Source organism: Bradyrhizobium sp. MV1.5, from assembly GCF_055807615.1.
In genome coordinates this window covers 1-55,003 of sequence record NZ_JBVVPL010000041.1, presented here as the reverse complement: position 1 = coordinate 55,003, position 55,003 = coordinate 1, and the positions used below count along the sequence as shown (strand labels likewise).

45 protein-coding genes and 1 pseudogene are annotated in these 55,003 nt (G+C 64.1%); 19 read left to right on the top strand and 27 right to left on the bottom strand.

Annotated elements, in window-relative coordinates:
* Positions 1-964: 964 nt before the first annotated feature.
* Positions 965-1,174 (bottom strand): hypothetical protein, encoded by a 210-nt coding sequence (locus tag AC0L2J_RS28605; RefSeq protein WP_007596015.1) that lies wholly within the window; start codon positions 1,172-1,174, stop codon positions 965-967.
* On the bottom strand, positions 1,171-2,019 hold the full coding sequence (locus AC0L2J_RS28600) for a helix-turn-helix domain-containing protein (RefSeq protein ID WP_473395240.1): 849 nt from the start codon (positions 2,017-2,019) through the stop codon (positions 1,171-1,173). Before AC0L2J_RS28600 ends, AC0L2J_RS28605 begins: the two co-directional genes overlap by 4 nt.
* A 460-nt stretch (positions 2,020-2,479) precedes the next feature.
* Here AC0L2J_RS28600 and AC0L2J_RS28595 point away from each other — a divergent pair, with 460 nt between their 5' ends.
* The 7 genes from AC0L2J_RS28595 (at position 2,480) to AC0L2J_RS28565 (ending at position 10,434) form a co-directional block, all read left to right on the top strand.
* Positions 2,480-4,390: a PAS domain-containing sensor histidine kinase gene (locus AC0L2J_RS28595; protein ID WP_473395239.1), complete on the top strand. Its 1,911-nt coding sequence runs from the start codon at positions 2,480-2,482 to the stop codon at positions 4,388-4,390.
* Positions 4,387-5,058: a response regulator transcription factor gene (locus tag AC0L2J_RS28590; RefSeq protein WP_473395238.1), complete on the top strand. Its 672-nt coding sequence runs from the start codon at positions 4,387-4,389 to the stop codon at positions 5,056-5,058. Before AC0L2J_RS28595 ends, AC0L2J_RS28590 begins: the two co-directional genes overlap by 4 nt.
* 103 nt (positions 5,059-5,161) lie before the next feature.
* Complete coding sequence (locus AC0L2J_RS28585) at positions 5,162-5,542, top strand: response regulator transcription factor (RefSeq protein ID WP_473395236.1); 381 nt, start codon at positions 5,162-5,164, stop codon at positions 5,540-5,542.
* 173 nt (positions 5,543-5,715) lie between these two features.
* On the top strand, positions 5,716-7,620 hold the full coding sequence (locus tag AC0L2J_RS28580) for an FUSC family protein (protein WP_473395235.1): 1,905 nt from the start codon (positions 5,716-5,718) through the stop codon (positions 7,618-7,620).
* The gene (locus AC0L2J_RS28575; protein ID WP_473395233.1) at positions 7,617-7,820 is read left to right on the top strand and encodes a DUF1656 domain-containing protein; all 204 of its coding nucleotides are present in this window, start codon (positions 7,617-7,619) and stop codon (positions 7,818-7,820) included. Before AC0L2J_RS28580 ends, AC0L2J_RS28575 begins: the two co-directional genes overlap by 4 nt.
* Before the next feature lie 11 nt (positions 7,821-7,831).
* A complete protein-coding gene (locus AC0L2J_RS28570; RefSeq protein ID WP_473395232.1) occupies positions 7,832-9,124 on the top strand; it encodes an HlyD family secretion protein in 1,293 nt (430 codons plus the stop codon).
* Between the two features lie 266 nt (positions 9,125-9,390).
* A complete protein-coding gene (locus AC0L2J_RS28565; RefSeq protein ID WP_473395231.1) occupies positions 9,391-10,434 on the top strand; it encodes a helix-turn-helix domain-containing protein in 1,044 nt (347 codons plus the stop codon).
* 178 nt (positions 10,435-10,612) lie between these two features.
* Here the strand turns inward: AC0L2J_RS28565 and AC0L2J_RS28560 are convergent, their stop codons facing one another.
* From AC0L2J_RS28560 to AC0L2J_RS28515, 10 genes are all read right to left on the bottom strand, one after another.
* Positions 10,613-11,551 carry an ACP S-malonyltransferase gene (locus AC0L2J_RS28560; RefSeq protein ID WP_473395230.1) on the bottom strand — a complete coding sequence of 313 codons (939 nt, stop codon included), beginning with the start codon at positions 11,549-11,551 and terminating at the stop codon, positions 10,613-10,615.
* Positions 11,552-11,560: 9 nt separating this feature from the next.
* Complete coding sequence (locus AC0L2J_RS28555; protein WP_473395229.1) at positions 11,561-12,511, bottom strand: AEC family transporter; 951 nt, start codon at positions 12,509-12,511, stop codon at positions 11,561-11,563.
* Positions 12,508-13,389, bottom strand: coding sequence for a triphosphoribosyl-dephospho-CoA synthase MdcB (mdcB, locus tag AC0L2J_RS28550; RefSeq protein ID WP_473395228.1), 882 nt, complete (start codon positions 13,387-13,389; stop codon positions 12,508-12,510). Before mdcB ends, AC0L2J_RS28555 begins: the two co-directional genes overlap by 4 nt.
* Complete coding sequence (mdcG, locus tag AC0L2J_RS28545; protein WP_473395226.1) at positions 13,386-14,066, bottom strand: malonate decarboxylase holo-[acyl-carrier-protein] synthase; 681 nt, start codon at positions 14,064-14,066, stop codon at positions 13,386-13,388. Before mdcG ends, mdcB begins: the two co-directional genes overlap by 4 nt.
* A complete protein-coding gene (gene mdcE / locus AC0L2J_RS28540; RefSeq protein ID WP_473395225.1) occupies positions 14,041-14,763 on the bottom strand; it encodes a biotin-independent malonate decarboxylase subunit gamma in 723 nt (240 codons plus the stop codon). The genes mdcG and mdcE overlap by 26 nt, the downstream gene beginning before the upstream one ends.
* Positions 14,750-15,688, bottom strand: coding sequence for a biotin-independent malonate decarboxylase subunit beta (locus AC0L2J_RS28535; protein ID WP_473395224.1), 939 nt, complete (start codon positions 15,686-15,688; stop codon positions 14,750-14,752). Before AC0L2J_RS28535 ends, mdcE begins: the two co-directional genes overlap by 14 nt.
* Positions 15,685-16,002, bottom strand: coding sequence for a malonate decarboxylase acyl carrier protein (gene mdcC / locus AC0L2J_RS28530; RefSeq protein ID WP_106942095.1), 318 nt, complete (start codon positions 16,000-16,002; stop codon positions 15,685-15,687). Before mdcC ends, AC0L2J_RS28535 begins: the two co-directional genes overlap by 4 nt.
* Positions 16,003-16,012: 10 nt before the next feature.
* Positions 16,013-17,659 (bottom strand): malonate decarboxylase subunit alpha, encoded by a 1,647-nt coding sequence (gene mdcA / locus AC0L2J_RS28525; RefSeq protein WP_473395223.1) that lies wholly within the window; start codon positions 17,657-17,659, stop codon positions 16,013-16,015.
* Entirely contained in the window at positions 17,656-18,522 is an 867-nt protein-coding gene (locus AC0L2J_RS28520) for an MBL fold metallo-hydrolase (RefSeq protein WP_473395222.1), read from the bottom strand. The genes mdcA and AC0L2J_RS28520 overlap by 4 nt, the downstream gene beginning before the upstream one ends.
* A gap of 97 nt (positions 18,523-18,619) precedes the next feature.
* Complete coding sequence (locus AC0L2J_RS28515; protein ID WP_473395221.1) at positions 18,620-19,402, bottom strand: alpha/beta hydrolase; 783 nt, start codon at positions 19,400-19,402, stop codon at positions 18,620-18,622.
* Between the two features lie 315 nt (positions 19,403-19,717).
* Here AC0L2J_RS28515 and AC0L2J_RS28510 point away from each other — a divergent pair, with 315 nt between their 5' ends.
* Positions 19,718-20,059, top strand: a complete 342-nt coding sequence (locus AC0L2J_RS28510) for a hypothetical protein (RefSeq protein ID WP_473395220.1) — start codon at positions 19,718-19,720, stop codon at positions 20,057-20,059.
* A 266-nt stretch (positions 20,060-20,325) separates the two neighbouring features.
* On the opposite strand, the gene AC0L2J_RS28505 is transcribed toward AC0L2J_RS28510, so the two are convergent.
* A complete protein-coding gene (locus AC0L2J_RS28505; RefSeq protein WP_473395219.1) occupies positions 20,326-20,748 on the bottom strand; it encodes a hypothetical protein in 423 nt (140 codons plus the stop codon).
* A gap of 27 nt (positions 20,749-20,775) precedes the next feature.
* On the opposite strand from AC0L2J_RS28505, the gene AC0L2J_RS28500 reads away from it, so the two are divergent.
* The 4 genes and pseudogenes from AC0L2J_RS28500 (at position 20,776) to AC0L2J_RS28485 (ending at position 28,183) form a co-directional block, all read left to right on the top strand.
* Entirely contained in the window at positions 20,776-21,948 is a 1,173-nt protein-coding gene (locus AC0L2J_RS28500; RefSeq protein WP_473395218.1) for an efflux RND transporter periplasmic adaptor subunit, read from the top strand.
* The gene (locus tag AC0L2J_RS28495; RefSeq protein ID WP_473395217.1) at positions 21,945-25,088 is read left to right on the top strand and encodes an efflux RND transporter permease subunit; all 3,144 of its coding nucleotides are present in this window, start codon (positions 21,945-21,947) and stop codon (positions 25,086-25,088) included. Before AC0L2J_RS28500 ends, AC0L2J_RS28495 begins: the two co-directional genes overlap by 4 nt.
* A 109-nt stretch (positions 25,089-25,197) precedes the next feature.
* Positions 25,198-26,691 carry a sensor histidine kinase gene (locus AC0L2J_RS28490; protein WP_473395216.1) on the top strand — a complete coding sequence of 498 codons (1,494 nt, stop codon included), beginning with the start codon at positions 25,198-25,200 and terminating at the stop codon, positions 26,689-26,691.
* 239 nt (positions 26,692-26,930) lie between these two features.
* A pseudogene (locus AC0L2J_RS28485) lies at positions 26,931-28,183 on the top strand (cupin domain-containing protein).
* A 48-nt stretch (positions 28,184-28,231) separates the two neighbouring features.
* Here AC0L2J_RS28485 and AC0L2J_RS28480 read toward each other — a convergent pair.
* The 5 genes from AC0L2J_RS28480 to AC0L2J_RS28460 all read right to left on the bottom strand — a co-directional run bounded on the left by AC0L2J_RS28480 (position 28,232) and on the right by AC0L2J_RS28460 (position 31,371).
* The gene (locus AC0L2J_RS28480; protein WP_473395215.1) at positions 28,232-28,912 is read right to left on the bottom strand and encodes a YoaK family protein; all 681 of its coding nucleotides are present in this window, start codon (positions 28,910-28,912) and stop codon (positions 28,232-28,234) included.
* 18 nt (positions 28,913-28,930) lie between these two features.
* On the bottom strand, positions 28,931-29,182 hold the full coding sequence (locus tag AC0L2J_RS28475; RefSeq protein WP_473395214.1) for a formate dehydrogenase accessory sulfurtransferase FdhD: 252 nt from the start codon (positions 29,180-29,182) through the stop codon (positions 28,931-28,933).
* Between the two features lie 9 nt (positions 29,183-29,191).
* The gene (locus tag AC0L2J_RS28470) at positions 29,192-29,692 is read right to left on the bottom strand and encodes a Dps family protein (RefSeq protein ID WP_473395213.1); all 501 of its coding nucleotides are present in this window, start codon (positions 29,690-29,692) and stop codon (positions 29,192-29,194) included.
* A gap of 63 nt (positions 29,693-29,755) precedes the next feature.
* Positions 29,756-30,319, bottom strand: coding sequence for a cytochrome b (locus AC0L2J_RS28465; RefSeq protein WP_473395212.1), 564 nt, complete (start codon positions 30,317-30,319; stop codon positions 29,756-29,758).
* Positions 30,316-31,371, bottom strand: coding sequence for a catalase family peroxidase (locus AC0L2J_RS28460; protein ID WP_473395241.1), 1,056 nt, complete (start codon positions 31,369-31,371; stop codon positions 30,316-30,318). Before AC0L2J_RS28460 ends, AC0L2J_RS28465 begins: the two co-directional genes overlap by 4 nt.
* A gap of 350 nt (positions 31,372-31,721) precedes the next feature.
* Here AC0L2J_RS28460 and AC0L2J_RS28455 point away from each other — a divergent pair, with 350 nt between their 5' ends.
* Together AC0L2J_RS28455 and AC0L2J_RS28450 are read left to right on the top strand one after the other, a co-directional pair.
* Positions 31,722-32,606, top strand: a complete 885-nt coding sequence (locus AC0L2J_RS28455; RefSeq protein WP_473395210.1) for an SDR family NAD(P)-dependent oxidoreductase — start codon at positions 31,722-31,724, stop codon at positions 32,604-32,606.
* Positions 32,607-32,778: 172 nt separating this feature from the next.
* Positions 32,779-35,679 carry an ATP-binding protein gene (locus AC0L2J_RS28450; RefSeq protein WP_473395209.1) on the top strand — a complete coding sequence of 967 codons (2,901 nt, stop codon included), beginning with the start codon at positions 32,779-32,781 and terminating at the stop codon, positions 35,677-35,679.
* A gap of 111 nt (positions 35,680-35,790) precedes the next feature.
* Here the strand turns inward: AC0L2J_RS28450 and AC0L2J_RS28445 are convergent, their stop codons facing one another.
* Positions 35,791-38,643, bottom strand: a complete 2,853-nt coding sequence (locus tag AC0L2J_RS28445) for an ATP-binding protein (protein WP_473395208.1) — start codon at positions 38,641-38,643, stop codon at positions 35,791-35,793.
* Between the two features lie 115 nt (positions 38,644-38,758).
* Entirely contained in the window at positions 38,759-39,040 is a 282-nt protein-coding gene (locus AC0L2J_RS28440) for a hypothetical protein (RefSeq protein ID WP_473395207.1), read from the bottom strand.
* 811 nt (positions 39,041-39,851) lie between these two features.
* Here AC0L2J_RS28440 and AC0L2J_RS28435 point away from each other — a divergent pair.
* From AC0L2J_RS28435 to AC0L2J_RS28425, 3 genes are all read left to right on the top strand, one after another.
* Positions 39,852-41,111 carry an ABC transporter substrate-binding protein gene (locus AC0L2J_RS28435; protein ID WP_473395206.1) on the top strand — a complete coding sequence of 420 codons (1,260 nt, stop codon included), beginning with the start codon at positions 39,852-39,854 and terminating at the stop codon, positions 41,109-41,111.
* A 175-nt stretch (positions 41,112-41,286) separates the two neighbouring features.
* The gene (locus AC0L2J_RS28430; RefSeq protein ID WP_473395205.1) at positions 41,287-41,514 is read left to right on the top strand and encodes a hypothetical protein; all 228 of its coding nucleotides are present in this window, start codon (positions 41,287-41,289) and stop codon (positions 41,512-41,514) included.
* A 551-nt stretch (positions 41,515-42,065) separates the two neighbouring features.
* Positions 42,066-44,891 (top strand): ATP-binding protein, encoded by a 2,826-nt coding sequence (locus AC0L2J_RS28425; protein ID WP_473395204.1) that lies wholly within the window; start codon positions 42,066-42,068, stop codon positions 44,889-44,891.
* Positions 44,892-44,911: 20 nt separating this feature from the next.
* Here the strand turns inward: AC0L2J_RS28425 and AC0L2J_RS28420 are convergent, their stop codons facing one another.
* From AC0L2J_RS28420 to AC0L2J_RS28390, 7 genes are all read right to left on the bottom strand, one after another.
* On the bottom strand, positions 44,912-45,613 hold the full coding sequence (locus AC0L2J_RS28420) for a hypothetical protein (protein ID WP_473395203.1): 702 nt from the start codon (positions 45,611-45,613) through the stop codon (positions 44,912-44,914).
* A gap of 11 nt (positions 45,614-45,624) precedes the next feature.
* Positions 45,625-46,896, bottom strand: a complete 1,272-nt coding sequence (locus AC0L2J_RS28415; protein ID WP_473395202.1) for an efflux RND transporter periplasmic adaptor subunit — start codon at positions 46,894-46,896, stop codon at positions 45,625-45,627.
* Positions 46,893-50,075, bottom strand: a complete 3,183-nt coding sequence (locus tag AC0L2J_RS28410; protein ID WP_473395201.1) for an efflux RND transporter permease subunit — start codon at positions 50,073-50,075, stop codon at positions 46,893-46,895. The genes AC0L2J_RS28415 and AC0L2J_RS28410 overlap by 4 nt, the downstream gene beginning before the upstream one ends.
* Positions 50,076-50,154: 79 nt before the next feature.
* On the bottom strand, positions 50,155-51,078 hold the full coding sequence (gene rpoH / locus AC0L2J_RS28405; RefSeq protein ID WP_473395200.1) for an RNA polymerase sigma factor RpoH: 924 nt from the start codon (positions 51,076-51,078) through the stop codon (positions 50,155-50,157).
* 60 nt (positions 51,079-51,138) lie between these two features.
* Complete coding sequence (locus tag AC0L2J_RS28400; RefSeq protein WP_473395199.1) at positions 51,139-52,563, bottom strand: sensor histidine kinase; 1,425 nt, start codon at positions 52,561-52,563, stop codon at positions 51,139-51,141.
* Between the two features lie 9 nt (positions 52,564-52,572).
* A complete protein-coding gene (locus AC0L2J_RS28395) occupies positions 52,573-53,253 on the bottom strand; it encodes a response regulator transcription factor (RefSeq protein ID WP_473395198.1) in 681 nt (226 codons plus the stop codon).
* Between the two features lie 71 nt (positions 53,254-53,324).
* Entirely contained in the window at positions 53,325-53,510 is a 186-nt protein-coding gene (locus AC0L2J_RS28390) for a hypothetical protein (RefSeq protein WP_473395197.1), read from the bottom strand.
* A 232-nt stretch (positions 53,511-53,742) separates the two neighbouring features.
* Between AC0L2J_RS28390 and AC0L2J_RS28385 the strand changes: the two genes are divergently transcribed.
* Together AC0L2J_RS28385 and AC0L2J_RS28380 are read left to right on the top strand one after the other, a co-directional pair.
* Positions 53,743-53,991, top strand: a complete 249-nt coding sequence (locus AC0L2J_RS28385) for a hypothetical protein (protein WP_473395196.1) — start codon at positions 53,743-53,745, stop codon at positions 53,989-53,991.
* Between the two features lie 304 nt (positions 53,992-54,295).
* Positions 54,296-54,667 (top strand): hypothetical protein, encoded by a 372-nt coding sequence (locus AC0L2J_RS28380; RefSeq protein ID WP_473395195.1) that lies wholly within the window; start codon positions 54,296-54,298, stop codon positions 54,665-54,667.
* Positions 54,668-55,003 lie beyond the last annotated feature (336 nt).

Below are 55,003 nucleotides of genomic sequence, written 5' to 3'. Positions count from 1 at the left end.
ACGCTGCCGCGTCCACCGCAAGCCCGGCTCGCAATCAAGACGACAACGAGATCGCCCCTCAAGGATGAGCCGGGATGAGCGACACATACGCCAAAACCGAATTTCGGTAAAGTGAAATATTTTTGACGGGCGGGGTTGACGGGGTGGCGGGTGTTTCGCCCGACGGGTACAAATATCTTGGCGGATCCCACAGAGCGTGGAGACGCGCCGGGTATTCTGGACGACGGTCTCCGACTAACGTCGCACCAATGTTTTGGCCAATTTAATTGCTTATGCTCTACGAACACGCCATGGTTGCAATAATTTAGAAGACGGCCATTACTGCCTGCCAGTATTTCAGCGCGTTCGTATCCGATCTGGTTTATCGGCGACGAGAAGAAGCGAGTGAGAGACTAGCCAACCTCATGATTGCGATCTCACCTGAGGTGACAATACATCAGCTATAAGGCGAGCACACGGGACAGGCCCGCCAGATGAATTCAAGAACCACGCGCTAATTTTGAATGGTAGCGGAGGGCGATACCTTCACTACCCCGAGACGATCAGTCTGAGTTTTTGATCTCAATCACCTGAGTTTTACCCGGTAGATCAAAGGGCAGCTCGGGGAAATGGTAGCGGGAGGGTGCTACGGTCTTTCCCCACACCAACCAGACCTGCGATATCTCATCCGATCTTTTGCGTGAGGCAGTTCATGGGCCTCGCAGCCAGGAGGCGCCGACGTTGGCCACGAGTGTCCCAGTCGCGGCCGAGGAAACTCAACGTCGTCGAGACGCCGGGACAATTCGACGCCGCTCTCCTTTCGTCACGGCCGCATCCACTTACATCGATCGCCTTTGGCTCTTGGCAGCCGCCAAAGGCATGCGGCGGAGCCCGATGGTCTGCACAAGGGTTGAATGACATGGGCAGGCGCAGCAAACAGTCGCTTCCATAGACACCCGACGCCGGAGCGCCACCGAAGTGCCGCCTACCGCGCGGCCCACATCACAGCGCCTCGACAGAAATTGAAGGCGAGGCGTCCGTAGAGAAAGCCGCTTCCCGGCTCTGACGCAGCGAGGCGGTACGAATTGCCGAGAGCACGGAGAATTTCGATCATCTCCATCAATTCATGATGGGTCAGCGTCAAATGAAGACTGGCGTGCGACAGCAGCAGGGCTTGAATGCCAATGTTGATCATGACGGACCCGCCTTTGCGCGCGGCAGCGGCATGAATTGCGAGAGATAAGCGCTTCTCCATTGATACGGCGTATCGCCGACAAAGCGCTTGAACACCGTGGTGAAATGCGCCTGGGTCTGGAAACCCACGGTCAGGGCGATATCCACGAGCGCAATTTCGGCCTGCTTGAGCAGCTCCTGGGCGCGCTCGATGCGGCGCCTCAGCAGATATTCATGAGGTCGCACACCGACGGCCGCACGGAACTGCCCGGCGAAATGCATCCTGCTCAGGCCGGCGACGGCGGCCATGTCCTGAAGCGTTATCTTTGCAGTCAGATTCTTGTCGACATATTGCAGGACGCGCCTGAGACGCCAATTCTGCAGCGACCGTACGGTCCTTCCAGCGTCCTCCTCGCGAATGGCGTCGGCCTGATCGAGCTCGGCCCGTGCGCTGGGAGCCTGCCGACTGAACGTCCGGGTGAGGATCGCAAGCCGCAGGGCGTCGGCCATGATGGCGGAATGGGCATCGTGCGTGGCTTCGGTCGCCGCGAGCGCATCGGACAGGCGCCGCATCACCGGATCAGCGGCTTCTCCTCCGAAGGCCCGTTCGCTCTCGGCAGGCGGCGGTGCAAGGAGTTTTGCGGAGAGCCTGAAGCGAGGCCCGCGAGCGGCAGAACGTTCGGCGTCCGCCGCATGCTCGACCGCCAGGGCCATGTCCAGATGGACGAAAGACAGCATCGTTCCGCCTTCGTCGAACCGGCCAGGGAGTTTCGATAGCCCGAGCCAATCGCGATCGATTGCCGAGATATCGATCGCGCGAACGTCATGATCCTTGATCGCCTGTGAGCGTGACATCTGCAGCGACATCGTCGAATCTCCTTGTCCCGTTTTCGATCCGGCCTGGCCTGACCGGCTTGCCCGAATGCCATGGGAGCAGAGTAATTCGGCGGTGTGCGCGATCCATTCTACCCGCGGGTGCGTCTATAGGTTCTCGGGTTGACCGCGTCATACCTAGGTATGATCACGACCTGTTCGTCGGGTGAGCGCACCGATGCGACGTCTCACCGAGATCGCGGCTGCGGGCACAACTTGCGGCGCGACGCCTGCGGTAAGTTGACGCGCTTTCTGCGCACCATCCGCCGGCGGGACCACGCGAGATCCCTGGTTTTTCCGGGGAATGCCGATTGCCGGCGGTTTCACCGCATCGAGCGCGCGACAGGTCTTCCACGAGAGCACGAAAATCGCGCGGGCGGATGTTGTGAACGCGATCAAATCGCGGCATCAACGCCGCTGATAGCTGATGTGAGAAGAACGACTGCAAGCGACGATGACGCGTCATGACCTGACCACGGGCTCATCCAAGAGCCGCACCGGCCTGCGGTCCTTGTCCGCCGTCCTCGCCTTTGCGGTTTTCCTGGTTGACGTCCTGACGCCGCTCGAGGGCGCCGTGGCGGTTCTCTATATCGTGGCGATCCTGCTCGCGGCGAAGAGCAACCGGCGCGACGACACCATCGTCGCCGCGGCCGGCTGCGTCGTCCTGACGATAACAGCCTATCTCCTGTCGCACGATCTGCGGACCATCGCCTCACCCGCCCTTCGTGTGCTGGTGAGCCTCGCGGCAATCGGGATCACGACCTTGCTGGCGCTGCAAAATCACGCGGCGACGAAGCGCCTCGCCGCGCAAGCCCGCCTGCTCAACCTCTCGCACGACATGATCTTCGTCAGGGATCGCGGCGGCGTGATCACCTTCTGGAACAAGACGGCCGAGCAGGTCTACGGATGGTCTGCCGACGAGGTGATCGGGCAGCTCGCCGACGCGCTCCTGCAAACCAGATATCCTGACCGGCGCGAGGTCATCGAAGCGGGCCTGGTGGGCACCGGTCGATGGGAAGGCCGCGTGCAGCAACGAACGAAAGACGGTGCGGCGCTCACCGTCGATGCCCGATGGGCCTTGCAGCACGACCGTCTTGGCAAGCCGGTCGGGGTCCTTGAAACGCACACCGACGTCACCGACCGCGTCGCCGCACACAACGCGCTGGTGCGAAGCGAACAGCGATACCGCCGGATGTTCGACGCAAGCCGGATCGGCGTCGTCGAAGAGGATTGGAGCGAACTCCGAGCCGCACTGCAATCGCTGGACACCGCGGGAGCCAGCCTGCGCGACCATCTGGCGCGACATCCCGATTTCGTCCGGCATGCCCGCCGGCTCGCTGCAATCACCGACGTCAATCCGGCCCTACAAAAGATGGCAGGAGCAAACGGCGCCCCGACCTTTATCGAGAATGTAGACTCGCTTCTCGGCGAGAACGACCGCAGTTTCCTCGGCGCATTGATCGCGTTCGCGGAAGGCGAGCCGTTCTACGAAGGCGAAACCGAGCTCGTCAGGCTCGACGGACGCAAAGTTCCCGTGCTGTTCACGATCACCTTCCCCTCCGGGCCTGACGGCGACCGCAACGTGCTCGCCTTCGTCGTCGACATCACCGAGCGCAAGCAGGCGCAGGATGCGTTGCTCGCGGCGCAGGCGGAGCTCGCCCATGCCGCGCGCGTCGCCACCCTCGGCGAGCTCAGCGCCTCCATCGCCCACGAGGTCAATCAGCCGCTGGCGGCGATCGTCACCAGCGGCGAGGCCGGCTTGCGATGGCTGCGGCGCGACGCGCCCGATCTGAAGGAGGTCGCGGCCACGATCGTTCACGTCGTCGCGCAGGGCCGCCGTGCCGGCGAGGTCGTGGCCCGCATCCGCACCTTCCTGAAGAAGGCGCCTGCCCAGCAGGACAGTCTCGATATCGCCGAGATCATCCAGGAAGCGGCCCTTCTGGTCGCGCGGGAGCTCGCGAATGACGACGTCGTCCTGACTGTCGAGACGACGCCTGGCCTGAAGCCAATTCGCGGCGACCGTATCCAGCTTCAGCAAGTGCTGGTCAACCTGCTGGTCAATGCCGGCCAGGCCATGTCGGACCAGCGCGGTTCCCGTACCGTCATGCTGCGCGCCAGCGCCGTCGACGGCGAGAGACTCGCCATCACGGTGCAGGACAGCGGCCCCGGCATCCGACCGGACGACATGCCACGCCTGTTTGATCCGTTCTTCACGACGAAGCGCGGTGGAATGGGCATGGGACTTGCGATCTGCCGAACGACGGTGGAAGCTCACGGCGGCGAGTTGTCGGTCGAGAGCACCCCCGGCACGGGAGCGACATTCCGCCTGACACTGCCATACAGCCAAGAACACATCAGACCATGACACGACCAGACCACGCGCAATCGCCGGCCCAATCGCTCAACTCGGTCGTTATCATCGTTGATGACGACGCAGGGATCCGCGCCTCGCTCGACAGCCTGTTCCGGTCCGTCGGCCTCGATACGCGCCTGTACGGCTCGCCGTCCGAACTGCTTGGAGGCTCGCTGCCCGACGGCCCCGGCTGCATCGTGCTGGACGTCCGCCTTCCCGGCGTGAGCGGGCTCGACCTGCAGGGCCAGCTCGTCCGGCAGGGCATCAGCTATCCGATCATCTTCATGACGGGCCATGGGGACATTCCGATGTCCGTGCGTGCCATGAAGGCCGGCGCAGTCGATTTCCTCTCCAAGCCATTTCGCGACCAGGACATGCTCGATGCCGTGACCGCGGCGCTCGAACGCGATGCGCAGCACCGGGCCGAAGCCGCGACCAAGGAGGACATCCGTGCCCAGTACGAGACCCTGACGGCGCGCGAGCGCGAGGTGATGGGCCATGTCACCGCCGGCCTGATGAACAAACAGGTCGCCGCCCTGATCGGGCTGAGCGAGATCACGGTCAAGATCCACCGCGGGAACGTCATGCGCAAAATGGGGGTCCGGTCGTTCGCCGACCTCGTTCGCAAGGCCGAGGCGCTCGCGGTTTCCCAGACCCGCAGGACTACGGACCAAACCTGAGTATAATTCCGGCGGGACTGCCCCAGGTGCATAAAGCGCCATCGGCCGCGCCGAGGGAGATGCTCTTCCTTGCGGAACACCGCGGCCAGGATTAGGCGCCCCCATGGCCAAAAGCTTGGTGATTGCGATCGTAGACGACGACGAAGGCGTTCGGGCATCGCTGGCGAGCCTCGTGCGTTCGGTCGGCTACGAGGCCCAGGCCTACGAATCCGGCATTGACTTCCTGCGGCAGGCGCCCGGAGAGGATCCGGCATGCATGATCGCCGACGTCCAGATGCCAGTCATCACCGGCGATGAGCTGCAGGCCCAGCTGGTTGCCGCCGGCCGCCGTTTTCCAATCATCTTCATGACGGCGTTTCCGAGCGAAACCGTGCGTCAGCGCGTCATGGCCGCAGGCGCGCATTGCTATCTTGGCAAGCCTTCCAGCGGTGACGAGATCATCCGCTGCCTCGAAGACGCGCTGGCAGGCAACGGGCCGCAATAGTCCAGCCCGCGGCTGGGCGGACGAGAGCGTTTTCCCCTCAACCCGACGTGCAATCCGGCAACGAAGTTGGTGAACCGGAAATACCGGCGAGCCCCTCGCACCTCATATTCGCGCGCGTATCACGACACTGGCGGGGCTGGCTGTTCTGCCGAGGGAAATGGGGATCTCGCGCGATGCAAACCAATGCCGATTCTGCCGCCGCGGCGCGCCCATTGGTCTTCGCCGGGTTTCCGGCGAGCTCCTGGGCCTTTGCGCTGCGGGTGTGGCTCGCGATGCTTCTCGCGCTCTATGTGAGTTTCTGGCTCGAGCTTGAATCGCCCTCGTCGTCAGCCCTCACGGTGGCGATCCTTGCACTGCCCACGCGCGGTCAAGGCATGGAAAAGGCCGGCTACCGGCTGCTTGCAACCGCCATCGGCGTGGCGGCATCGATCGCGATCGCCGGCATGTTTTCCCAAACCGATGGCCTCCTGCTCGCGGTGCTCGGCATCTGGGTCGGCCTTTGCGTCTACGCCGTCGGGATGCTCGACGGAAATCGCGCTTATGCAGCGTCTCTCTGCTGCACCACGGTCGCGCTGATTGCCATTCAGCAGATCGACAGCCCGCTGCAAGTATTCCCGACCGGCGTCGCGCGGGGCGCGGCCATCAGCGTCGGGGTCCTCGCGGTGGCGCTCGTGAATGAAATTCTGGCCGCGCCGAACTATCATCCGGCCCTGGCAAGCCGCATCGAGGCGCTGCACCGGCGGGTCACGGATCTCGCGCAAGATGCCAAGCGCGGCCAAGCGCCATCCGCACCCGTTGCGGCGAGCCTGTTGCATGATATCGCAGTCCTGCGCCCGGACATCGCAAGCCTAGCGGCGGAATCGAGCGTGGGCCCGACAAGAGCCGCGGCCGCGCGTTCCGCGCTGGTCGATCTCGTCAGCGCGTTCTCTCTCGGCCGCATGCTGGCAGCGCTCTCCGCCAGGCCCGCTCCGGCGCAGAATGCGGACGATCCGGACCAGGATGCGGCCGGGCTGATAGCGATTTCCCGATCCTGGGTGCGGACCGAAATCAGCCGCAAGAACGCGCAAGTGCGCAGCAGCCTCGACGCGCTGCGTGCAGGGACGCATCCCTATCGTGCATGGCGCGCGCCGCTCTATCGCTCGCGCCGCATTGCGGCCGAAGCCGGCGCACGGGCCACGATCTCGTTCACGCTGATTGCGATCTTCTTCGTGCTGGCGGGCTGGCCGACAACAGAACTCTGCCTTTCACTCGTCGCCGTCATCATCGGCCTCGGCTCGACGTCGCCCTCGCCACGCAACTTTACGATGGTGGCGGTGATGGCGACGCCCATTGCCTGCGTGCTGGCCGGCAGCCTGAAATACCTCGTCTTCAACGGGGTGTCCGAGTTTCAGTTGCTGGCGATCGGTCTCGCGCCTGTCGTCATCGGCCTCGCGCTGCTGATCACGCTGCCGAGCCCGCTGCCGTCTTCCCTCGGCCGCCTAGTCCTGGTGTTCACCCTCGCCGTGCTCGCGCCGGCTAATCCGCAGAGCTACGACCCCCGGGTATTTGTCGTGACGAGCCTGTTTGTCTGCCTGGCATCCGCGCTCGTCTTCGCGGCGCAGGTGCTGCTGCCCCCCTTGTCGGGCGACCGGCGCGTTCGGTTGCTGCTGGGAGAGATCCGGCGCGAGCTGAGCCGCCGCGACAGCGGCCCAGCCCGGCACCTCGCGCCGGAGGAAGTCGCCTTTCGCGACGCGGCGCGGATTGAACAGATGTTGACCGCAAACGGCCCCTCCGCAATCGATGATCAGATCGCCGGCACGACGATGCGCTGTTTCGATCAGGCCGACGCCCTGCGGCGTTGCCGTGCCGAACTGGACCGGGTCGGCCAGGGCCCGCTCGCCGGAGCGGCGCAGGACGCGCGAGAGGCCCTCGCCCGGCGGGACGCCGGCGCGATCCTCGCTTCGGCCGGGGCGCTGCACCAGGCGGGAGCGCGAAGCAACCTGCCCACCAGTGCAGCCATCGCCGCACTGATTGCGGCAAGTGCGGCATTCACGCCGTTACAATCCCCGACCGGCTCCAGCCGAGAGAAACGATCATGATGAACACCTATCGGGAACTCGTCATCGGCGGCGTGCTCATTGCCCCCATCGTCTCCTATGCAGCAACAGCGATGCTCGCGTTGCTGATGCTGCGCCCGCTGCTGCGGTTCGTCGGGTTCGCGAGATTCTTCAGCAACCCGTCGCTCGCCGAACTCTGCCTTTACGTGGCGATGTTCGGCATGCTCGCACTGTTCTTCTAGGGAGAAAAGTCATGGAAGCAACCCTGCCCCGCAACGCCGCCCCGCTTCATGGCGAACCACCGACCGAGGCGCCGGTGGATGCCGCAGATATCGTGGACGGTTCGAACATGCCGGAGACCGTGGCGCGCGACACCGGCGATCACGCCGCGGCCGGCGTCAGACCTCCGGAACAGGCGGCTGCCTCCGCGAAGGTGCTGCGCGAGGGCGCCCGCCGCTTCATCCACGGCGCCGGCAAACATCTCGCGACCCTCGGCATTGCACTGGTCGCCGTCTTGATATCGCTCGCGACCTGGCAGCATTACGTCACCGCGCCCTGGACCCGGAACGGCAGCGTGCGCGTCCAGGTGGCCAACGTCGCGCCGCAGGTTTCGGGCGAGATCGTGGAACTGCGGGTGACCGACAATCAGTTCGTCCATAAGGGCGACGTGCTCTACGTCATCGACCCCTTCGACTTCGAGGTGGCCGCCCATGTCGGCAGGGCCGTCCTCGACCAGCGCGCGGCCGATCTCGAAGTGAAGCAGGCCCAGTTCAACCGGCGGCAGCGCTTGTCCAACCTCGCAACGACGCCGGAGGAACAGCAGATCTTCGCCGGCAATGCCTTGCAGGCAAAGGCTGCGTATGAGGCGGCGGCGCATCAGCTTGCTCAGGCGGAATTGAACCTGAAACGAACCAACGTGACGAGTCCGGTCGACGGCTATGTCACCAATCTCCTGCTGCGCGTCGGCGATTATGCTGCCACCGGCACCAGCAACGTCTCCATCATCGATGCCAACAGTTTCTGGATCGACGGCTATTTCGAAGAGACCAAGATGGCTGGCGTGTGCGTGGGCGATCGCGCGGAGGCACAGTTGGTCGGCTACTCCAAGCCGCTTCAGGGACATGTGAAAACCGTGACCCGCGGCGTCAGCGTGTCGAACGCCGCATCCGGCACCCAGGGCTTGCCCAACGTCGATCCCATCTACACCTGGGTTAGGCTGGCACAGCGCGTCCCGGTGCGCGTCGCCATCGACACGGTGCCTCCGGGGGTGCCGCTGGTCTCCGGCATGACGGCGACGGTGACGATCCGGCAGCCCTCAAGCGAAACCCAAAGCCGGTTTGAGCAATTCCGCACGAACTTCGTGGATCCCGTCGCCGATCTGTTCGGCGCGGGACGTCCGCCTCGCGCGAACTGCCTTCAGGCCACGTCCCAGCAGCCCCCCGAGGTGGAAGCGGTTCCGTATTCGCGCGAACCCGCCGTTCCTCCGGCGGCGACGATCGCGCCCGGCCTGACACCCGGCCTCGATGCCTCGCCACGTCTGCCCTGAATCACCAGGTCGGACGGGACGGCATGCATCTCCCTTCCGAAGTGTGTGCCGCGCCCGACATCGGCCTTCTCCACACATCCTTGATCCATTTGGTCCAATTGAAGTTTTCGCGACACGCGGTCGCACCCGCTCGCATTTGCAAAATCTAATGCCGCTTCAGCTTCCTTAACAAGCCTTTCGGCGCGGTCGCACCTATCGTTCGAACATGGACCAATTGCATTCTGCTGCCGTCCGACGGCAGCAGAATCCAGGATACGGGGCGAACGATGCTTACTGATATGCAAGCGGCCGGCGCCCGGGTGACGTATCAGCCCAGCCGGCGCGAACCGGCTTCCCCGCAAGAGTCTCGCGCAATTCTCCACGAAGTCAGGTGGCGCCAGCCCAGCCAATGCGCCGCCACCGCGTCCGATGACATTACGATCTCGCGCTGGACCTCGACCCAAACAGGCATAAGGCACGAAGAAGCCCGGACGCCTTGCGACCGATACTTCCTGGCCATCGCCTTGAGACCGACACGCGTCAAACTGACCAGAGGCCGCCAAACCGTCTTCGACGGCGTCATGCCGGCAGGCACGCTGTATATCGGCGCACCGTCGCAGCGGCTCGGTGCGCAGTTCTACGCGCCGTGCGATTTCCTGCACTTCCACGTCTCTGCCGGCAGTTATTTTCCGTCTCTACGGCCTGGAGCAGGCCGCGCCGCGCCGGAAGACCTCAACGACCTCGTCCTGCTCCGCGACCCCTTTGCCGAGCAGCTTGCGAAAGCACTGACCGAACGCGGCCATTCTGCCGACCGGGAATTCGCACGCTGCATCGGCCGGACGCTGGCAATGCACATTGCCCGGCGCGAGTTCCCTCACGCGAAAGTCAATGCGTTGCCGAAATGGCGGCTGCGGCGCGTCGAGGAGTATGTCCGGACGAACTTCGACCACGGCATCACCCTATCCGACCTTGCCAAGGTGGCGGGACTGTCGCGGATGCACTTCGCGGCCCAATTTCGTGCCGCGACGGGATACCGACCGCGGGAATACCTGCTGCATCAGCGCATCGAGCGTGCGAAATCACTGCTATCGAATTCCGACACGGTCCTCGCCGAGGTGGCGCTAACCGTCGGCTTCTGCACCCAAGCGCATTTCTCGACCGTCTTCAAGCGGATCACAGGTGAAACCCCCGCGCGCTGGCGATGCGCCAGTCGGAACGCGTCGGCTTCGTCCAGGCTCGGCGATCCGGCTGCGACACGCATGGCTGTGTCCCACGGGCTGCCCGCGGAATCACGTGAATCATGCGAAATGAGAAATAGCAGGGGTTCGTGAAATACTTTGCCCGCGCGATCGGCGACTCTGTGTGTGTTAGGTGACTGAGACCCCCAAGTCACGGCTCGAGCCTCTTTCTCCTCCCTGGGCATACGAGCATTTTGGGGCCGTCCTCCCCCAAGGATGGCCCCTTTTTTTCCACCGCGTAGCGCGATTGTCTCTTCGGAATTTATCGCGCTTAGGCGCTCAGGTGACGCGCAATCCAGGCGCGGACACCGTGAAGGGTCCTGAAATCGTCCAGCGACCGAGCCGGAAGCCCGGGCTCGATCTCGGCAACCATCCTGCTGAGCGCATGTCCCGGCCCCAGCTCGAGAAACCCCGTCGCGCCCGCTTCGACACAGGCTTGCAGGCAGTCTGCCCATTGCACGGTTTGCGAAATCTGCGCGGCAAGCTTGTCGAGACCGTTGTTGGCCGACACAACCGGAGTGGCATCTATTCCGCTCAGAATGCGCGCACCGCTCCCCGGCGGGAACACCACCGGTGCCAGGCGCAGAGTCTCACGAAATACCGCGGACGCCGCGGCGAGCCGTTTGGTGTGGGAGGCGACCTCAACCGGCAGTGCGACGATCCTTGCGCCGCGCATCACCCGCGCGTCTGCGGCAATCCCGCTCAGCGCCTCCCGGCCGCCGCCGACCACAAAGGCATCGCCGGGATTGACGATGGCGATCGCCGCGCCGTGACGTTCGCAAAGGCGACCGATCTCGTCTCGCGAAAGACCACGGACGAAAATCAGTCCGTCGCCGGCGAGCGTGGCCGCATCCATGGCCTCTGCGCGGCGCGTCACGAGATCGAGCGTGGCAGTCGCATCGAACAGTCCGCCAACACCCCAGGCCGCGACTTCGCCGACACTATAGCCGGCAATGATGACGCCACGCGGCATGACATCTGCGAGCACACATGCCGCAGCGAGCGGCTGCAAGGTGCAGAGGATCTGGCCGGCACGATCGCGGTGCAGGGCCTCATCGGGCTCGCCGCGGACGAATTCGCGCGGATCCCTGCCGCCGAGCAAGGCCGCGGCGTGCGTAAACAGTTGCGCGGCTTCCGGCGCGTCGTCCGTGAGGGCGAACATGTCCCGGTGCTGGCCGCCTTGTCCCGGGCAGAGGATCGCAAGCGTCATGGTCGCGGCCTAATGGGGAAAGAGCAGCGCGATGGCAATCGCCAGGGTCACGACGCTGAATCCGGTGCTGGCGATGACCATCGACCCTGCCCTTGCGGAATCCAGCCGGTAGTTCACGGCGAACAAGATTCCGAAGAAGCCCGAGGGTATGGCGGCGAGCAGAATAGCCGTTTTCGCCGCATCCTTCGTCATCGGAATGAGGCAAATGACCGCAACTGCCAGCAGCGGGCGCACGATGTCCGAAGCCACCGTTGCAGCGACGACCTTCCAGTCCAGCCGAAACGACTGCGCCGACAGAATGGCTCCGGTGAGGAATAGGGCGACGCCGGCAGCCGAACTTCCAATCAGCGCGAGGCTTGCACGGGCCAACGCGTCGAGGCTCACATCCGATAACGAGAACAGGATGCCAAGCGCGGGCGCGAGCACCACCGGCTTGGTGATCGCACGCCGAATTGCCGTCAGGACCTGCCGGACCGCCATTTGTTCGCCGCGAGCCTTGGCGGCGCCCATTTCCGCCATGATCAGGGTCAGCGGACTGATGAGGATCGAGCCCGCCGCCAATGCAACGGCTACCGGCACAGTGCCGGCCGGCCCGACGACTGAGGTCATGATCGGAAGGCCCACGCCGGCGAGATTCGGAAAGCCAATCGTCAACGCCTGTAATGATGCTTCCGACCGGGAAACCTTGGAGACCCCACGCGCGGTAAAATACCAGGCGAGATAGACCAGCAGCATCGTCACGCCGAGCACCAGGAAGAGCGGAACCTGCTCGATCATCTCACGGCGTGACGCCGAGGCTGTCGCCGCGAACAGAGAGGCCGGCAGCGCAAAATCCATCACGAGTGCGTTGAGGGCGTCGACGTGAAGATTGTCGACGATATGGAATTTTCCGGCGGCGTATCCCAGCAACAGAACGAAGAATACCGGCACAAGCGCCATCAGGATCGCGTTGGACATCATGAAATCGGCCTTTCATGGGCGTCGACGAAGAGCGTCATCGCAAGAAGGTCGGCCGATCCACCCGGGCTGAGGCGACGGGCGACGAAGCTTTCGTGAATCGACTGCGCCCGCGCACGCCAGCCGGACACGCCGACGCCGCCTGAAGCGATGAAGCGACGCGCCGCATCATGTGCGAAGCGAAGGCCGTCGAGCCCACCGCGATGCAGGAGGTTGGTGTCTTCGACGAATGCGATCAACGCAAAGCACGCCTCGACCCGGGCGGCTTCCGTGTCTTCCAGCGCAATCGGCGTCGCTCCGCGCAAGGCCGGCAAGCCGATCCGGTAGACGCTGGGAAATCCGTTTGCGGCCTCCATCCGTGCACCGCCCGCGCGAAAGCGGCGGCGGGCCGCGCTGCCATGGCTGTGCAGCAGCACCGGACCATCGAATATGCTGTCGCCCCACAGGCGCGCCACGACAGCGCCAAGCGGAAGCCCGGGATCAACGAAACCGCCGGCTCTCGCGCCGGCTGCCGCGCACAGCAGGCCGAGCCCGAAGATTGCACCGCGGTGCGTGTTGACGCCCGCGGTCGCCGCCAGCATGGCGCGCTCCGCTTCAAGGCCGATGATACGCAGCCGCCCCATGCCGCAGCCAAGCGCGCCCGCGTCGGCCAGGCGTTGCAGGTAGGGCCTGATGGCCGCAGCACTGCGACGGAACGTGCCCGCATCCATGTCGTCGTGGCTGCCGTTGTCGACATGGCTCACCAGCCCCGGCTTCGGCCAGGTTTCGAGCTCCTGGACGAGGCAATCGGCGGCGACGGCGCCGATGGCGGAGACATCGGGCGCTATCTGCGGTCGGCGCAGAACCGGCCGTTCCAGGCCTCTTGCGGCCGTGGTGATCATGATCCCATCGCTCCCGACATGAATTGATGCCTGCCGAGCAGGACCACGCGCGCGAGGCTCTTGACCAGAAGCTCGCTGGTGCCGCCGTGGAATTCGCGCCAGTTGACCGCAGCGCCGTCGGCGCCCATCAACTCGCCATCGAGCCGCATCGGCGCACCAGTCTCGATCGCAGCGACGTCGGCGACGAGGCGATCGATGTCGGTTTCGCGGTGAAACTCGAACAGAACATCGAGATCGGAACGGTCGGTCACGTAGTCGAGCCCGGTCAGCGACTGCCAGGCCAGGCTGCCGAACACGCGCACCTCCACCGCATGGCGAAGCGCCAGCCCGTCGAGCCGGTCGAGCGTCGGCCACCAGTTGCGCGGCGCGTAGGCCCGCGCCTGCCGCAGCGACGGCGGCCTCGCAACCGAGGCGACGTGGTCGATATCGACCACGAGAGAGACCCGTTTCTTGCCGGCAGAGGGCGGCAAGGGCAGGCCCAGCGCGAGGCCTGTTGCCTCGCATGGCAGAGCGCGTCGCCTGATCGTCGGCCATCGCATTTTTGGCCAACGCGCGAGAAGGGAATCGGCTGCGAGATCGTCGCGCGCGTCCAGCATCGCGCGCCAGCCTTCGGGGCTGAGGAAGACGAGGTCGTGACGACCCGGGGGACGCTCACCGTGCTTGCAGGGCGAGGTCATGAACGCGCTCCGCGATCTCCGTGGCCTTCAGCCGGCCGCCACGCTCCTTGCCGAGCGCATCCCGCCGGTCCTGCACGGCCGGCAAACCGGCCAGCAGCGCCTCCAACTGGTCGGCAAGCGACGTGGCATTGCTCCACGTCATGTGAACGGCGCCCATCTGTGCGAGATTGGAAAGGCCCGGTGCGAACACCGGCGTCGACTTCGCCTTTTCCTGCAGGGCCTCCATCGACAGCTTGGTGACCTTCGCCATCGACGGCAGGTCCATCACCGCGGGATCGGCTCCGGCCAGTCCGACCAGCACACGCGTCGCAAGGCCCGTCGCAAGCAAGGCGCCCGCAGCCGAGTGACCGTACAGAAGGCCGATAGTCGGGCGGCCATTCATATCCGCATGGATCAGCACCTTCGCCAGATGCGCGAGGAACTCGTTCAGCCCGAGCAGCTCGTCCCGCTTGCTCATGCGCTGGCTGTCGCTGTCGACGAGCACCAGGATCGGCCCGGACTCGCGACCAATCGACTCCAGGACGTGGCCCGACAGCCTGATCGCTTCGTCGACGCCTAGCGCCGTCCGGTCTGCAACACCAAGCACGAGCATCCGGCCGCCGGACCGCAGCGTCGCCGAGCCGAGGATGACGCCCTTGTCGTTCCTCACCTCATGGCCGTCGGGAAAGAGCGAAGCGAGGATATTATCGAGCGTCACGGCTGGTCCTCCCGATCCGGTTGGCAAGGGCAATGAACTGATCGGCCGGCAGCTCTGGAACGGCCTCGGCATGCGCGATGCCTTCCGCCGTCCAGATGTCCACGGCATCGCCGCAGTCGCCGAAGCTGCGCAGCCGGTCGGCAAGCCGCCGCTGCTCGGCCCTCAGCCTGTCGAGACCGAAAGGTCCGACCAGGCCGAGCAACTCCAGCGCGGCCTCGCGAAAATCCTGCACATTGTCGTCGGCGAAAACATCGGCGGCACCGAGCAGACGGCGATGCTTGCCTCCCATGGTCCGCCAGACCAAGGCGCGATCGCGGGAATCGAACTCCTCGACGCCGCGATTGGTCTCGATCACTTCGGGGCCCGACACCGCGATACGCCCCGGCTCCGAGACGGCGAGAGCGGAGCAACAGCCTGCGATCAGGCCGCCGCCGCCATAGCAGCCGGACCTGCCGCCGATCAGGCCGATGACCTTCACGCCAGCGCTACGCGCCTCCATCACGGCGCGCATGATCTCGGCGATAGCGAGCTCGCCGGCATTCGCCTCCTGCAAGCGGACGCCGCCGGTATCGAGCAGGATCAGGAGGGGGATCGAGCCGATCTGGCGCGCGGCGCGGAGCAGCCCCGTCAGCTTGGCGCCGTGCACCTCGCCAAACGCGCCGCCCATGAAGCGGCCTTCCTGCGCGGCGACGAACACCGGCGAACCATCAAGGCGACCGTGACCGACGACGATGCCGTCGTCGAATTGCTCGGGAAGATCGAATATCTTCAGATGCGGGCTGACCTCGCGCTGCTCCGGCCCGATGAACTCGACGAAGCTGCCGGCATCGAGCAGCAGTTCCAGCCGCGTGCGGGCCGATGCCTCGTAGAAGCTGGTGCTGCGGGCCCGTTCGGCCGGGCTGATGTCCTTGAGCGGAGCGGTCATTGACCGGCCTCCGCGATCAATCGCACCGCCTGCGCCAGTCGCAGCGACACCGTATCCGGACGCGCGCCTCCGTCATTGATCGAGAACTTCAGCCCGCCCGGCGAATAGCGCTCGACGAAATCGCCGATCACGGCGCTCCAGACTGCTCCGAAGCCCACGGCCGCAGTCTTGATGTCCACGGCGCATTCCGCATCCGGCAAGCTGCGCTCGACCAGCACTTCCAGATTTCCGGAAGCGACCACGCCGACAATCGCGCTTTGCCTGGTGCCGCCGGCTCGCGCGCGAACCTGGTGTTGAAAGTTGAGATCTTCCATGGTCCGTCCCTCACCAATTCCTGAATTTTGACGGCGGCGCGTAGAGACCGCCCGACCAGCGCACGAGATCCTTGATCGAGCGCGCCGCCAGCAAGCTGCGATCCGCATCGAGCGGATTGATACCGAGATCTTCCGGCCTGCGGATCACGCCGCGTTCGCGCAGGCGCGAGACCATGCCATGATCCCGCCGACGGCCGACGTCGGTGTAGCCGGCAACGCCGCGGATGGCCTGTTCGCGCTCCTGAGCGGTGCGGCACAGCAACAGGTTTGCCACGCCCTCTTCGGTGATGATGTGCGTGACGTCGTCGCCGTAGATCATGACCGGCGCGAGATCGAGCTTCAGCTTTTCGGCGAGCTCGATCGCATCGAGCTTCTCGACGAACAGCGGCACGTTCTTGTCGCCGAACGTCTCTCCGATCTGCACGACCAGCTTGCGGCCGCGGCGTAGCGGCGCCGGACTGTCGGGATCAGCCTCCGCTCCGGCCTTCAGCCAGGGCTCGCTCGGATGGCGCCGCCCCCGGGCATCCGCCCCCATGTTCGGGGCGCCGCCGAAGCCTGCAATGCGCGAGGTAGTAACCGTCGACGAGTTCCCTTGCAGATCGATCTGCAGCGTGGAGCCGATGAACATGTCGCAGGCATAGAGGCCGGCGGTCTGACACAAGGCGCGGTTGGAGCGCAACGAGCCGTCGGGACCGGTGAAATAGACGTCGGATCTGGCGCGGATGTAGTCGTCCATGCCGACCTCCGACCCGAACGAGTGGATCTGCCGCGCCCAGCCGGACTCGATCGCGGGAATGAGCGCGGGATGGGGATTCAGCGCGAAATGGGTCGCGATCGTGCCCTTCAGCCCAAGCCTCTCGCCGAATGTCGGCAGCAGGAGCTCGATCGCGGCCGTGCTGAAGCCGATGCCGTGATTGAGCCGCTGTACGCCATAGGGCGCATAGACACCTTTGATCGCGAGCATCGCTGTCAGGATCTGGCCTTCCGTGATCGCCGCCGGATCGCGCGTGAACAGCGGCTCGACGAAGAACGGCTTGTCGGCCTTGACGATGAAATGGACACGGTCCGCCGGGATATCGACCCGCGGAACGGTGTCGACGATTTCGTTGACCTGTGCGATCACGACGCCGTCCTTGAACGCGGTCGCCTCGACCACGGTCGGGGTGTCCTCGGTATTCGGGCCGGTGTAGAGATTTCCATCGCGGTCGGCGCTGACGGCGGCGATCAGCGCGACGTGCGGCGTGAGGTCGATGAAGTAGCGGGCGAACAGTTCGAGATAGGTATGAACCGCGCCCAGCTCGATCTTGCCGCCGAACAGCATGCGTGCGATGCGCGCCGATTGCGGCCCTGAATAAGCATAGTCCAGCCGCTTCGCGACTCCGCGGTCGAACAGGTCCAGATGTTCGGGCAGAACGACACCCGACTGCACCATGTGCAGATCGTTGACCTTGGACAGATCGACCGCCAGCAGTGCGCGGCTCAAGAGATCCGCCTGCTTCTGGTTATCGCCTTCCAGGCAAACGCGATCACCCGATCGGACCACGGCCTCCAGCAGGCGCGTGACGTCGTGCGCTTCAACGACCTTGCCGCGGGCAAGGCCAGCTCCCGCCGCAATCCGCGCATCTCGCGCGGCTCGATTGTTCTGCCAACTCGTCATGACCTCAGCTCCTTTGCGGCGTTGGCTCCGCTCCAGAGCGATCCCGGATTGGCACGGTCGGGATGGAGCTCGAGCATCGCCTCGTAAAGCTCGCGCGGCGATGTCGTCGCCTTATCGAGGCGGTTGAAATCGAGCAGGTACTCGCGGGTCTCAGTGATGTTGCGCGGCGCGTCGTCATTGTCCGGCTTCTTGTGTCCGGCCACCACGAAGCGCGGCTTCAAGGCCTCGAGCCGGCCGAGCGCGGCGATCCATTCCAGCCGGCTCTGCGTATCGGTTTCGACCAAATAGGGATGAATGCCGTTGTACACGGTGTCGCCGGCGACAATCAGGTCGAGAGAGGGGACATGAAGAGCAGTCGAGCGGGCCGTATCGGTTCGTCCCATGTCGACGACGACGAGCTTGTGTCCCTCGAGCGTAAGCTCGCCTTTGAGGGGCGCAGCCGCGGCCAGACGCTCTGCGATCTCGCCCGGAAAGCGCTTGCGCCAGAAGCCGTCGAGCGCTTCAGGTGCAAGCTGCGCCTTCATCTCCTTGACGACCTCGGGAACTGCAACGGCCTTCGCATGCGGAAAGCGATCGAGCAGCGGCGCCAGGCCGAAGAAGTGATCTCCGTGTCCGTGCGTAACATAGATCGTGGTCAGATTTCGCTCGCACGAAACGACCCAGTCCAGCAACGTTTTCGACTGCCCCGCGGTGAGGAACGTGTCGACGAGAACCGCATCCCGTTCACCGTAGATCAGCGTCGACGAATTCGCGACCCACATCAAATCCGGATTGCCGGACGGCAAGTCGCGGCTGAGTCCGGCCCGCTTCACCGTAGTCACCTTCCAGTTCAGGGTGGAGCCGGTCGTCTCGATCATTTTCATGGGAATTCTCCGGATGGAACATTCGAGCCGGCGGGGGTGCTCTCACTCCCGCCGGCCTTCCTTCTGCCGGTCGTGCGTCAGAACTAGCGAAGGGCGATCAGCGCGTAACCGGCGACTGAATGCTGCGCGCGGCGCGGGCGATGACTGCCGCCACTTCCTTCGGACGCGACTCGTAGACCGAGTGGCTAGCGCCCGGGATCACGGTGGTCTGGCTCTTGGCGCGCTCGTAGTACCAGCGCTCCAGATCCGGACTGATGATCTGGTCGTTGCCGGCGACGATGCCCCAGCTCGGCTTGGTCTTCCACGCCGCCGCCGTCAGCGGCGTGCTGAAGATCTGTGTCGCGGCCGGGACCTGCGAGCGTGCGACGAACTCGGCCCGCTCGCGCGGCAGATCCGGCGCGAACAGTTTCGGGAATTGCACGGGATCGAGATAGGTGAACTTGTCGGGCGTCACCTTGATGACGCCTTCGGTCTTCCCGAGCACGCTCGGCGTCTTCTTGCCCAGCGCCGATTCATCCTCTCCGACGTCAGGCGCGTGTGCGGCGACGTAGACCAGACCGACGACGTTGGGATGAACGCCGGCCTCGGTGATGATCGAGCCCCCGTAGCTGTGACCGACGAGAAGCGTCGGGCCGTCCTGGAGATCGAGAATGCGCTTCGCCGCTGTGACGTCGTCGGCGAATGAGGTCTCGGGCTCCTGCACCATGGTGACGCGGAATCCTTCCTTGGTCAGTATCTCGTAGACCGGCTTCCAGCCGGACCCATCCACCCAGGCACCGTGCACCAGCACGATGTTCTTTAGCGGTTCCGCGCGCGCCGGGGCGACGGTCGAGAATAGCGAAAGGGCGGCAACGGCCAGGCCAGCGTTGAGGTGTTTCATGTCGGGATCACTCCGTGTTGGAATGACGCGATACTACTTTCGAGGCTTGCTTGCGTATTTCCGCAAACAACTATCCTTGCCACTTCGCACGCCGGGACACGCGAGCTGCGACGGCCACTGTTCGATCATCCTCCGGACGCGGCCCGGCTGAGAGATGCATTTTTGGGGCTCACGTTATGCAGCGCTGACATTCATGACATGACCTCTCGCAAGCGTGAACGGCCGGCGTTCGTACACGAAAGACGATCGATACGCGCTCTGTCATTCACGGCAACGTTCCTGACGTCACTCGAAATCCAAGCATAGGATCGAACAATGACATCCATCGCAAAGTGCAGCGCCGCCCTCTTCGTGCTGCTGTGCGCAACGATGCCGGCTCGTGCCGGAACCTGCACGGATGACATCGCGCAGACCCAGGCCCGGCTCGATCTGGCCATAGAGAAGGACGCGGGCTCCCACGGCTGGCAGCCGGAGAGCCTCAGCGCGCTTCGCGGCCATCAACCCACGCCCCGCTCGCTCGCGGAGGCAGCTGGTGGCAATAGCGTCGATTTCACCGACGCGCTCGACTCGCTCGATCGCGCGCGCACCGCCAATCGCGGCGGCGACATCGCCGCGTGCAGTCGGGAGATCGCACACGCCCGGGCTATTCTGAGATAGCGACTGCTATCTCAGGCCATCGGCGAGGCGATGCGTCGAGCGTGGTCGCGCAAGACAGAATGCGATGCACGACGCACCGGATTGGCCTCGTCGTCGTGCAGCCGGGCAGCAGGGCGTGCGTTCTGGAAATACCCGCGCCGGCGCAGCTTCCTATGGTTCGATCGCAGTCGGCCGGAGCTTTCATCCATGCGACAACAATATTCAACATGTAACGGTGTGATACTTGCGACCGCCATGCTGTGGCTGGTCCCGGCTGCGGCCATCGCTCAAGCAACGGCGCCGGGCATGCAGCCTCCCGCCGGCATGCTTCCGACGTCGCCGCTCAACCCGCAATCCACACGACCTGTGGGCATTCCGTTGGGATCGACCGAGATCGCAACGCCGGGCATCTCGCCGATCAATCCTGCGCAAAGCACGACCGCCTGCGCCGGGTCCGGCAACGCCGCATCGACCGGAGCATTGTTCGACGGCGGCGGATTGTCCGGCACCTCATCGACCACTTGTGCCGACAGCACCGCAGCGGTCTCGTCCCTGCCCTCGACATCGAGAGTCGGCCGCGTTGGAATTCCGCTGGGCGCCACTGAAATCGGAGGCGCCGGAATCAGTCCGTCCGTGCCGGTGGCTGGCCCCACATCCTTGAACGGCACAACGTCCTTGAACGGCACGACATCGATCGACGGCTCCGGCAATCCCTGAGATCAAGAAGGACCATCACAGTGAAACGGAACCTCACCATTGCGCTCCTCACTCTCGCTGCGATCATGCTCGGCGCGGGCTTCTGGTTCTTCGGCACTGACCGATCGCCGGCCGTGGCAGCCGCACCCGTGCCCGCTGCGGTGCCGGTGGTCGCCGCCACGGTCACGGGCAAGGACGTTCCGATCTATCTGCACGGAATCGGCACGGTGATCGCCTACAACACCGACGTCGTGCGCAGCCAGATTCAAGGACAGATCGTCAAGATCGCCTTCACCGAGGGACAGGCCGTCAAGGCCGGCGACTTGCTCGCCCAGATCGATCCACGTCCTTACGAGGCCCAGATCGAGCAGTTGACGGCCAATCGCGACAGGGACCAGGCGCAGCTCGCGAATGCCGAAGCCAATCTCTCCCGCTACAATCAACTCGGCGACAAGGGCTATGCGACCCCGCAATTGATCGAGACGCAGACGGCGCAGGTGGCGCAGCTCAAGGCCGCCGTGAAGGCGGACCAGGCCCAGATCGACGAGGCCAACGTCCAGCTGAGCTATACGCGCCTCTCGTCGGCCGTTCCCGGCATCACCGGCGTTCGCCAGATCGATGTCGGCAATGTCATTCATCCGACCGACGCCAATGGCCTCGTCGTCGTCACCCAGATCGAGCCGATCTCGCTGCTGTTCACCCTGCCGCAGGCAGACCTGCCGATGATCCAGGAGCACGCCGCAAAGGGCGCCCTGAAGGTCATCGCCTACAGCCAGGACAACAAGACGAAGCTCGACGAAGGCACGCTACTGCTGGTCAACAACGAGATCGCGGGAACGACCGGCACCGTCCAGCTCAAGGCGGTGTTCCCGAACCATGAGCACCGGCTATGGCCGGGCCAGTTGGTGAATGCGCGCCTGCTGCTCGAGATTCAGAAGGATGCGCTCACTGTCGCCGGCTCGGCCGTGCAGCAGGGCCCGAACGGTAGCTATGTCTATGTCGTGGGTAACGACCAGACGGTTACCTTGCGTCCCGTTCACGTCGACCAGATCACCGATGGCCAGGCCCTGATCGACCAGGGCCTGAAATCCGGTGACGTTGTCGTCGTCGACGGCCAGTATCGACTGACGGAAGGCAGCCGCGTTCTCGAGCTGCACGGCAAAGCCGCGCGTGAAGCCGACCTGCAGAGCGCCGTGCAGGATGCGATCCCATGAACATTTCCGCGCCCTTCATCCTGCGGCCGATCGCAACCGCGCTGCTGATGGCGGGCCTGCTGCTGTGCGGCCTTGCGGCTTATCCCCTGTTGCCGGTCGGCGCGCTGCCGAACGTCAACTACCCGACCATCCAGATCTCGGCGCAACTGCCCGGCGCCGACCCGGGCACGATCGCCTCGTCGCTGGCCACCCCGCTCGAGCAGCAGCTCAGCCAGATTCCCGGTATCACCCAGCTCACCTCGTCCAGTGCGCTCGGCGTGGCCCAGCTCACAGTGCAATTCGAGCTGTCGCGCACGGTGGACAGCGCGGCGGTGGACGTGCTGGCGGCGATCAATGCCGCGAGCCCTTTCCTGCCGCCGAATATCCCCTACCCGCCGACGATCCGGAAGGTGAACCCGGCGGAGACGCCGATCATGCTGATCGCGCTGACCTCGGACTCGCTGCCGCTGACCACAGTCGACGCTTACGCGGAGAACATCCTGCTGCCAAAGATCTCGCAGGTACCGGGCGTGGGCCTCGTCGGCATCGGCGGCCAACAGAAGCCCGCAATCCGTGTTCGCGTCAATCCGCAGGCGCTTGCCGCACGCGGCATCGGCCTCGAAGACGTCCGCAGCGTGATCGCCGGCGCCAATGTCGACCTGCCCAAGGGCACGCTCAACAGCCCGCGTGTCACCTATACGCTGAACACCAACGATCAGTTGCTCAAGCCCGCCGCCTATGAAGACCTCATCATCGCCTATCGCAACGGCTCGCCGGTGCGGATACGCGACATCGGTACGGCAATCGACGGGCCCGAGAACGACCTCCTGGCCGGCTGGTACGGCAAGGATCGCGCCATCATCCTGGCGGTGCAGCGCGTTCCCGGCGCCAATGTGATCCAAACCGTCGACCGCATCAAGAAGCTGCTGCCGCAACTGCAGGCCTCTGTTCCGCCCGCGATCAAGGTGACGATTGCCGCCGACCGGACCGCCACCATTCGCGCCGCAGTCTCCGACGTTCAATTCACGCTGATGCTGACGGTCGCACTCGTGGTGATGGTCATATTCCTGTTTCTACGGAATTTCTGGGCCACCATCATCCCGGCGATCACGGTTCCGCTGTCGCTGGTCGGCACGTTCGCGGTGCTTTACGTGCTCGGCTACAGCCTGGATAACCTCTCGCTGATGGCACTGTCGATCGCGGTGGGCTTCGTGGTCGACGATGCCGTCGTCGTCATCGAGAACATCGTGCGCCATCTCGAGCAGGGTATGACGCCGATGGAAGCCGCGCTCAAAGGTTCCAGCGAAATCGGCTTCACGATCGTCTCCATCACCCTGTCACTGATCGCGGTGTTCATCCCGCTATTCCTGATGGGCGGCTACGTCGGCAAGCTGTTCCAGGAATTCGCGATCACGATCACCGCCGCGCTGCTGCTGTCACTCATCATCTCGCTGACGCTGACGCCGATGATGTGCGCGCGGCTCCTGAAGGACGACACGCGGAGGAAGCACGGCCGGGTTTACCTCGCCTTCGAACGCGGTTTCGATGCCCTGCTCGCGCTCTATGCGAGAGGACTACGAATCGTGCTGCGCCATCGCTTCGTGACGCTGCTGGTGATGCTCTCGACCATCGCGCTGACCGGCTACCTCTACGTGATCATACCGAAGGGTTTCTTCCCGCAGCAGGACACCGGGCAGATCGTCGGCATCACCGAAGCCGCACAGGACATCTCCTTCCCCGCGATGTCCGAGCGCCAGCAGGCGGTCGTCGATATCCTCTCGAAGGATCCAGCGGTCCAGTCGGTGGCGAGTTATATCGGCCCGGGCGGCCCGACCGCGACGCTCAACCAGGGACGCATCTTCATCGTCCTGAAGCCGAAGCCCGGGCGCAAGGCCAGTGCCGATCAGATTATCGAACGGCTGGAGCCTCGGCTCGCCTATATCCAGGGTATCAGGCTTTACATGCAGGCTGCGCAGGACATCACCATCGGCGCACGGCTGTCGAAGACGCAGTATCAGTACACGTTGACGGATGCCGATTCCAACGAGCTTACCAATTGGTCGGCGACCTTCCTGGCAAAACTCCGCGCGCTCGATCTCATCACCGACGTCGCGAGCGACCAGGCCAATGCCGGCCCCCGGCTCGAAGTCACCGTCAATCGCGAGGTCGCATCGAGCTTCGGCATTTTGCCCACGACCATCGACAACACGCTCGATGACGCCTTCGGCCAGCGCATCGTCTCAACCATGTTCACCTCGCTGAACCAGTACCATGTCGTGATGGAGGTCGATCCGCGTTTCCAGTACGGCCCCGAAGCGCTGAAGGACGTCTACCTGAACTCGGCCACCGGCCAGCAGGTCCCCCTGAGCACGCTGGTTCACAGCGTCATCAAGCCCGCGCCGATCCTGATCAATCACCAGAGCCTGTTCCCCTCGGTGACAATCTCGTTCAACCTGAAGCCCGGCGTCGCACTGGGCGACGCGGTGACGGCGATCCAGAGCATCGAGAAGAGCACCGGCAAGCCCGCCTCGCTAACGGCTTCGTTCCAGGGGAATGCGCAGGCGTTCCAGTCCTCCCTGTCGGGCACGCCGCTATTGATCGGGGCGGCGCTGATCGTGATCTACATCATCCTCGGCGTGCTCTATGAGAGCCTGATCCACCCCATTACGATCCTGTCGACGCTGCCCTCGGCCGGCATCGGCGCGCTGCTGTTGCTGCTGGCGGTCCACATGGATCTCAGCGTCATCGCCATCATCGGCATCATCCTGCTGATCGGCATCGTCAAGAAGAACGGCATCATGCTGGTCGATTTCGCCCTCGCGGTGGAGCGCCAGCACGGGCTCAGCCCGGAAGAGGCAATCTACCAGGCCTGCACGCTCCGTTTTCGCCCGATCCTGATGACGACGATGGCCGCGCTGCTGGGCGGCGTGCCGCTGATGATCGGCTCTGGCACCGGCGCCGAGTTGCGCCAGCCGCTCGGCTACACGATCGTCGGCGGCCTGATGCTATCGCAGGTCCTGACACTCTACACGACCCCCGTCGTCTATCTCTATCTGGACCGGCTCAGCAATTGGCTCACCGGACGCAAGCCGCGGACGGCCGAGCCATCCACCCCATCCACGACCGAAGCAGATGCGGGATTGCGCCATGAATCCGCCTGAGCAGGTCACCGCCCGCATCATACCAGCACGATCACGGCTTCGTGCGTTTTGACAAAGCGCCGACGAAAACGCAAAAGACTGGCCTGCGGCGGGGCGGTAGACCGTTTGCATGACGCTCGAATGCCTGGATGGCTCCGACCCCGTACAGCCCCGGCGATGGTGGCGCCGTTTGCTGCCGATCCAGACAATACAGGATCGGATTCTGCTGTGGGCTTGGGGTAGCCTTGTTTTGACCCTGCTGTCCTTCGCCTGTTCACTGCTTGGAGACAATTTTACGGCGATCGCTTTCGCTGCTTTTCTGGCCGCTTCGCTGACGCTCGTCGGCGCGATCATGGATATCACCGCCCAGAAGAAAGCCCATGTCGAGCTGGAGCGGAGCGAGCAGCGCTACCGCCATTTGTTCAGCCGCATGCCGATCGCATTCCGGCAGCTCGACGCCAGCAGGCTGGTCGTGCTGTTCCGTAAATTGCGCGCCGAGGGCGTCAAGGACCTCGGCGCTTATTTCGACAGCCATCCCGAATTCCTCCGGACCTGCATGGATGCTCTCTCGTTTCAGGAGGCCAACGAACGGGCGATCCAGATGTTCGGAGGCGGCGTCGACGGCTCTGTCGGACGTTCCATGGCCGAGACTTGGAAGGAACGTCCCGATACGTTCCGGAGGGCGATGGAATCCCGTTATCGCGGCGAGACGAATTTCGAGGAAGAGACCAGGATGGTCACGTGGGACGGCCGCGTCGTCGACGTCCTCTTCACAACGGCCCGGGTCGGCCCCATCAATGATCTCGAAATAAGCCTGGTTGGCACGATCGACATTTCACAGCGTGTTCGCGCTGAGGAGCAGCTGCGGCAGGTTCAGGCCGAGTTCGCACATGCCGCGCGCGTCTCAATGCTCGGCGAGCTCACCGCGTCGATCGCCCACGAGGTGAATCAGCCCCTGGCCGCTATCGCCACCAACGGCGCCGCCGGGCTGCGGTGGCTGAACAGGCCCACGCCCGATATCGTCGAGATCCGCAAGACCATCGAGAACATCGTCGTGGATACCCAACGAGCCGCGAACATCGTGGCGCGCGTTCACGGGATGGCCTCTCGGAAAGCCTCCGCGCAGGCATCCCTGTCATTTGACGAGATCGTTCACGAAGCGCTGCTCTTCCTGCGACACGAGATGGAATCCCGCAGCGTGACGATCCTGCACCGGCCTGATCCGACTAGCCCGCAGGTGCTCGGTGACCGCACCCAGCTCCAGCAGGTGATCGTCAATCTGGCCATCAACGCGGTGCAGGCGATGACGCAAGCAGGATGTGACGATCGCAGGATCGTCATCAGCACGGTCACACAGGACGCGGCGAAATTGTGCTGCTCCGTGGAGGACAACGGCCCTGGCATCGCCGCCGAACATGTCGATCGGCTGTTTGAGAGCTTTTTCACAACCAAGGACAGCGGGATGGGCATGGGACTGCCGATCTGCCGGTCGATCGTCGAAGCGCATGGAGGCCGGATCGGCGCCGAAGCCCACGGCGCGAATGGCGGCGCCCGCTTCTGGTTCACGCTGCCGGTCTCCGTCCCGGCGGATTCGCCGCGCTACGACCTCTGCGCCGAAACGTGATCGGACGTTTCCGGGACCGGCTCTATTGCTCGGTATCGTGCAGGCACAGCCGTCTTTTCAAAACGAAGCCGAATTTCGCAATTTCACATGTTCGGCCCCGGGCAGCGGGCTGAAGCAGCCAGTGCATTCCGGAAAAAGCAAGGCCGTTCGCGGAAGCTGTGCCGGCAGCCAGGAAATAGGCTTTGAATCCGGAGCCCCGTCGCCACAGAGGGCTTTTGACTATTCTGAGGAGACCCAAGATGTTTTCCCGACGTGATTTGCTGGCCATGTCTGCGGCGGGCGCCGCCATGGTCGGCTCTGGCGCACAGGCAGCAACCTTCGGCAATCCAGACGAGCCACCGCAAGGTGCGATCAACGCCAAGAGCCCCGGAAGCCTGACCGATCCCGGTCCGCAGACCCCGGCTCTCGCTGAACAGTTTCCCTCCGTCCAAACGCCGCCCGCGACCGACGTCGGCGGCCTGCCGATGGATTGGGCTTCGTTCAACAACGCACCGAGACGGATCCAGAACGGCGGCTGGGCACGGCAAGTCACTGTCGAGGATTTCGCGATCTCGAGGGAAATCTCCGGCGTCAACATGCGGCTGTCCGCAGGCGGCATCCGGGAGCTGCATTGGCATCAGGCGGCCGAATGGGCGATCATGACCTACGGCAGTTGCCGCATCACCGCGCTCGACACGCGGGGACGTCCCTATGTCGGCGATCTCAAGGCCGGCGACCTCTGGTATTTCCCACCAGGGGCGCCGCATTCGCTGCAAGGCCTGGGGCCCGATGGCTGCGAATTCGTGATCTGTTTCGACGACGGCCACGCCAATGAGTTCAACACGTTGCTGGTAACGGACTGGATCGCCCATACGCCGCCCGAGGTGCTAGCGAAAAATTTCGGCGTCCCGGCCGACGCGTTCGCGAAGATCCCGCTGCACAATCGCTGGATATTCCAGGGCACGAGGCCGGCGATCTCGCCGCCGATCGCGCCACAATCGCCAGGCATGCCGAAGCACCGCCCTATCCGTTCATCCATTCGCTCGGCAGTTCGGCCCCGGTGAAGGGGAGCTCCGCCGGCAGCATCCGCGTCGCCGACAGTAGCAACTTCAAGGTCGCCGCCACCGTCGCCGCGGCGCTGGTGACGATGCCGCCGGGAGCGGTCCGGGAGATGCACTGGCATCCGAACGCCGACGAGTGGCAGTATTACATCAAGGGCAAGGCGCGGATGACGGTGTTCGACACCGGCCCCAACGCGCTGACGACGGATTTCTCGGCCGGCGACATCGGCTATGTCCGGCGTAATCTCGGCCACTATGTCGAGAATGTCGGCGACACTGAATTGCAGTTCGTCGGGGTGTTCCGTGCACCCCGCTACGAGGAGGTGTCGCTCTCCAACTGGCTGACGCACACGCCCCCCAGCCTCGTCGCCCAGCATTTCAACATCAACGAGAAGCTGATCGCCCAATGGCCGGACAACAGCCCCGGCGTCATGCCGAAGGCCCGAACATAAGGATCGCCGGACGCGAACGCCCGCTTCGATGCCTCCGGGCTCAGAGTGTCAGCCTTGGTCTCGCCGATGGCGATGCCGGCGGCAGAACCAAAGAACGTGCATCGACGATGCAATCGGCAGCGCAAGGCTCCACGCTCCCAGCCACCTCGTCGCGCAACTGCCGAGGGCGGCTCCCAATAGGAACATCAGGCTGAGCAGAAGCATGACCCCGGCGCCGCGTACTGCATCAGGATCGGATGTCGCGACGGACTGGTCGATGGCGCGGAACATATTGCCGGTCACGGTCGTCGAGAGATACTTCCAACGCTCCACCTGCCTGAAGCTCGCCGACTGCAGCGCGACACCGAAGGAGATTCCGAGGATCGCGACCATATCCGGAACGCGATGCAGCAATAGCATCGCCGCCCCCAGGCAGACGATCTCTCCGACGAGACAGCGCAGCGGCGCCCGGATACGGATCGCGATCGACGCGCCGAGGAGAAACGCGACCATCGGAAGCAGATGGTGGACCGCCTGCTGCCATTGGCCGGACATCGCGTAGACGCCGATGAATACGACATTCCCGGTTTGCGAATTAGCAAACACGCCACCGAGCGAGAGCCAGGTAAAGGCGTCGAGGAAGCCACCTGACAGGCTCAGGACCGATGCGACGAGAAGGGATCGTTCCGGAGCGTAGACGTCGATGGGCGCCTCGACGTTCAGCGCGGAAGATGCGGCTTGCATCGTCATACTGGTCGGCCCGCGAGGTCAGCAGTCGGCCCGTCGCGCGGCCTCTTCAGGCAGCAAGACGTGGCGCGGGTGCGTGAAGACGCCATATTCGTCATCGCGGGCGATCGCGAGCAGCGTAATCCCCGCGCGAACGAGCGATCCGGCGAGCTTCTCGATCGCATTGTGCCGGCCGACATCCTCCCTGACCGGGCCGATGCCGTTGCCGGGATGCCAAAAGGCCACAGCGTGGACGGTGCCCGGCGCTATCTCTTGAGGATGCAGCGACGGCATGCCCCGCACCTACGAACTCGGACCACTCCGGCCGGTCGCGTACAGGAACCAGATCCGCCGCTCCGTCTCGTCGATCCAGTTTTCCAGCAGGCTTGCGGTCGCGACGTCGCCGTATTCATCGCAGAGCTCGTGGACCCGGCGCATCTCCCGCGTCAGCTGCTGGTTGTCGCTGCGCAGCTCGGCCAGCATGTCCTGCGGATCGACATAATCCGCGTCGTTGTCGAGAATGCGCTGCTCGCGCGCGATGTGGCCGATCGAGCGCAGTGTGGTTCCGCCGATTTTTCGTGCCCGCTCGGCAATGTCGTCGGTCATGGCAAAGATCTGCTCGGCCTGCTCGTCGAGCAGGAGATGATAGTCGCGGAAATGACTGCCCGATACGTGCCAATGGAAGTTCTTGGTCTTCAGGTACAGCGCGAAGACATCGGCCAGCAGCGCTCTCAGCGCGGCTGGAACGTCCCGGTTCGCATTAGCCCCGAGATCCGTCGGGCTTTGGAGATCTGCCTTGCTCATTGTCGTCATCCTTGCTGGAGGTTTAGAAATTTGAGCTGCGGATTTCGCCGGCACGCGAAGCGCTCATTCCGCCGGCGTCGTCCTGTTCCGCAGTGGAAACAGTGCGATCGTCCCGAACACGCCGTCGCGGCGAACCAATGTGTGGAACAGCGCTGCCGCCAGATGCAGCAGCACGAGGGCAACGAACGCGAAGCCCAGGTAAAAATGAGCATTCCATAGCAGCGTGTGCACGCGATCGCTCTGCGGCAGCAGCGCCGGGATTCGAATCCCGCCATACAGGACGACCGGATAGGCCGCAGCCCAGAGCATGCCGAGACCCAGCAACGGCATGACGATCATGAAGCCATAGAGGAGCTGGTGCGACAATCTCGCTCCCAGCTTGATCGCCGGCGGAAGATCTGCCGGCAACGGCGGCGCGCCGTAATGGAGCCGCAGCGCCAGCCTGATCACGACGAGGACCAGAAGCGTGACGCCGAGCGTCTTGTGGATCAGGATGAGCGGAAGATATGTCGGCGCCACAGTGGACACCATGCCGACGCCGATGAAGAACATGGCAACGATGCAGGCAGCCATCAGCCAGTGCAGGAGCCGCTGAAACAGGGCGAAACGATGCGGAGAGTTGCTCATGGCTTGACGGTCGCGATTCGCGGATAGTTGCCGGCTTCGGCCGCACGCAAATCATAGGACTTGCGGTAGACCGACGAGCGCGCGGCCGGGAAAGGATCGTCCGACACCCGGATTCCCTGGGGCAGCACGGTCGGATCGAAGTTGATGTCGCGGCAAGGCCCGTCCTGCTCCGGTTCGATGCGTTGCACGATGAGCGTTCCGACCTGCACCGAGCGACGGCCCTCGGGCCAGCGCTTGCTCGGGTCCGCGGTCGGATCGCCGGGATCGGCGACCGTCGTGACCATGGTCCAGCGTTGCGGTCCGGCGGTCCGGACGCGCTCCGCTATCTCCTGCTCGAGAAAATCCGGACCGCGCTTTTCCAGCTCGGCTTGCGAAACCGGAACGGGCTGCACAGTGGGCAGCAGCGACCATCGCACCGCGTGCTCCTCGCCCTTCGCGTTCGTGAAGATGAAACTATTGAGCCCGTGGTAAGGCTCCTCCGCATAGCTGGTGGTCCAGGGCGCCGTCTTCGCCCAGGTCGCGAAGGCGGCAAATTCCGGATTTGCCTGGATGAAACTCTTCATCGCCTCCGGCTCCTTCTTGGCGGATGCGATCAGCAGGTCGTGAAACGCCTGCGGCGTGGACACCGCGAAAAACGGCGGGTTGATCAGCGCCATCCGCCACTCTTCGCCATCCGCTGCGGCGATCTGCAATCCCAAACCGCGCACACGGACAGTTGCATCCACGGCGTTCGGATCGGCAGTGCCGAGATTGAAGCGACCCAGCGCCGGATACGTGCCGCGTTCGAAGACCATGGCCCGCGAAAGTTCCACGCCGTTTCCGTTCGCCTCGAAGATGCCGGTGAAGCAGATTCCCTTCGCATGATTTCGCCGGTGCCCGAGCGGCGCGCCACTCGGAGGCGTCAGCGCCGAAATCATCAGCTCCGGTGTCAGGCGCCCGGGCGAGAGCCACCCCGCAGTGTATGCGAACGCCGCAGTGCCCCCTCCCAGGACGGCGGCAATCAACACGAGCGATCCGAGTCTCGAACGCGGCAGTTTGCCTGGCTGATTCATCGCTTCTCCTCGTAACGAGCGAGCTGACACAGACGCGTCACACGGCCCGTTCTGTCGAGCGGCTCTTGTAGCCTGCGGCCACAGCCGCGATCTTCTGAAAGCCAACGCCAATTTCGCGAAGGCACGTCGAGCCTGCCGGATCCGCGGGAGACCCGTCCTCATGCGCTTTCGGGCTTTCTCGAAATATTTCGTGCGATCTGGAAATTAGCCGCCGGGCTCGAAAGACCCGTCTTGCGCCCGGCTGTATTTCAGGAACTCTTCGCACAAGGCCAGCGATCAATCGCCAAACGACGAACGTGTCGCGATGGCGCTGGTGTCTTTGCGGAAGGTGGAATGCGATTGGGATTCGAATGGGCAAAGTGATCATCGTCACAGGAGCTGGGAACAGCATCGGACGAAGCACCTGCAAGAAATTGGCGCAGGCCGGCCACACGGTCTACGTTTCAATGCCGGAAGTGGATGAGCACGGCGGCACCGATGGCGGAGCCGAGGACGGCAAGCGTGGCGCGGACCTCCGAACCATCGCGTTCGACGTCTCCTCGGAAGCCTCCGTCAACTCGGCTATCGACGCCATCGTCGCTGAGAACAACCGCCTCGACGTGATCGTGCACAATGCCCGCCAGGTCCTCTACGGGCCGGCGGAGGCCTTTACACCGGCCCAGCTTGCCGAGCTCTACGACACCAACGTGCTGAGTTCGCAACGGCTCAATCGGGCCGCGTTGCCACAGTTGCGTAAGCAGGGCCATGGCCTGCTGATATGGGTCTCGTCGAGCAGCGCGCGAGGCGGCTCGGTTCCTTTCCTGGGCGCCTATGCTTCCTCAAAGGCCGCCCTGGATGCGCTGGCGCTCGGCTATGCCGGCGAGCTCGCGCGTTGGGGTGTCGAGACAACCATCGTCGTTCCCAGCGCGCTCGGGCCCGGCCACTACATTCGCTCCGGCCGGCCGCTGGACACCGTTCGGGCAGAGGAATACGCGGATGGTCCGACCGCCGATTTGAGCGAGATCGCGCTCTCGGCACTTGGGCAGCTTCCGGCGAAGGATCAAACTCCGCAAGACGTCGCGACCGCCATAGCCGATATCGTCGATATGCCATTCGGACAGCGTCCGCTACGCGTTCATTTTGGTCCGGACGACGACGGGGCTGCAGCCGTCGACACCGTCGCGGATAGCGTCCGCGCGGAACTGCTCCGCCGGATCGGACTGGAAGACATTCTCAACCCGGCAGTGATCGGATAGGGCGCGCGCATCGCGGGGCGGGACATCCAAGCCTCAGACGAAAGTGATAGAGCGCGATGCTTTACCCCAAAACTACCGGATGTTACCGTTTAAGGGCCACTGCGTTCACACGTCTTGGTGTGCTTCCAAGTGATAGAACGTGACGAGTCGTGCGCCGGGTCGATATCCGAAAATGGTCCCCCGCTGGCAAAGCAACGACATGATGGCCCAAGCCGGCCGCTCCGCTCAAGACGAGTCCGCCCATGAGATCTTTCTCTTCGGGCCGTTTCGCCTCGACCTCTCGCAGCGGCGGATTGAACGAAACGGGAGCCCGCTCCGACTATCGGATCGTGCGTTCAACATCCTGCTCGCGCTGGTCCGGCAGGCCGGCAACGTCGTCAGCAAGACGGATCTGATAGCCACGACATGGCCGGGCGCCAACGTCGAGGAAAACAGCCTGCGTGTCCATATCGCCGCACTCCGCAAAGCACTCGGAGACGGCGATGCCGGCGCCAGATATCTGAGCACGGTCTCCGGCCAAGGCTACTGCTTCGTCGCTGCGGTCTCACGCCCCAAACAGAGGCAACCTGCGTCGAGCAATCCGACTTATGTCCACAATTTGCCGGCGCATCCCCGGCAGATGCTGGGGCGTGAGCATACCATCCAGGACATCTCGGAAAGTCTGAGAGCCCACCGCTTCGTCACGGTTGTCGGCCCCGGCGGCATCGGCAAGACAACGGTCGTCATTTCCGCGGGCCACGCCCTGCTCGCGGAATTCGCCGGACATGTCCACTTCGTCGGTCTCGGCGAAACCGGCAACGCCGCTCCGGTGCCGGCGATCGTCGCATCGTCACTTGGACTGCTGGCGCGATCGAACGATCCGGCGAGCAGCCTGGCGGCATTCCTGCGCGACAGGCGCATGCTGCTCATTCTGGACTGCTGCGAGCATGTCATCGAAGCAACGGCGGCGCTGGCCGAGCGGCTCTACCAGACGGCCCCGGAGCTGCACATCCTGGCCACGAGCCGTGAGTTGCTGCGCGTCGAAGGCGAGTTCACATACCGTCTCCCGCCGCTTCCGAGCCCGCCGGAGAAGGCCGTTCTGACGGCCGCGAACGCCCTCGCTTACCCATCCGTGAAACTCTTCGTGGAGCGTGCGACTGCAGGAGGCGGCGAGTTCACGCTGACGGATGCGAACGCCCCGGACGTCGGCAACCTCTGCCGCCGGCTCGATGGCATCCCGCTTGCCATCGAACTCACCGCCGGCCATGTGAGCGCATACGGCGCGAGGGCGATGGTCCAGCTCCTCGATCAGCACCTCAATTTGCTGTGGGAGGGGCGACGCACGGCACTGCCTCGACACCGGACGCTGCGCGCAACCATCGAATGGAGCTACAATCTTCTATCCGAACCGGAGCGAGTCATTCTCGGCCAGCTATCGGTGTGCGTCGGCGGCATGACCCTGGACGCCGCCCGATCGATCGCCGTGGCCACAGAGGACGACGACACGATCCTGGCGATCATCGACGGCCTCGTTGCCAAGTCGATGCTTACACTGAACACCGGCTCGCAACCAACCCGCTACCGCCTTGCCGACTCGACCCGGGCGTACGCGCAAGAGAAACTTGTCGCCAGCGGGAACGCTGGCGCGATCTCGCGACGTCACGCCTGCTACTTTCTCACTCTGCTTGAAACGATCGGGAGCGAAACGAACCGAGACCTTTCGGCGGTTGCCGAGGAATTCGGCAACGTCCGCGCCGCGCTGGCGTGGTGCTTCTCCGATCAAGGCGACCGCAGAGCCGGCGTGGCGCTCGCTGCGGCATCGATCCCGCTGTTCTTCAAGCTGTCGCTCCTGGCGGAATGCGAACTCTGGGTTACCCGCGCCATCGAAGCACTGGATGAAACCGATGGAAGCATCAGGCAGGACCTCGTCCTTCACACTGCGCTGGGCGCCACCCGTATGCTCACGGGACGGCTCGACGAACTAGGCGTTAATCATCTCAACCGAGCGCTTGAACTGACCGAGAAGATTGGCGACGTGCAAGGGCAGATCCGTTTGATCGACCAGTTGCACCTGCTGCAATTGTTCGTCGGCAAATACGATGAGGTACTAGCCACCGCCAAACGCGGCGAAGCCGTTGCGCTGACCAGCAACGATCCCATTGCCGTCGCGCGCATGCGCGTGTTGCTCAGCATCTCCTGCCAATATCTCGGCAGGTTCGTTGAGTCCCGCTCATACATCGAAGCGGCGTTGCGTCATCCGGGCATGGATGGTGACATCCTTAGCGGCCTCACCCTCGAATACCCTAAACGCGCTCAAATCACCCTTGCGCGCGTCCTCTGGCTTCAGGGATATCCGGATCAAGCAGCGCAGATGGTGCGCCGGGCCATCTCCGACGTGATCGCAACGAATCATCCGGTCATGTTCTGCCGAGCGTTAGCATGGGCATTCGACGTCTTCTTCTGGAATGGCGATACGGAGGATTGTGAGGAACACATCGACAGGCTCGTCGTGGAGGCTCGAAGGCACAACCTCGCCATTCTCCAGATGGTCGGCGAGGCGATGAAGGGGATTACGCTGCTGGCCCGAAGCGAGACCGGCATCGGGCTCGCTATGCTGAAAGGCTCGATCGACAAGCTGCAGAGCCAGAGCTTCGGTGCGGTGGCAGGGTTGCGCATGTCCCTCGCCGATGCCTTGTCGGCTACAGGTAACGGTGACGAAGCCCTCGACACCATTGATCAGGCGATTGCCCAGGCCCGGCGCTGCAACTTCATGATGGAGATGCCCGACATGCTGCGCGCAAGGGCTGAAGCGCTGATGCATAAGAGCAATCCGGATCTTTCGCAGGCGGAGCTGAGCTTCGTGCAGGCGCTCGACCTCGCTCATCATCAGGGAGCGCTGGGCTATGAGCTTCGCGCGGCGATCGGGCTTGCGAGACTATGGCAGCGAGGCGGCCGCTGCCAGGAGGCGCACGATATGCTTGCGTCCGTCTATCTGCGATTTACCGAGGGCTTCGATACGCGCAGCCTCGAGATGGCGAGAGAGTTGCTTGCCGAGCTGAATCCGGTGCGCCCGTACGCGTCTGCGGCCAAATGACCCTCTCCTGAGCACGTCAGCGCCCTTTGCCCCGCCCGATGCGGTGCTCGCCGAGGCTGCACCGGCATCCGATTGGTTGAATCGGATGCCGCTTCCCGGGGCATCCAGGACCTACGATCCGAGCTTCGCCATCATTGCACGCGCGTCGCGGAGGTCCGCCGTCTCGAAACCTTCAGTGAACTTGCCGTATGCGGACGCGAGAACACGGCGTGCATCGCCCGGATGCCCCTCGCTCACTTTCAATCGTGCCACGCTGATCGCCGTTCTCAGCTCCCAAGCCAAGGCGCCCTGGCTCCGCGCCACCTCTAACGCCCTGTCGAAGGCCTGCGCGGCGGCAATCGCCGAGCGGTGCTCGCCGGGAAGCAGCAGCAATTCGCCCTTGATGCGCCAGAGTTCGGCGACGTACCACCCCTCGTCCCTGGCCTCGCATCGCGTGAGCGCCTCGTCGGCGGTCGCAAGCCCCTGCGATACCTCGCCGGCGTCGCCGAGACATACCGCAAGTTCGCCGAGGGGAAGCAGAAAGCGCGGCAGGTGGCAAGCCTCGCCCGCGAGCTCGAACGTCTTGCGCAGCAGGGGCAATCCGGTCGCGAGGTCACCCCGGCGCGAGTTCAGCATTCCTCTGAAGGCGCGCGCCCAGAGATTCCACAGGCGGATCGGATGTCGCTCGGTGTGTTCGAGCAGCATAGTACAATAGCGCTCGGCGGCGTCGAGATCGCCGGCCAGGAACGCAATCGGGCAGGCACCCTGGCCGAGGACGCTGCAAAACGTGAGTGCGTGACCACTGGTCCGGCCTTCCTCGACGTTGTGCTCAACGACGCTCAAGGCCTGATCCGCGAGGCCGAGCAACCACAGGATCCGTGCCTGGAAATAGCGCGTTGAGACCCGCAGGTCGAACCGGAAACGAATGACCTGCGGCTTTGCCGCAAGATCCGAGAGCCGCGACAGGGTTCGTCCGATATGATGATAGGCGAGCCGCTGGTCGCCGCGATAATGCAGCGTGGTTGCGAGAAGGCGGTCGGCCATCATGCGGTCGACGGGATTGCCGGAGTCGGCCACGACCTCCGCGAAGCGATTAGCAAATTCGAGCGCGCGGCGGAATTCGCCGTTGTTGAACTGATCGATGCAGAGCCCCCACAACGCGCGCAGCTGGTAATCCCTGTCACCGAGCTGCTCGGCGAGCTGCAGGGTCGCCGCCCAGGCGGGACCAGCCTCCCGGGCCCTGCCAACACCGTACATCAGCGACCAGCCGCGCGCGGCCGACAGCTGCATCCGAAGTCGCGGCGCGTTCGCAGCCGTCGGATCGAGGCGCGCCAAAGCGAGTTCGGTCCGCTCGCGACATTCGGCGAGCAGCGACAATTGCACCCAGAGCGGGACAGCGGCCGCCGTCAAGGCGGCCCCGACTTGCGAGTCTCCGCCCGGGGAGAAGGCCCAATCGAGACTAATTCGCACGTTGTCGATGTGTCGGCCATAGAGGGTGAGCCACTCCGCCTGCGGCCTCACTTCGCTGTCGGCTTCGGCGCTGGCAAAGAATCCGCAGTAGTATTTCGCCTGGCGGCAGGCTGCGCCAGGATATTCTCCGCCGGCACGCAGCTTCTCCAATGCATAGGCACGTGTCGTATCCAGCAGGCGATAATGCGGGCTGTCGCCGCGAATATCCGCGACAACGAGCGACTTTGCCACCAGCCTGGCAAGCTGGCCGGTCACATCGCCGATGTTCTCGCCGGCAACTGCAATCACTGCATCGAGCTGGAACTCGCCGGCGAATATGCCGAGCTGCCGGAGCAGCCACGCCTCGTCGTCCGGCAAGAGGTCGTAGCTCCAGTCGAGCGTTGCGCGCAGCGTTTGCTGCCGCGGCAACGCCGTGCGCCGGCCGGTGGTCAGGAATTTGAACCTGTCATCGAGAAGTGACGCGATCTTCGGCGGGCTGAGCATGACTGCGCGCGCCGCCGCAAACTCGATCGCCAGCGGAATGCCGTCGAGCCGCCGGCAGATGGATGCGATGGCGCCGATGTTCTCCTCGTCGGGCACAAAGCTTGAACCCAGCGCCTTCGCTCTGCTCGTGAACAACTCCACTGCGCTGTACGCAGAAGCGCCAGCGGGCTCGTGCCAGGCTTCAGGCGGCACGCCCAGAGGAGGCACGCGGTAGACATGCTCCCCCTCGATGCGCAGCGCCTCCCGGCTTGTCGCAACAATGATCGTCCCCGCACAGTGGCTGACAATCAGCTCGGCCGCCTGCGCCACGGCGTCGATGACGTGTTCGCAATTGTCGAGAATGAGCAGCAAAGGCCGAGAGCCGATCGCACGCACGATGGCATCAGGCGAGATCTCCTCACCCTCGAGCTTGGCGCCGAGGACACTGGCGATGACCGAGCAGACGAGCTTTGGATCGGACAGTGGGGCCAGCTCGACCAGCAACCGGTCAGCCACAGAGCCGGGCGGCGGCGTTCTGGCGACCTCCAGCGCCAGCGACGTCTTTCCGATGCCGCCAGGCCCGACCAGGGTCACGATGCGATAGGCCGACAGAAGCCGCCACAAATGTGCGATCGCAGCCGTTCGGCCGATGAGATCGAATGATGCGCTGGGAATGTTGATCGACGGCAGCAGGCCGGTTGCGGCAGATTGTAGCGGGGTGTCCAAATGCTGGACCCGCCATTTTCCCAACAGGCGATAACCGCGACCGACGGAGGTTGACAGCATGTCGCGATCGGAACCGAGCGCCTTTCGGATCGCAGCGATATGCACACGAAGCGCACTCTCCTCGACAAAGACGCCCCGCCAGACGCGCTCCGTCAGGTCGTCCCTGGTGACGAGCTGGCCCTGCGCCTGAACCAATTCCGCAAGAATTTCAAAGGCACGCCCACCCAAGGGAACGAGTTCTCCGGTCGAGCGCAATTCGCGTCTGGCAAGATCGATTTCCCATTCCGCGCAAGTGTAGACGGGACGCTGGCCTGGCTCAGCCATCATTGGGGCAGCCCCAAGCGGTTTCGTCATTTTCAGTCCAGCTTAGCACCAACCCTGTCGAAAGACACAGGTAGCCGGGCGGCGCGGCCGCCGGCCCCTGTCTCGCAATGCGCGTCGTTCAGCAGCCGCGGCAGATCGATCCTTCCAGCATCTTCTCAAGCCGGGCGTCTTCCTTGTCGATGGTCTGGTCGGTGCCAAGCAACGGCCCCTTCATCGCGTGACCACCGCCGTCGGACGACGAAAGCGCAGTGCCCAGCGAGTTCGTGCCCGGCGCGGCGGCGCTCGTCCCGAGCGCACCACCGCTCTCCATCGACATATGCGATCCCATGCCGCCGCGGGCAGACGCAGTGCCCGAGAGCACAACGCCGGCGAGGACGCAAACAACAGCGAATGTTTTCATTGCTCTCACTCCAGGTATTCAAACTATCCGCCTCCCAGAAACGGACATCGGACGCGTTTGACCACGCACAAACGCGCGAGAATCCTGACAAGCGTGACAGACTCTTCCCGCAAGAGTGATGCAGATCCGCCGGGACTTTCCGCCCCGACGACCTAGATAATTTTCATCAAAGCAAACTTCGGAAACGCCACCAGCCGAGCAGCAATCATCGCCAAGCGACTCTCCGCACCGAGCAAGCAATGGAGAATCGCTATGAGTGTATTCAAGATTCTAATCGCAGCGGCGCTACTCTCAACGGCAACGATATCGTCGGCATCCGCAGCCTGGTCTTTCGCCGATCAGGAGCCGGCAGCCTTTGCATCGATGTACCCCGATCGCGACGTACTGAATGGCGGTGCACTGACGCCCGCCGGGCGAATGGGTCTCGAACGGCCGGGCGGTGCCGCGCCCGTCTTCGGCGTGGGCCACCTTCACGAGCAGCCCTGGCATCGATGATGAGATAGCGCAATCGAGCACTCTGCGTCCTGCAGGAGCAGATGATGGTGTTCCGCACTCCGGGAGTGCGACCGCCATGCGGCGCAGCCTGCCGGCTTCTCGGCAAGCCCGATTACATCGATCCCGAGAGCCAGCCCGAAAACTGCAAAACTTAACAGTTCTTCAGCATCCGTAAGCGGGCCCACGGCGTCGTCCGCGTTATAGTCGCAACGCCGACTGCTGCACGCGCTCGTCGGCGCCTCAGGCAGGCGCCGCCAACTGACCCGTCGTCAGGATCTGATATGTGCGAAAGCCGGCAGCACCATGGAGACATCGCTTGATCACGGGCAAGATTGGCTATTCGATTTCGCGCAACGCGTGGCGCGTGGGAAAGCTCTTCATCTCCTGCGCCGCGCTTGCAGTCGGCAGCGCTTCCGCGGAGCCACGATATGATCCCGGCGCAAGCGATACCGAGATCCGGATCGGCAACATCATGCCCTACAGCGGCCCGGCATCGGCCTACGGCATCATCGGCAGGACGATGAGCGCGTATTTCCGCATGATCAACGACAATGGCGGGATCAACGGCCGGAAGGTCAATTTCATTTCATACGACGACGCCTACAGTCCATCCAAAGCGGTCGAGCAAGCCCGACGGCTCGTCGAGAACGACGAGGTGCTTGCGATCTTCGCGCCATTCGGCACGGTCAGCGACGCAGCGATCCAGAAATACATGAATAGCCGGCATGTGCCGCAATTGTTCGTCATCACCGGAGCATCGCGCTGGGCCGATCCCGAGCACTTTCCGTGGACCATCGGCTGGCAACCGAGCTACCGAACCGAAGCACGCATCTATGCGGACTACATTCTGCGGCACCATCCGGGAGCAAAGATCGGTATCCTGTACCAGAACGACGACTTTGGACGCGACTATCTGCTCGGCCTGAAGGACGTGCTGCAGGACAAGCACGCGCAAATGGTGATTGCCAGCCAATCATATGAGGTCAGCACCCCGACGATCGACTCCGAGGTCGCCGCGATCAAGGCCGCTGCGCCCGACATATTCATCGACGTCGCAACACCCAAATTCGCCGCGCAGGCGATCAGGACGCTCGCCGAGCTGGACTGGCATCCCATCCATATCGTGACGAACGTCTCGGTCTCGGTCGGCGCGGTGCTGAAGCCCGCCGGACTGGACAACGCGAAGGGAATTCTCAGCGCGGGGTATCAGATGGACGTAACCGATCCGCAGTGGGACAGCTATCCGGGCATGCAGCATTTTCGCGCGTTCATGGCGAAATACTATCCGGAGGCAGATCGATCGGAGAGCGGGCCGCTGGTGGCCTTCAATATGTCGAGTGCACTCGTGGAGGTGATCAGGCGTTGCGGCGATGATCTCACGCACGAAAGGATCATGCGCGTGGCCACCGATCTCGACCTCGAAGCCTACATTCCCGGTGTTCGCATAAAGACATCACCGACGGACTTTCGTCCGATCGAGCAGCTCCGGATGATGCGCTTCACCGGCGAAAGATGGGAATGGTTTGGCCCACTGCTGGATGGACGCACGGACCAGGCGACGTCCTCACCAAACTAGCGCGCGAACCTCCCTGTCGGATGAGCCGTCGATGTATGACGTCAACGCACCGCGACGGCTCCGTGCAAAGAGGAAAATGTTCGTTCGATCGACACTGCGGATCCGGCGCACGCATGCACATGTCTCAGGTGCGGGCCGAGGCGTTCTCGGCGTCGCTTTCTCAAGGAGATGTTCGATGACGACACTGAAGTTCTTGTCGGCCGGATTCGTGGTCGCAGCCATGATTGCCTCCCCCGCGATGGCTCGCGAAGGCAACGCGAAGCGTACCAATGTCGAGGCTTATGCGTCGGCTCAGCGCGTGCCGGCCTCCGCCAAGCGCGGCTGCGTCCGTGCTCCCGACGTCGGTGCGTACGCGACCGCCCCCTGGCGCCGGCCGCCCTGCGAGCCCACCTCGGGCGATTGAGTTCGCGAACCGGAGCAAGTCCGGTTGACGCCGACCGGAAGTTGATCGCCCCAACGTTCCGGATTTTGACCTCTCGGCGTAAGGAAGAACGGCGGCTCGCGATCAGGCCGCCGTTCTTGCGACGGTGCAGGTTTCCTGAAAGCATTAGGGCTCCGGAGTTCCTGCGCTGACGATTCTCGACGATGCCGAATAAATGATGCTCTCATTGATGGCATCAGGTTCCCTCCGACGGACCCTTCCATTCTGACACGCGTCCGACCATCGTCACGAATTCGTGTATCGAACACGACCGTGTCGGGTGTCAGCATCGATAATGAACGAAGCGCCGGCGGCTGAGCGGGCCTTCTTGACACGCCGACGATCTCCCCTGTAGGAGACCCGACCGCATTGACGCTTTCAAATCCTTGCCAAGGATCGGTGACCTCAAGGGCCGGGCTCGTGATTTCCCCCGGATCACGGCGGCGGAACTGAATCACGGGTCCCTTATGTCGTCGCCGGTTGATCGCACCTACTCTTTTGGACACTGGCATATCGATTGCCGGCGAAGAGAGTTGAGGCACAACAACGTCACGGTGCCGATCGGAAGCCGCGCGTTCGAGGTTCTCGAGAGGCTGGTCGACTCCGCGGGTCTCCTGGTCACCAAGGATGATTTGATCGGAAGCGTCTGGTCGGGCCTGACCGTCGAAGACAACACGCTTCAGGTCCATATCTCGGCCGTCCGCAAGGCACTCGGCGAGGATCGCAATCTCCTCAAGACCGTTTCGGGCCGCGGCTATACGCTCGCCGGGACCTGGCGAAGCGGGCATCTGGAGCACCCTGCGGCCGCGCCGGTAACGATTGCGGCCGACGCACCCTTTACCAACAACCTGCCGAGCATCCGCGCGCCTCTCATCGGCCGCGAGGATTGCATGAGCCAATTGGTCGATGTGCTTTCGGCATATCGGGCAGTGACCCTGGTCGGACCCGGCGGCATCGGAAAGACGAAGCTGGCGATCGAACTGGCGCGCAGCGTCGCGCCCGCGTTCAACGATTCCGTGGCGCTGGTCGAGCTCGCGACCCTGCAGGATGCGGCACTTGCGGCATCCGCATGCGCCCGTGCACTCAAGCTCGCCTCAAACGACCAGGAAGTCTCGGCCGCAAGCATCGCGCAGGCCATCGGAACCCGCCGTCTGCTTCTTGTCCTGGACAATTGCGAGCATGTGATCGAAGTCGCCGCGCAGATTGCCAGTGCCGTGCTTCGCTATTGTCCGAACGTCACCGTGCTCGCGACCAGCCGCGAAGGCCTCCGCATCGACGGCGAATATGTTGCGGCCATTCCGGCGCTGTCGGTGCCCGATCTCGATATGCACGATCCCGACCTGCTGTTGCGGGCAAGCGCAGTGCAGCTGTTCTTCGAGCGAACGCGGGCACTGCGTACGACCTTCGTTGCGGGCGCGGAGGAGCTCCAAAAGATCGCCGCCATCTGTCGTCGCCTCGACGGCATTCCGCTCGCGTTGGAGTTTGCCGCGGCCCGGGCCGCCAATCTCGGGGTGGACACCGTACTGCTCCGTCTCGATAGGCGCTTCGAGCTCCTGAATGGCGGCCGCCGCGACCAGTTGCCGCGACACCAGACCCTGCGAGCGACACTGGACTGGAGCTACGACCTTTTGACCCCGGCAGAGCAGCACCTGCTTTGCCAGCTCGCGGTGTTTCCGGCCGGCTTCACGCTCGATGCGGCCAGTGCAATGATGGACGACACTCTGTCGCGGTCGGACGTCATTGAAACGCTGTTCAATCTGGTCGGGAAATCGCTGGTGTCGCTGGACCCCTCATTCGAGGGACGATGGCGGCTCCTGGAGAGCACCCGCGCTTATGCGCTGGAGAAGCTCGCAGAGGCAGGCCTCGTCGAGCGGGCGGCACGACGGCAGGCCGCCTTCCTCAGGCAGATCATCGCACCGCTCGGCGAGGCCTCTCCCGCTCCCGACGACATCTCCCGTTTTGCCCAGGAGATCGGCAACGTGCACGCCGCGCTCGACTGGGCGTTCTCGCCCGGCGGAGAGACCGCGCTTGGCATCGAGCTGACGGCCGGATTCGTTCCGGTATGGATGCAGTTGCTGTCTTTCGTGGAATGCTCGACGCGGATCGAGCACGCGCTTGCGCATTACAGTACCGGGTTCACCTGCGTTCCGAAGCTCAAGGCGCAGCTCTATGTCGCGTTGGGTTTCGCACTTCTCAACACGGCGGGAACAGCGGACCGCATGAAGGCGGCGCTGAACATCGGTCTCGTGCTCGCCGAGGAATTGTCCGACCTCGAGCTTCAGCTCAAGGCGGTCTGGACCTTGTGGAGCTATAATCTCAACTCGGGCCAATATGCCGCGGCCAAGGAGGTTGGCGAACGCTACCTTGAGATCGCGCTACGCACCGGAAATCCCGCCAACGAGGCGGTAGGCCGCCGCCTGATCGGCGCTGCCACGCATTTCTTTGGAATGCAGGAGGATGCACGACGCGAGCTGACGCTGTCCCTGGACCATTCGGCTCACGGATTGAACGGCGGTGCGAACCAGATGTGGTTTTTGCTGAACCAGAGTGTCCTCGCCAAGGCGATGTTGGCGCGCGTCCTGCTGCTGCAGGGCAGGATCGCCCAGAGCAGATCTCTGGCCGCCGAGTGCCTCGAGGAGGCCCGGCGCGAGAAGGACAAGCTTGCGATCGCCTATGCACTCCGCAACGCCGTCTGCCCGATCGCGCTGATGACGCATGATCTTGCCGCCGCCGATCAGGCGATATCCTCCCTTCTCGAGCTCGTCACGCGCGAGGGAATAGCTTTCTGGACCAGCTGGACGTCCTGCCTCAAGGGACAATTGCTGGTTCTGCAAGGCAAGCATCACGACGGAATAGCGCTGCTGCGCAGCGGCCTGAAGGCGCGGACCGAGAACGGCTGGCTGATGCGCAATCCCGAGTTTCTCGGATCGCTCGCCGAAGGCTTGCTCGCGATCGGTGAGGCTGCGCAGGCCCTGGCCGCGGTGGAAGAGGCCTTGTCGATGTCGCGGGAAGGCCGGCAATTGTGGTGCCTTGCGGACCTATTGCGGATCAAGGCCGAGATTCTCCTGGCCACCGGACCATCCGATCTTTCGCGAGCCGAGATGCTGTTCGCCGAGGGACTGTCCATCGCCAGGGACCAGCAATGCCGCTTCTACGAATTGAAAGTCGCGGCTGCGTGGGCGGGGATCATGGCGAAATCGAACCGTCAGCAGACGGCCCTTGATCTTGTGGGCCCGGTGAGCGCGCTGTTCGATCAGGAGATTGACCTTCCCGCACTCGCCTTTGCCCGCACTCTGGCTCAGATACCGGGCATCTCGACATGCGAGGGCGACCATCCCGCGTCGTGCACCTGCCACTAGGTAGCAATCCGCCATCCACCTCAGCATCCCGGCGGCAGGATCGGCGACACGCCCGGCGTCGGCGCTGCGCCTGAGGCGTTCGCCGGCACCACGGTCGCAGGCTGCGCCAGGTTCATCGAGACCCCTTCCGCGCAAGCCGAGCTGTTAGGACTCGGCGCGACGGCGGCATTCGGGTTGATGCCCGTGCCGCCGGCCTCGCTGGTGTCCGCCGGGATCGTGCCGGGCGCGGAGCTCGCAGACACCTGCGGAATCGAAAGCGGCAGAGACGCAGCGCTCGTCACCTGTCCTCCCGGCGTTGAGCTGCAGGCCACTGCCGCACCCGTTCCCGCCGGCGCAGCCGCGGAGATCGTTCCGATGGAGCTACCGCTCTGCCCTGTAGCCGGCAGGATCGGCGCCGCGATGCCCGGAGGCGAAAGGCCCGTGGGCGATACGGTCGGGGTCGTCGGCATCGGCGTTGGCGATGACGAGAGTGGCGCGCAGACGACCACCGTTCCCGCCGTCGCCGGATCCGACGCGAGCGGAACGGGCGCGAGCGTCGTATCCGGCGCACCAGGTACGGTCGTTGCGGAAAACGGCCCCGGACTGTTGAGCGGCGAGATCACGATCGCGCCCGGCACCGTCGGCAGATCCATTGCGGTGCTGCCGATCGTTGCGATTTGTGCCTGGCCCGGAGAGAAGCCGAGCAGGAAAGCGACCATCATTGCAAACGCGAACCGTATCATCTTTCGTGTCCCTAGCTCGTCTCAAGCTTGCGAACGGTGACCTTGCTGCCTTCTGCCAGAGTGACCGCAGGATTGAGCACGACCTGATCGCCGGGCAGTACGCCGTCGCGCACTTCCACCGTGGTGCCGAAATCCCTGGAGATCGAGACCTGCTGCAAATGGACCGTGCCGTTCCGCACGACCGCGACGTGGAGGCCGCTCTGATCGAAGACGAGCGCGTCCGACGGGATCGTCATCGACGGCGTCCTGCGCGGGATCGATAATTCGACGGTGCAGTAGATGCCGGGACTGAGCAGACCATCTGGATTGGGCACGTCGATCTCGGTCAGCAGCGTCCGGCTTCCCGGCTGCAGCGCAGTCGCGATCCGCGTGACTTTGCCTGCAAACGTCCGCCCCGGAATCTCGGGGACGCGGATGTCCGCATCGACGCCCGGCGCAACTCCGAACGCCTCGTCCTGCGGTACGAAGACCTGGGTTCGGATCACGTCGGAATGCATCATCGTGAACATGAAGGTAGAGCCGGCTTGCACCAGGCTGCCATTGTCCACGTTCCGCTGGGTGACCACACCGTCGAACGGCGCCACCACACGCTGGTAGGACTTCTCCTGCTGGAGGACGCGAATCTGCGCCTCCTGCGCTGTGATGTTCGACTGGGCGACGCCCACGGCCCCCTGCTGCGCGCGCAGGGTGAGACGGTCGTTGTCGCCCTGCTGTGCCGTTAACCAGCCTTGCTTGACAAGATTGCTGTCGCGCGAGTTGGTGACGTCGGCCAGCTCCCGGCTGGCCTGCGCCTGCTGAAGCGCAGCCTGGTCCTGGGCGAGCGTCGCCTGCGCCTGCGCGATCTGCTGATCCAGCTCGGGAGCGGTGATTTCCGCGAGGAGATCGCCCTTCTTGACGCGATCGCCGATATCGACGTGGCGCTTCTCGATGTAGCCGCTGGTCCGCGCGAAGATGTTGGCCGCCTCGAATGCAGTCGTCGTCGCTGGCAGGCTGACCTTCATGATATCGCCGCTGGGCTTGACCGTCGCCACCCGAACTTCCGGAATGTTGGTCCGAACCTGTTCGGCCACGGCGGCCACCTGACGCGCAACCTCGTAGTGCCGCCAGCCGCCGATGCCGAGACCGCCCGCAAGCAGCAGGAGCAGGCCTCCGCCCAGCAGCGCCCCACCATAAGGGCGTCCGGATCGTGCGCCCTTGCCCGGCAGCTCCACAACCCGGAGGTTTTCCGCCCCGGGGCGATCTCTCGCACCGTCGTCATCGGTTCTTGCGCGAACGTCGCTCATTCCGGTTGCTCCTCGAATACGCCGTGGCGAGGCTTGCCGTCGTTGCCCTTGCGCAGCATGGCGAAGAGATAAGGCACGATCAGCAAGGTGGTTGGGGTTGCGAACAGCAGCCCGCCGATGACCGCCCGCGCGAGCGCCGCATTCTGCTCCTCGCCCGGGCCGCCGATCGCCATGGGGATCATGCCCACGATCATCGCGGCCGCGGTCATCAAGACGGGCCGGATTCTCGTTCGGCCCGCGCTCAGCGCCGCCTGGAACGCGGAATGTCCCTTCAACTGCTCGTCACGCGCGAAGGTCACAAGCAGGATGGAATTGGCCGAGGCAACGCCGATCGCCATGATGGCTCCCATCAGCGACGGCACGTTCAGCGTCGTCCCCGTGATGAACAGCATCGTCACGATGCCGCAGAACGTCGCCGGCAGCGCCAGGATGACGACGAAGGGATCGCCAAAGTTCTGGTAGTTCACGACCATCAGCAGGTAAACCAGGATGGCCGCGAACAGCAGTCCGATCCCGAGATCGCGGAACGACTGATGCATGCTCTGGATCTGTCCCAGAACCTGGATCGAATTGCCTGGCTGGAGCTGCTTCTGCAGGGTTGACGTCACCTTCTCGATATCGGCCGCTACGCTGCCGAGATCGCGGCCCTGGACGCTCGCATAGACGTCGAACACCGGCTGGACGTTGGCCTGGTTCGAATTGGTGGGAACGGTCCCCCGCTTGAACGTCGCGACATTGCTGAGCAAACCGGGCACCGTCTGCCCGCTTGCGGCAGCCGAGGCCGACACCGGCGTATTGCCCAGGGCGTTCAGCGAATTCGCCCTGTATTCGGGTGTCTGCACCGCCAGGTAATAGGGGATGCCTGACGTCGGGTCCGTCCAGAAATTCGGCGAGACCTGCGCGGACGAGCTGAGACTGACATTGATGTTGGTCGCCACCGTGCTCGCATTGAGACCTAGCTGCGCGGCGCGGGTGCGGTCGATGTCGGCGTAGAACGCGGGAGCATCGACCTCCTGCTGCAGATGCGCATCGACGACGCCGGGAATCGCCGCGAGGCGCTTCTGCAGTTCCTTGGCCACGGCCAGATTGTTGCTGCCATAACCGACCGTGCGGACATCGATCTGCGCTGGAAGCCCGAAGTTCAGGATCTGCGTGACGATATCGGCCGCCTGGAAATAGAAGGTGTCCTCCGGGAACGCCGCTGGCAGCACCTGCCGCATCTTCCTGACGTAATCCGCCGTCGGCTTGTGCCCATCCTTCAGCGATACCAGAATGGTGCCGTCATTCACCCCGATCGTCGAGCCGTCGGTGAATGCGAGATTGTAGGCCCGCGCCGGGAGACCGATATTGTCGACGATCAACGCCCGGTCGCGCTCCGGAATGACCTCGCGGACCTTGTCCTCGACCGCCTGGAAGATCGCTTCCGTACGCTCGATGCGCGTGCCCGCGGGCGCGCGAACATGAAGCTGGATCTGACCACCGTCGATGAGGGGATAGAAGTCCCTGCCGACATAGACGAACATGGTGGCTCCGAGCGCTAGCACCAGCACCGCGATGACGGGCACAACGGCACGATGCCGCAATAAACTCAGCAGGAGATCGGAATACCCATCGCGCAGGCACTCGAAACCGCGCTCGAACGCAGCGGAGGCGCGCGCAAAGATGCCCGGCGGGCGCTCGCTTTCGCCGTGGCGCCGTTCGCCCTTCAGCAGCAGGCCGATAGTGATCGGCGTGAGCGTCCGCGACAGCCCGTAGGACGCCAGCATGGCGAACACCACCGCGAGGCCGAGCGGCGTGAAGAGGTATTTGGCCGGGCCCTCCAGGAACACGACCGAGGTAAACACGCAACTGATCGCAAGCGTCGAGACCAGCGTCGGCACCGCGATCTCGGCGGCTCCATGCAGGGTCGCCTCCGGCAACGGCATGCCTTCCTCGGTCCAGAGCCGGTGCGTGTTCTCGATCGTCACCGTCGAATCGTCGACGAGAATACCGACCGCGAGGGCAAGCCCGCCGAGCGTCATCGTGTTGAGGGTCTCGCCGAGGAAATACAGCACGATCAGCGAAGACAGCATCGCCAGCGGGATCGAGATCAGGACGACCAGCGTCGACCGCCACGATCCCAGGAAGACCAGGATCATCAGCGCGGTCAGGCCGGCGGCGATCGCACCTTCGCGCAGCACGCCATCGACCGAATGGGTGACGAATATCGACTGGTCGAACAGCTCGTTGATCTTCAGCCCCGCCGGAGCCGCCGCGCGGATCGACGTCAACGCCGCCTTGACGCCGTTGACGACGGCGAGCGTCGAGGCATTTCCGTTCTTGATGACGCTGAGCAGGACGGCGCGGTGGCCGTCCTCGCGCACGATGTTCTGCTGGACCTGGGCGCCGTCGCGGACCTGGGCGACGTCCTTCAGGAAGATCGTGGCCCCGTTCACGAACTTGACGGGGATCATGTTGAGATCCTGGATCGTGGCCGGCGTCGCATTGGTTCGAACGGTGTACTGGGTGTCACCGATCTTGGTCGTGCCGGTGGGCAGCGTCAGGTTCTGGGTGTTCACCGCATTGACAATGTCGAGCGGCGTCAATCCGCGCGACAGGAGCTTGTTCGGATCGATGTCGACCATGATCTGGCGGTATTTGCCGCCGGCAGGCGTGGGCAGGGTCACGCCCGGAACGGGAGCCAGCTGCTGGCGAACGCGGTAAATGCCGAAATCGTAGAGCTGCTGCTCGTTCAGGCTGTTTGACTGGAGACTGAGCTGGAGCACCGGCACGCTCGAGGCATTAAACTGCACGATGATCGGCGGCTGGATGCCCGGCGGCATCAGGGCCCGGATGGCATTGGTCCCCGAGACGATCTGCGAGATCGCGAGATCGAGATTGACGTCCGGCTGGAAGTAGATTTTCTGAATCGAGAGGCCGTTGAGGGTCTGCGCTTCGATATTCTTGATGCCACTGACATTGGCGCTGATCGAATACTGGCTGTAGGTGCTGACGCGCTGCTCCATCTCCGGCGTGGAGAGGCCGGTATAGCTCCAGATCACCGTGACCACGGGGATCCGGATCTCCGGGAAAATATCCGTCGGCATCGACCGGATTGCGATCCCGCCGAGGAACAGGATCAGCGCGGCAAGCACATAGAATGTGTGCGGAAGCCGTAGCGCGAAGCGAACAATTCCCATGGAGGTCTGCCTGGAGCGGGTTACGCGGGGTCGTCGGACAGGTGAGAACGGCCGGACCTGCGTTCAAATGAAAACGAATTCAGACGCTGCATGCGGTGCCCCGTGGCGCATCCAGTACGGCAAGCATCACCGCACGCTTGACCTTGGCAAAGGCGCGCATCTCGATCTGCCTGACACGTTCGCTGGATATGGACAGTTCGTGGGCCAGCCGATCGAGCGTGACGGGGCATTCCGTCAGCCGCCGCGCCTCGAAGACGCGACGTTCCCGCGCGGCAAGCCCGCTGAGCGCAGCACGCAAGGCGCCGGCACGCCGCTCGGTCTGCTCGTGATCGACTAGCACCGTCTCGGCGTCGACCGCCCCGTCGACCAGCAAGGCTTCCAGCTCGGTTCCGCTGTCCTCGCCACCGATGCGCACGTTCAGCGACATGTCGCCATGCAGCCGCGCATCCATCTCGATCACCTCACGCGCGGTGACCTCGAGCTTCCCGGCGATCAGTTCGGCGACGTCCGGCGTGAGCCCCGACATCGCGCTGCCGGTGGCTTTCCTGATCTCGCTGCGGAGCTTGAAAAACAGCTTCTTCTGCGCGGCGGTCGTGCCGATCTTGACGAGGGACCAGGACCGCAGGATGTACTCGTGAATAGCGGCCTTGATCCACCAGACCGCGTAGGTGGAGAAGCGCGCGCCGCGGCCGGGTTCGAAGCGCGACGCTGCGATCACGAGGCCCAGATTAGCCTCGGCAATCAGATCGACCATCGGAAGGCCGTATCCCTTGTAGCCTCGCGCCAGCCTAGCCGCGAGCCGGAGATGGCTGGTGACGAGCGCGTCTGCCGCGCTTCGATCCCTCGTCTGCTGCCAGCGGCGTGCAAGCTGCTGCTCCTGACCGGGTTCGAGGAAGTCGTAGCGCCCGATGGCCGCGGAATACGCGCTGAGGAACGGCACCGACACCGGTGCGACCGGCGTCGCGGGGGGATTGATCCTCGTCACTTCGTGGCTAGTCTGCATCTGTCGCTCCCGCACTCCAGGCCGGCTGATCAATCTCGAAAGCCTCGTGGACCATGTGGCTCATCCCATCTGGTCTGCGTCTGCGCGCAGCAATGTCCGCGACCGGCGCGTGGCGGCCCTGCCCATCCGTCCGGTCCAGGCAAGGATCTCGATCCATCCACCAGGCGCGGGACCGACGATCAGCCGAAAGCCGTGCAGCTTGACGATGGCGGCGACCAGGCTCAGTCCGAGGCCGACGCCCGGCGTGTTGCGCATCTTGTCGGAGCGATAGAATCGTCGCAGCACCGCTTCGCGTTCCTGCTCGCTGATGCCGGGTCCGGTATCGCTGACGCACACCAGCGCCGTGTCGTCCTCCGCTTCCAGCGCGAGTTCGACCCGACCGCCTGACGGCGTGAACTTGACGGCGTTATCGACGAGATTGGCGACCGCCTCGAACAGCAGGTCGCGGTCGCCCCACACAAGCACATCGCGCTCGATGACGACTCCGAGCCCGATGCGCTTGTCCTCGGCGATGGGCTCGTAGACGTCGCACACCTCCCGCAGGATCTCGTCGAGCGCGACCTCGCCGAAGCCGGCCATGCGGCGGTTGTTCTCGATCTCGGTCAGGCGCAGCAAAGCGGTGACGATCGCGAGCGACTGGTCGATGCCGGCGATGGCCTTGTCGATGGTCTCCTGCAGCTCCTCCAGCGTTGCCGCATGGGCGCGCCCGCGCTCCAGCGCCAAGCGGACGCGCGTGAGCGGCGTCCTGAGATCATGGGCGATGTCGTTGCCGACGCCGGCGAGCGCATTGATCATTGTCTCCATCTCGTCGAGCATGCCGTTGACGATCCCGGCCAGCCGCGCGAACGGATCGTCCGTCCCGTCCTGCGGAAGCCGCTCGCGCAGCTCGCCGGCGACGATGCGCTGGACCCGCTGGTTCACCTCCTCGACGCGCCTCTGTGCGCGGAGGCTGAGCCAGGCGCCGGCCAGCAGGCAGAGGCTGAAGGCCGGCAGCAGGCCCAGGGCGAGCGCCTGCCCCACCACGCTCGAGATCTCGCGTGTCTCATCGACATTCCGTCCGACCACCAGGACATCGCCGCCGTCGAGGCGCTTGCCGATCACCCTGACGACGGGATCGTGTACTGCCGTCGACTTGATGAGATCGAGGCGCACGCCCTGCACCGCTCCGTCGAGGCCGAGCTCGCGCGGCACGCGGTCGATGTTGCCGGCAAGTCGGGTGCCCGCGGCATCGAACAGTCCCGCGTATTGCACGCCCCTGGAATCCTGATCGAGATGATCCGCGATCGCGCTGATGCGGTGGGACGGCGACAGGTCTGAGATGAAGCGAATCTGGGTGGTAATCATGCGATCGGATCGCGCGACCAGATAGTTGTCGAGCTTCCAGTAGATGAATGCGAACAGGCCGACGACGAACAGCGCGAAGCCAGCCGCCATGGCCAGGGCCGAAAGGAACGTGCTGGAGCGGATCAGCTGGATCTGACGCATCGCCGGCCCCTATTGCCGCGAACGCAGCACGAAGCCGGAGCCTCGGACGTTATGGATGAGCGGCACCTCTCCGGGGCCGTCGACCTTGTGACGGAGCCGGCCCATATGCACGTCGATCAGGTTCGTCGTTGCCGGAACGAACTTGTAGTTCCAGACCTCCTCGAGCAGCATCGCGCGCGTCAGCACCTGGTCGTTCCGGCGCATCATGTATTCGAGCAGGCGGAATTCGCGCGGCAGCAGCTCGAGCCGGCGTCCGCCGCGCCGCGCGGTCCGCTCGATCAGGTCGAGCTCGAGCGGTCCGACATGCAGGATGGTTTCGCGGCTGTCGATCGGACGGCGCAGTAACGCCTCGATCCGCGCGACCAGCTCGACGATCGCAAACGGCTTCGTGAGGTAATCATCTCCGCCCATTCGCAATCCGCGCACCCGGTCGTCCACCGCGCCGAGCGCGCTCAGGACGAGAACGGGCGTCCTGACCTGATCGTTGCGAAGCGCCTCGATGACGGTCAACCCGTCCATTCCCGGCAGCATGCGATCGACGATCATGGCATCGGGGCTCGACGCGCGCGCGCGGTCGAGGCCGTCGACGCCGTCGGCGGCCCAATGCACCTCGAACCCGCGGTCGGCGAGCTCGGCGACAATCGCCTCGGCGGTCTCGGCGTCGTCCTCGATCAGGAGAATCCGGTTCATGATCCTCGCTCCACGTTCCGCGCGGCGTCTCGGCGCGCGGTAGGGGCGCGTGGGCTCGGCGACGCGCTGGGTCATGTGCGATGCCCGCGCGCGTCGAACGCGCGGCCTTGACGCCGCCTGTTGCCGGCCACTCGCTGCGGTACGAGATAGGCTTGCCGCGCATGGGGCGCCATTGAATTGCAGTTCATCATGCGGGCTGCGCGTCGCGCCAGCAGCGCCAGTGCAAAGGCGATGCGTGTTGCCAATGTCATGATCATCCTGTGGGCTCCGCTCCTGATAGCGCTGCATCGAACATATGGGCTCGACGCGCCCGCAGTCGTCCGGGGGACAACGGATGTTATGGATTCGCACGATCGTGGTGCGACGTTACATCGGCTCACGGGCCGTTGAATTGCGGTGAGCAATTCGTGCATTTGAATCATGCCAGATCGCGCACACCTCGATGAGCAGCCGGCTTGGTCGGCTTGATGTCATCAAAGGAGAGAGCGAATGACCACGTCCAAATTGTTGTCGATGGGACTGATTGCAGCCGCCATGCTCGGCGGCCCCGTGATGGCGCGCGAGCATCATCACGTCGTGCGGCAGCCCGCGATGGAGGCCAACCCGGTCGCAACGAGCGCGCCGATCTATCAGGGCGAACGCGGCTGCGTTCCGGCGCCGCGCGTCGGCGCCTTCGCGACTGCGCCATGGACCGGCAACAACGTGCCTTGCGAGCCCGGCACCGGCAGCTTCTTCTGATCGCGCCAACGCATCCGGCCGGGTGACTTCGCCGCCGGACGCATATCGAATGACAGGGAGCGGGCTGATCTCGTCAGCCCGCTCCCTTGCGTTGCGATGCGCACCACGCGCGACGCGATCACCTTCGTGCGCGGCGCGCCCGATGTCTGCCCCTCATGTCTGACCTCGAATTCAGTTTGGATTGCCGCGCAGCGCTCCTACCTCTCCAGCGTCACGCGCCCAGCCATCAAGCAGCCTCGCGCGCACGGCGCGACGCGGAAGCGGGCTTCAGGGATGACCGGGCTCAACACGAGAGGAGTTTTCCATGAAACGAGTCATCATGATTCTGGCAACAGCAGCGCTCGCCTCGACGCTCGCGATCGGCGCGGCCGATGCGCACGGCGGTGGCGGCGGCGGCCACGGCGGATTTGGCGGCGGCGGCTTCGGCGGCGGACATGCGGGCTTTGGCGGCGGCGCGCATTTCGGCGGCGTGGGGCATGAAGGCGGATTCGGCGGCGGCGCCCGGTTGGGCGGCGAGCACCTCGGCTTCGGCGATCATGCCGGCGGCCTCCGCCAGCACGCGTTTCACAGCTACGGTCGCTACCGGCCCGGATATGGATTCTACGGCGCCGGTCCGGATTGCTATGATTGGTATGAGCTGCATCCCGGCCGGCCGTTGCCGTTGAGCTGCGGCTAGCCAGTCGCGCACTTGTAGCAGCACTGGCAGGATGGGCAGAGCGAAGCGAAACCCATCATGTTTCATCGGCGCGGAAGCATGATGGGTTTCGCAAGTGCTCTACCCATCCTACGGCCTAACAGACGCACCTTCGCCTTCTCGCGGCGCAATTCGCCCGAGCTTTGCCTGGTCACTCCACCCTCAAAGCCAAGAGGGCGCAGGGAAGGCCGGGTGCCGGCTGGCACCCGCGGTCCGCTGCGCGAAGATGTAGCGCAAAAGAACCGCACAGCAGCATACAGGTGTAGCCAATCACTCGGCCTTCCCTGCGCGATGGTCGGACGGCTTATGCCGTGCTCT

Coding starts and splice junctions, on each gene's coding strand:
- AC0L2J_RS28460 (WP_473395241.1), bottom strand. CDS start 31,371: ATGAATCAGCCAGGCAAACTGCCGCGTTCGAGACTCGGATCGCTCGTG.
- AC0L2J_RS28475 (WP_473395214.1), bottom strand. CDS start 29,182: ATGCCGTCGCTGCATCCTCAAGAGATAGCGCCGGGCACCGTCCACGCT.
- AC0L2J_RS28445 (WP_473395208.1), bottom strand. CDS start 38,643: ATGATGGCTGAGCCAGGCCAGCGTCCCGTCTACACTTGCGCGGAATGG.
- rpoH (WP_473395200.1), bottom strand. CDS start 51,078: ATGCAGACTAGCCACGAAGTGACGAGGATCAATCCCCCCGCGACGCCG.
- AC0L2J_RS28420 (WP_473395203.1), bottom strand. CDS start 45,613: ATGATACGGTTCGCGTTTGCAATGATGGTCGCTTTCCTGCTCGGCTTC.
- AC0L2J_RS28395 (WP_473395198.1), bottom strand. CDS start 53,253: ATGAACCGGATTCTCCTGATCGAGGACGACGCCGAGACCGCCGAGGCG.
- AC0L2J_RS28410 (WP_473395201.1), bottom strand. CDS start 50,075: ATGGGAATTGTTCGCTTCGCGCTACGGCTTCCGCACACATTCTATGTG.
- AC0L2J_RS28430 (WP_473395205.1), top strand. CDS start 41,287: ATGACGACACTGAAGTTCTTGTCGGCCGGATTCGTGGTCGCAGCCATG.
- mdcC (WP_106942095.1), bottom strand. CDS start 16,002: ATGGAAGATCTCAACTTTCAACACCAGGTTCGCGCGCGAGCCGGCGGC.
- mdcG (WP_473395226.1), bottom strand. CDS start 14,066: ATGACCTCGCCCTGCAAGCACGGTGAGCGTCCCCCGGGTCGTCACGAC.
- AC0L2J_RS28440 (WP_473395207.1), bottom strand. CDS start 39,040: ATGAAAACATTCGCTGTTGTTTGCGTCCTCGCCGGCGTTGTGCTCTCG.
- AC0L2J_RS28390 (WP_473395197.1), bottom strand. CDS start 53,510: ATGATCATGACATTGGCAACACGCATCGCCTTTGCACTGGCGCTGCTG.
- AC0L2J_RS28400 (WP_473395199.1), bottom strand. CDS start 52,563: ATGCGTCAGATCCAGCTGATCCGCTCCAGCACGTTCCTTTCGGCCCTG.
- AC0L2J_RS28455 (WP_473395210.1), top strand. CDS start 31,722: ATGGGCAAAGTGATCATCGTCACAGGAGCTGGGAACAGCATCGGACGA.
- AC0L2J_RS28415 (WP_473395202.1), bottom strand. CDS start 46,896: ATGAGCGACGTTCGCGCAAGAACCGATGACGACGGTGCGAGAGATCGC.
- AC0L2J_RS28565 (WP_473395231.1), top strand. CDS start 9,391: ATGCTTACTGATATGCAAGCGGCCGGCGCCCGGGTGACGTATCAGCCC.
- AC0L2J_RS28535 (WP_473395224.1), bottom strand. CDS start 15,688: ATGACCGCTCCGCTCAAGGACATCAGCCCGGCCGAACGGGCCCGCAGC.
- AC0L2J_RS28520 (WP_473395222.1), bottom strand. CDS start 18,522: ATGAAAATGATCGAGACGACCGGCTCCACCCTGAACTGGAAGGTGACT.
- AC0L2J_RS28590 (WP_473395238.1), top strand. CDS start 4,387: ATGACACGACCAGACCACGCGCAATCGCCGGCCCAATCGCTCAACTCG.
- AC0L2J_RS28570 (WP_473395232.1), top strand. CDS start 7,832: ATGGAAGCAACCCTGCCCCGCAACGCCGCCCCGCTTCATGGCGAACCA.
- AC0L2J_RS28490 (WP_473395216.1), top strand. CDS start 25,198: ATGACGCTCGAATGCCTGGATGGCTCCGACCCCGTACAGCCCCGGCGA.
- AC0L2J_RS28450 (WP_473395209.1), top strand. CDS start 32,779: ATGGTCCCCCGCTGGCAAAGCAACGACATGATGGCCCAAGCCGGCCGC.
- AC0L2J_RS28470 (WP_473395213.1), bottom strand. CDS start 29,692: ATGAGCAAGGCAGATCTCCAAAGCCCGACGGATCTCGGGGCTAATGCG.
- AC0L2J_RS28480 (WP_473395215.1), bottom strand. CDS start 28,912: ATGACGATGCAAGCCGCATCTTCCGCGCTGAACGTCGAGGCGCCCATC.
- AC0L2J_RS28495 (WP_473395217.1), top strand. CDS start 21,945: ATGAACATTTCCGCGCCCTTCATCCTGCGGCCGATCGCAACCGCGCTG.
- AC0L2J_RS28380 (WP_473395195.1), top strand. CDS start 54,296: ATGAAACGAGTCATCATGATTCTGGCAACAGCAGCGCTCGCCTCGACG.
- AC0L2J_RS28595 (WP_473395239.1), top strand. CDS start 2,480: ATGACGCGTCATGACCTGACCACGGGCTCATCCAAGAGCCGCACCGGC.
- AC0L2J_RS28560 (WP_473395230.1), bottom strand. CDS start 11,551: ATGACGCTTGCGATCCTCTGCCCGGGACAAGGCGGCCAGCACCGGGAC.
- AC0L2J_RS28465 (WP_473395212.1), bottom strand. CDS start 30,319: ATGAGCAACTCTCCGCATCGTTTCGCCCTGTTTCAGCGGCTCCTGCAC.
- AC0L2J_RS28580 (WP_473395235.1), top strand. CDS start 5,716: ATGCAAACCAATGCCGATTCTGCCGCCGCGGCGCGCCCATTGGTCTTC.
- AC0L2J_RS28510 (WP_473395220.1), top strand. CDS start 19,718: ATGACATCCATCGCAAAGTGCAGCGCCGCCCTCTTCGTGCTGCTGTGC.
- mdcB (WP_473395228.1), bottom strand. CDS start 13,389: ATGATCACCACGGCCGCAAGAGGCCTGGAACGGCCGGTTCTGCGCCGA.
- AC0L2J_RS28585 (WP_473395236.1), top strand. CDS start 5,162: ATGGCCAAAAGCTTGGTGATTGCGATCGTAGACGACGACGAAGGCGTT.
- AC0L2J_RS28600 (WP_473395240.1), bottom strand. CDS start 2,019: ATGTCGCTGCAGATGTCACGCTCACAGGCGATCAAGGATCATGACGTT.
- AC0L2J_RS28385 (WP_473395196.1), top strand. CDS start 53,743: ATGACCACGTCCAAATTGTTGTCGATGGGACTGATTGCAGCCGCCATG.
- AC0L2J_RS28515 (WP_473395221.1), bottom strand. CDS start 19,402: ATGAAACACCTCAACGCTGGCCTGGCCGTTGCCGCCCTTTCGCTATTC.
- AC0L2J_RS28605 (WP_007596015.1), bottom strand. CDS start 1,174: ATGATCAACATTGGCATTCAAGCCCTGCTGCTGTCGCACGCCAGTCTT.
- AC0L2J_RS28555 (WP_473395229.1), bottom strand. CDS start 12,511: ATGATGTCCAACGCGATCCTGATGGCGCTTGTGCCGGTATTCTTCGTT.
- AC0L2J_RS28575 (WP_473395233.1), top strand. CDS start 7,617: ATGATGAACACCTATCGGGAACTCGTCATCGGCGGCGTGCTCATTGCC.
- mdcA (WP_473395223.1), bottom strand. CDS start 17,659: ATGACGAGTTGGCAGAACAATCGAGCCGCGCGAGATGCGCGGATTGCG.